Annotated in this window: 45 protein-coding genes (1 of these 45 running past the window's edge); 22 read left to right on the forward strand and 23 right to left on the reverse strand. The window is 37.9% G+C overall.

Features of this window, described 5'->3' with window-relative positions; genetic code table 11:
• Positions 1-473: 473 nt before the first annotated feature.
• The 10 genes from KKC91_02320 (at position 474) to KKC91_02365 (ending at position 10,424) form a co-directional block, all read left to right on the forward strand.
• Positions 474-692: a hypothetical protein gene (locus KKC91_02320; GenBank protein MBU0477385.1), complete on the forward strand. Its 219-nt coding sequence runs from the start codon at positions 474-476 to the stop codon at positions 690-692.
• Complete coding sequence (gene ltrA, locus KKC91_02325) at positions 692-1,939, forward strand: group II intron reverse transcriptase/maturase (GenBank protein ID MBU0477386.1); 1,248 nt, start codon at positions 692-694, stop codon at positions 1,937-1,939. The genes KKC91_02320 and ltrA overlap by 1 nt, the downstream gene beginning before the upstream one ends.
• A 10-nt stretch (positions 1,940-1,949) precedes the next feature.
• Positions 1,950-2,366: an ORF6N domain-containing protein gene (locus KKC91_02330; protein ID MBU0477387.1), complete on the forward strand. Its 417-nt coding sequence runs from the start codon at positions 1,950-1,952 to the stop codon at positions 2,364-2,366.
• A gap of 31 nt (positions 2,367-2,397) precedes the next feature.
• The gene (locus tag KKC91_02335) at positions 2,398-3,636 is read left to right on the forward strand and encodes a DPP IV N-terminal domain-containing protein (GenBank protein MBU0477388.1); all 1,239 of its coding nucleotides are present in this window, start codon (positions 2,398-2,400) and stop codon (positions 3,634-3,636) included.
• Positions 3,633-4,772 carry a D-alanyl-D-alanine carboxypeptidase gene (locus KKC91_02340; protein MBU0477389.1) on the forward strand — a complete coding sequence of 380 codons (1,140 nt, stop codon included), beginning with the start codon at positions 3,633-3,635 and terminating at the stop codon, positions 4,770-4,772. Before KKC91_02335 ends, KKC91_02340 begins: the two co-directional genes overlap by 4 nt.
• A gap of 19 nt (positions 4,773-4,791) precedes the next feature.
• Positions 4,792-7,308: an insulinase family protein gene (locus KKC91_02345; protein MBU0477390.1), complete on the forward strand. Its 2,517-nt coding sequence runs from the start codon at positions 4,792-4,794 to the stop codon at positions 7,306-7,308.
• 70 nt (positions 7,309-7,378) lie between these two features.
• Positions 7,379-7,834 carry a PTS sugar transporter subunit IIA gene (locus KKC91_02350; GenBank protein ID MBU0477391.1) on the forward strand — a complete coding sequence of 152 codons (456 nt, stop codon included), beginning with the start codon at positions 7,379-7,381 and terminating at the stop codon, positions 7,832-7,834.
• A gap of 30 nt (positions 7,835-7,864) precedes the next feature.
• Positions 7,865-9,073 carry a cation:proton antiporter gene (locus tag KKC91_02355; protein ID MBU0477392.1) on the forward strand — a complete coding sequence of 403 codons (1,209 nt, stop codon included), beginning with the start codon at positions 7,865-7,867 and terminating at the stop codon, positions 9,071-9,073.
• A gap of 37 nt (positions 9,074-9,110) precedes the next feature.
• Positions 9,111-9,452 carry a hypothetical protein gene (locus tag KKC91_02360; protein ID MBU0477393.1) on the forward strand — a complete coding sequence of 114 codons (342 nt, stop codon included), beginning with the start codon at positions 9,111-9,113 and terminating at the stop codon, positions 9,450-9,452.
• A gap of 18 nt (positions 9,453-9,470) precedes the next feature.
• On the forward strand, positions 9,471-10,424 hold the full coding sequence (locus tag KKC91_02365; GenBank protein ID MBU0477394.1) for an AEC family transporter: 954 nt from the start codon (positions 9,471-9,473) through the stop codon (positions 10,422-10,424).
• Here the strand turns inward: KKC91_02365 and KKC91_02370 are convergent.
• The 7 genes from KKC91_02370 to KKC91_02400 all read right to left on the reverse strand — a co-directional run bounded on the left by KKC91_02370 (position 10,421) and on the right by KKC91_02400 (position 23,099).
• Positions 10,421-12,319 (reverse strand): ABC-F family ATP-binding cassette domain-containing protein, encoded by a 1,899-nt coding sequence (locus KKC91_02370; protein MBU0477395.1) that lies wholly within the window; start codon positions 12,317-12,319, stop codon positions 10,421-10,423. The two genes, KKC91_02365 and KKC91_02370, sit on opposite strands and share 4 nt — an antisense overlap.
• 114 nt (positions 12,320-12,433) lie before the next feature.
• Positions 12,434-13,204 (reverse strand): imidazole glycerol phosphate synthase subunit HisF, encoded by a 771-nt coding sequence (gene hisF, locus KKC91_02375; protein ID MBU0477396.1) that lies wholly within the window; start codon positions 13,202-13,204, stop codon positions 12,434-12,436.
• A 19-nt stretch (positions 13,205-13,223) separates the two neighbouring features.
• Positions 13,224-15,464, reverse strand: a complete 2,241-nt coding sequence (gene purL / locus KKC91_02380; protein ID MBU0477397.1) for a phosphoribosylformylglycinamidine synthase subunit PurL — start codon at positions 15,462-15,464, stop codon at positions 13,224-13,226.
• 50 nt (positions 15,465-15,514) lie between these two features.
• Entirely contained in the window at positions 15,515-17,032 is a 1,518-nt protein-coding gene (locus KKC91_02385) for a DUF1846 domain-containing protein (protein ID MBU0477398.1), read from the reverse strand.
• Positions 17,032-18,423 (reverse strand): amidophosphoribosyltransferase, encoded by a 1,392-nt coding sequence (locus KKC91_02390; protein MBU0477399.1) that lies wholly within the window; start codon positions 18,421-18,423, stop codon positions 17,032-17,034. The genes KKC91_02385 and KKC91_02390 overlap by 1 nt, the downstream gene beginning before the upstream one ends.
• A 24-nt stretch (positions 18,424-18,447) precedes the next feature.
• Complete coding sequence (carB, locus tag KKC91_02395) at positions 18,448-21,663, reverse strand: carbamoyl-phosphate synthase large subunit (protein ID MBU0477400.1); 3,216 nt, start codon at positions 21,661-21,663, stop codon at positions 18,448-18,450.
• Positions 21,664-21,848: 185 nt separating this feature from the next.
• On the reverse strand, positions 21,849-23,099 hold the full coding sequence (locus KKC91_02400; protein ID MBU0477401.1) for a Glu/Leu/Phe/Val dehydrogenase: 1,251 nt from the start codon (positions 23,097-23,099) through the stop codon (positions 21,849-21,851).
• Positions 23,100-23,152: 53 nt separating this feature from the next.
• Here KKC91_02400 and ruvB point away from each other — a divergent pair, with 53 nt between their 5' ends.
• From ruvB to dnaJ, 10 genes are all read left to right on the forward strand, one after another.
• Complete coding sequence (gene ruvB / locus KKC91_02405; protein MBU0477402.1) at positions 23,153-24,175, forward strand: Holliday junction branch migration DNA helicase RuvB; 1,023 nt, start codon at positions 23,153-23,155, stop codon at positions 24,173-24,175.
• A 7-nt stretch (positions 24,176-24,182) separates the two neighbouring features.
• The gene (locus tag KKC91_02410) at positions 24,183-24,599 is read left to right on the forward strand and encodes a hypothetical protein (protein ID MBU0477403.1); all 417 of its coding nucleotides are present in this window, start codon (positions 24,183-24,185) and stop codon (positions 24,597-24,599) included.
• Positions 24,589-26,121: a hypothetical protein gene (locus KKC91_02415; protein ID MBU0477404.1), complete on the forward strand. Its 1,533-nt coding sequence runs from the start codon at positions 24,589-24,591 to the stop codon at positions 26,119-26,121. The genes KKC91_02410 and KKC91_02415 overlap by 11 nt, the downstream gene beginning before the upstream one ends.
• Positions 26,118-27,566, forward strand: a complete 1,449-nt coding sequence (locus tag KKC91_02420; GenBank protein ID MBU0477405.1) for a glutamate--tRNA ligase — start codon at positions 26,118-26,120, stop codon at positions 27,564-27,566. The genes KKC91_02415 and KKC91_02420 overlap by 4 nt, the downstream gene beginning before the upstream one ends.
• 84 nt (positions 27,567-27,650) lie before the next feature.
• Positions 27,651-27,968, forward strand: coding sequence for a cupin domain-containing protein (locus tag KKC91_02425; protein MBU0477406.1), 318 nt, complete (start codon positions 27,651-27,653; stop codon positions 27,966-27,968).
• Between the two features lie 101 nt (positions 27,969-28,069).
• Complete coding sequence (locus tag KKC91_02430) at positions 28,070-28,498, forward strand: hypothetical protein (protein MBU0477407.1); 429 nt, start codon at positions 28,070-28,072, stop codon at positions 28,496-28,498.
• Positions 28,499-28,716: 218 nt separating this feature from the next.
• Positions 28,717-29,772: a heat-inducible transcriptional repressor HrcA gene (gene hrcA, locus KKC91_02435; protein ID MBU0477408.1), complete on the forward strand. Its 1,056-nt coding sequence runs from the start codon at positions 28,717-28,719 to the stop codon at positions 29,770-29,772.
• 13 nt (positions 29,773-29,785) lie between these two features.
• Complete coding sequence (gene grpE, locus KKC91_02440; GenBank protein MBU0477409.1) at positions 29,786-30,286, forward strand: nucleotide exchange factor GrpE; 501 nt, start codon at positions 29,786-29,788, stop codon at positions 30,284-30,286.
• A gap of 24 nt (positions 30,287-30,310) precedes the next feature.
• Positions 30,311-32,182 (forward strand): molecular chaperone DnaK, encoded by a 1,872-nt coding sequence (gene dnaK, locus KKC91_02445; protein ID MBU0477410.1) that lies wholly within the window; start codon positions 30,311-30,313, stop codon positions 32,180-32,182.
• The gene (gene dnaJ, locus KKC91_02450; protein ID MBU0477411.1) at positions 32,182-33,315 is read left to right on the forward strand and encodes a molecular chaperone DnaJ; all 1,134 of its coding nucleotides are present in this window, start codon (positions 32,182-32,184) and stop codon (positions 33,313-33,315) included. The genes dnaK and dnaJ overlap by 1 nt, the downstream gene beginning before the upstream one ends.
• Positions 33,316-33,338: 23 nt before the next feature.
• Here the strand turns inward: dnaJ and KKC91_02455 are convergent, their stop codons facing one another.
• The 13 genes from KKC91_02455 to melA form a co-directional block, all read right to left on the reverse strand.
• On the reverse strand, positions 33,339-34,031 hold the full coding sequence (locus tag KKC91_02455; protein MBU0477412.1) for an L-ribulose-5-phosphate 4-epimerase: 693 nt from the start codon (positions 34,029-34,031) through the stop codon (positions 33,339-33,341).
• A complete protein-coding gene (locus KKC91_02460; GenBank protein ID MBU0477413.1) occupies positions 34,024-35,688 on the reverse strand; it encodes a ribulokinase in 1,665 nt (554 codons plus the stop codon). The genes KKC91_02455 and KKC91_02460 overlap by 8 nt, the downstream gene beginning before the upstream one ends.
• On the reverse strand, positions 35,678-38,164 hold the full coding sequence (locus KKC91_02465; GenBank protein MBU0477414.1) for a hypothetical protein: 2,487 nt from the start codon (positions 38,162-38,164) through the stop codon (positions 35,678-35,680). Before KKC91_02465 ends, KKC91_02460 begins: the two co-directional genes overlap by 11 nt.
• Positions 38,165-38,228: 64 nt before the next feature.
• Positions 38,229-39,374 (reverse strand): Gfo/Idh/MocA family oxidoreductase, encoded by a 1,146-nt coding sequence (locus KKC91_02470; protein MBU0477415.1) that lies wholly within the window; start codon positions 39,372-39,374, stop codon positions 38,229-38,231.
• 12 nt (positions 39,375-39,386) lie between these two features.
• A complete protein-coding gene (locus KKC91_02475; protein ID MBU0477416.1) occupies positions 39,387-42,041 on the reverse strand; it encodes a hypothetical protein in 2,655 nt (884 codons plus the stop codon).
• A 75-nt stretch (positions 42,042-42,116) separates the two neighbouring features.
• Positions 42,117-43,298 carry a hypothetical protein gene (locus tag KKC91_02480; GenBank protein ID MBU0477417.1) on the reverse strand — a complete coding sequence of 394 codons (1,182 nt, stop codon included), beginning with the start codon at positions 43,296-43,298 and terminating at the stop codon, positions 42,117-42,119.
• Positions 43,220-47,035 (reverse strand): LamG domain-containing protein, encoded by a 3,816-nt coding sequence (locus tag KKC91_02485; protein ID MBU0477418.1) that lies wholly within the window; start codon positions 47,033-47,035, stop codon positions 43,220-43,222. The genes KKC91_02480 and KKC91_02485 overlap by 79 nt, the downstream gene beginning before the upstream one ends.
• A 33-nt stretch (positions 47,036-47,068) precedes the next feature.
• On the reverse strand, positions 47,069-47,902 hold the full coding sequence (locus KKC91_02490; protein ID MBU0477419.1) for a sugar phosphate isomerase/epimerase: 834 nt from the start codon (positions 47,900-47,902) through the stop codon (positions 47,069-47,071).
• A gap of 23 nt (positions 47,903-47,925) precedes the next feature.
• Positions 47,926-49,200 carry an FAD-dependent oxidoreductase gene (locus KKC91_02495; protein ID MBU0477420.1) on the reverse strand — a complete coding sequence of 425 codons (1,275 nt, stop codon included), beginning with the start codon at positions 49,198-49,200 and terminating at the stop codon, positions 47,926-47,928.
• Positions 49,201-49,244: 44 nt separating this feature from the next.
• Positions 49,245-49,862: a prepilin-type N-terminal cleavage/methylation domain-containing protein gene (locus tag KKC91_02500; protein MBU0477421.1), complete on the reverse strand. Its 618-nt coding sequence runs from the start codon at positions 49,860-49,862 to the stop codon at positions 49,245-49,247.
• Between the two features lie 54 nt (positions 49,863-49,916).
• Entirely contained in the window at positions 49,917-50,966 is a 1,050-nt protein-coding gene (locus tag KKC91_02505; GenBank protein MBU0477422.1) for a LacI family transcriptional regulator, read from the reverse strand.
• A 104-nt stretch (positions 50,967-51,070) separates the two neighbouring features.
• A complete protein-coding gene (locus tag KKC91_02510; GenBank protein MBU0477423.1) occupies positions 51,071-52,147 on the reverse strand; it encodes a hypothetical protein in 1,077 nt (358 codons plus the stop codon).
• Positions 52,148-53,470 carry an alpha-galactosidase gene (gene melA, locus KKC91_02515; GenBank protein ID MBU0477424.1) on the reverse strand — a complete coding sequence of 441 codons (1,323 nt, stop codon included), beginning with the start codon at positions 53,468-53,470 and terminating at the stop codon, positions 52,148-52,150.
• A 136-nt stretch (positions 53,471-53,606) separates the two neighbouring features.
• Between melA and KKC91_02520 the strand changes: the two genes are divergently transcribed.
• A complete protein-coding gene (locus KKC91_02520) occupies positions 53,607-54,428 on the forward strand; it encodes an AraC family transcriptional regulator (GenBank protein ID MBU0477425.1) in 822 nt (273 codons plus the stop codon).
• On the opposite strand, the gene KKC91_02525 is transcribed toward KKC91_02520, so the two are convergent.
• From KKC91_02525 to KKC91_02535, 3 genes are read right to left on the reverse strand one after another with little or no spacing between them, the layout of a single operon-like run.
• Positions 54,417-55,334, reverse strand: a complete 918-nt coding sequence (locus KKC91_02525; GenBank protein ID MBU0477426.1) for a glycosyltransferase family 9 protein — start codon at positions 55,332-55,334, stop codon at positions 54,417-54,419. The genes KKC91_02520 and KKC91_02525 overlap by 12 nt on opposite strands.
• A 5-nt stretch (positions 55,335-55,339) precedes the next feature.
• The gene (locus KKC91_02530; GenBank protein MBU0477427.1) at positions 55,340-55,942 is read right to left on the reverse strand and encodes a hypothetical protein; all 603 of its coding nucleotides are present in this window, start codon (positions 55,940-55,942) and stop codon (positions 55,340-55,342) included.
• Positions 55,939-56,331 carry a secondary thiamine-phosphate synthase enzyme YjbQ gene (locus KKC91_02535; protein ID MBU0477428.1) on the reverse strand — a complete coding sequence of 131 codons (393 nt, stop codon included), beginning with the start codon at positions 56,329-56,331 and terminating at the stop codon, positions 55,939-55,941. The genes KKC91_02530 and KKC91_02535 overlap by 4 nt, the downstream gene beginning before the upstream one ends.
• Positions 56,332-56,397: 66 nt before the next feature.
• Between KKC91_02535 and KKC91_02540 the strand changes: the two genes are divergently transcribed.
• A protein-coding gene (locus KKC91_02540; protein MBU0477429.1) for a UvrD-helicase domain-containing protein crosses the window boundary here: on the forward strand, positions 56,398-57,671 show its 5' portion. Its footprint extends 862 nt past the window's final position; only the first 1,274 of its 2,136 coding nucleotides appear in the window; its start codon is at positions 56,398-56,400; the stop codon falls past the right edge of the window.

Below are 57,671 nucleotides of genomic sequence, written 5' to 3' on the forward strand. Positions count from 1 at the left end.
CATGACTTTTCCTTTCGGTTTTTGTTGTAACTTATTATTTGAGAAGCAGTTACATTATATCAAGGCTGGAGGGGAAAGTCAAGAAATTAATGTTTGCAACTTCCTGTGTAACAGTGAGTTGTGAATTTTACAGGAGACTAACGTGGAAGTAAGAAAGGGGGTGATAACCTCTTAAAATTTTCAAGTATGGTGCTATGCATAAGATGAGAGTAGGTCTCTCGCAATCAGTTGGCAAGAGCGGGTTGCAAACCACCTCAAGCTGCTTTGATTAAGAGTCAAGGTAGTAAGCGTTGAAGGAAAAGGCATAACATACGATTATGTCAGGTAGGTGCTAAAGAGACGAACGCAAGTGAACCACTGATGAAGTATCGAAAGGGAAAAGAGGGCAACGTCAGAACCGCAGGAAGTCTACTGCGTGATAAATCCAGAAGTAGCTTGCAGACTGTCTGGGTGGCGTTCGGTATAAAGGTGGCGTGACTTTAACACAGGCTGTGCATGGAACGTGGGAACCTGTCGCCTTGATGATAAGGGAGGGATTCAAGCGTGGAACCGTAAGAATCAGAGTACTAATGCGAGGCACAGGGGCGGATTATTCCGTAGTAGTGATGAAGGCTGGTAATACGGCTGGAGCGAAGGGAATAAGTTATTTAGTTGAGTTCAATAAACAACCAAAAAAAAATGGGATGATTTAATGGAAACAACAAAGTCGTTTAACATTGCGAAGCAAGTGGTGTTGGAAGCATGGAAGAAGGTAAAATCCAATGAGGGTGCTGCTGGGATAGATAATGAAACGGTAGAGGAGTTCGAACAAAATCTTAGCAAGAACCTTTATAAGATATGGAACAGGATGTCTTCTGGAACATACTTTCCTCCACCTGTAAAAGCAGTGGGAATACCCAAAAAGAGTGGTGGAGAAAGGATACTTGGAATACCAACGGTTGCAGACAGAGTTGCCCAGATGACGACAAAAAGGTATCTGGAACCGCACGTTGAACCAATTTTTGATGAAAATTCATATGGGTATAGACCGAACAAATCAGCAATCGAAGCGGTGAAAATAACACGGCAACGGTGCTGGAAATATGATTGGGTGCTTGAGTTCGATATTAAGAAATTGTTTGACACGGTTGACCATAAGTTGCTGATGAAGGTTGTAAAACGACATATGGACAACAAGTGGTCAATTCTGTATATTGAGCGTTGGTTAAAAGTGCCGTTCATCAAAGAAGACGGGACAATGGTAGAAAGGACACAAGGCACACCGCAAGGTGGGGTGATAAGCCCGTTACTTGCGAATATGTTTCTTCATTATGTTTTCGACAAATGGATGAGGCGTAAATTTCCGAGCCTCCCGTTCTGCCGATATGCAGATGATGGAATAATTCACTGCAAATCGGAAGCACAGGCAAAATTAGTAAGGGATAAATTATCCCAAAGGTTTAGGGAATGCAATCTGGAATTGCACTCAGATAAAACAAAGATAATTTATTGTAAAGATGAGGATAGGCAAGATGAATACGATAATATTAGCTTTGATTTTCTGGGGTTTACTTTTCGTCCGAGACTGTCGAAGAACAAATGGGGAAAATGCTTTGTGAATTTCACACCAGCGGTAAGTCAGGTTGCGTTGAAAGAAATACGAAAGAAAGCCAGAAAATATAAAATGCACTTAAGAAGTGACAAAACTCTGGAAGACCTTTCGAATTTATTCGGCCCAACGCTTCGAGGGTGGGTAAATTATTATAGCCATTTCTACAAATCGGCTATGTATCCCACTTTTGAGCATATTAATAGGATACTGGTTAGATGGGCAATGAGGAAGCACAAAAGATTCAGGAGAAAGCGGAAAGCAGCTACTCACTGGCTCGGGAGGCTTGCAAGACGTGATTCAAAGTTATTCGTACACTGGCAGTTTGGGATATATCCAGCGGCTAAATAACAAGAGCCGAATGAGTCGAGAGGCTCATGTTCGGTTCTGTGAGAGCATCGAGGGGAAGTTCCTCTTTGCTACTCGACTTATGGTTCAATTAAACAAGGAAGAGTTTAAAAACTTGATATTCCATTTTGGAACATCAAGTTGGGGAGGAACTCGCAAAACTCCTCGTGTCTTTACAGAGCATGGCATTTTAATGCTTTCATCAGTTCTTAATAGTAAGAGAGCTGTTCAGGTAAACATCCAGATTATGAGAGTGTTTACAAAACTCAGAGAACTTCTTGCAACTCACAAAGATTTGCAGCGAAAAATTGAAGATATAGAAAGCAAGTATGACGAACAGTTTAAAATTGTTTTTGAAGCTATAAGGCAGTTATTAGAACCACCTGTTTCACCAGAAAAGTCTAAAAGAAGAATTGGGTTTGTACAATAACAAAAATTAGTAATTCATTGGAAATTAGAAATTGAAAATTAAAAATTTACTCTTTGCGTTTATGTGCTTGTCTATCTTTTATTCTAATCCATGTTTTTCCTCAGAAGTTCAATTAAGCATATCTAAGGAATCTGCAAAAAAAGTGAATCTCTTTATTGAGGCTTTCGCTGTTGAAGGAGTCGAGCCTGATACAAAATTAGAAAAAGCAATTTATACTGATTTGTCAAAACATCTGAAGTACTCCGGGCATTTTTCCATGCAAAAACTAGTTTCAAAAGCCACAGAATTAGTAATTAAAGGCTCCTATAAAACAAAAAAGGGGAAACTTGTTCTTATAATAAAGATATATTCTCCATCAGCAAATCAGGAGATATTTGCCAAAAAATATCAAGGGCTGATCTCTCAGTCCGGCTTATTAATAAAAACTATTACCAGCGATATAATAGAAAAGGTTACTGGAGAAAAAAGCATTGTATTCTCAAAGATTGCCTATACCTCTTCTGATAAGGCGGGCACAAAACAAATATATGTAATAGATTATGATGGAGAAAATAAAAGACAAATTACTTCAGGAAATTATAACAACATTGAACCTTGCTGGTTCCCTGATTGCACGAAGATTGCATACACTTCATATAAAAATGGGTCTCCTGAAATATTTACCTGCGATCTGGAGAATTACAAGAAAGAAGTCTTAATTTGTTATCCGGGCGTTAATGCATCCTCTGTTGTCTCAAATGACGGCAAGAATATAGCCTTAATACTCAGCAAGGATGGAAATCCGGAATTATATAAAGTTTCTTTACCTGATTTACTTCTTGAGCGCCTGACAACTTCCAAAGCTGTAGAATCAGCTCCAACATGGTCTCCAGATAACCAAAAAATAGCCTTTGTTTCGGATCGTACTGGAACCCCTCAAATATACATAACTTATTTAGCAGATAATAAAACTATCAGACTCACATTTGAAGGATCATACAACACTGACCCATGTTGGGCCCCAGTCTCTAATAAGATTGCTTATACGTCAGTGAAAAATGGGAATTTTCAAATCTATGTAGCAAATTTGGATGCTTATGGAGTTTATCAGTTAACATATGAACCGCAGCATCATGAGAATCCTTCTTGGGCTCCTGATGGGAGACATATTGTTTACAGCGTTACAAAGAATTTTATATCATACATGGAAGTAATTGATGTCGTAACAGGAGAGAAGTACAAGTTAACTTCTCCGGAACATAACGCGTTAGAGCCAGTCTGGTCAAGATGAATTTAGCTTTTAAATCTGTAATTTTAGCGTTCTTGCTCCTGAGCTTCTGCAGCCTAAACCCAGCCTATTCTGCTCCAAGAAAATATAAATCAGCAATACTTATGGAAGCAGAGACAGGCAGGATACTCTTTGCCATGAATATACACAGAAGATTACATCCTGCTTCAATGGTTAAAATGATGCTTGCACTCATTGTTATGGAAAAGGTCAAGCAAGGAGAGATTAGTCTAAGTGATAAAATAAAAGTATCAAGACATGCGAGCATGATAGGAGGATCACAAGTATATCTGAAGGAGGGAGAAGTTTTTACATTAAGAGATATGATGAAAGCTATTATGATAAAATCTGCGTGTGACGTGGCTGTTGCTGTTAGTGAACATATAGGCGGCAGCACCAATAAGTTTCTTGTGTTAATGAATAAGAGAGCATCCGAACTTAAAATGCGCGATACTATATTCAAAACTACAAACGGGCTTCCAAAAGTCCAGAATGGTCATAGCGGAGATATGTCCTCTGCTTATGACATGGCGATTCTGGCAAGAGAACTTGTTAAATATCCAACAGTACTTGAATGGACTAATACAAAAACAGACACATTCAGAAATGGGAAGTTTATTTTAACCAATACGAACAAGCTTCTTAAAACATTTCCTGAGCTTGACGGGTTGAAAACAGGTTATTACCGAAGGGCAGGCTGGAGCTTCACTGCTACTGCAAAAAAAGGCGATATGAGGCTCATTTCTGTAGTTATGGGCAGTCCTACAAAAGAACTACGGTTCGATAAAACAAAAGAAATCATGGATATGGGGTTTAAGAATTATACAAAATTGTGTCTGGTGAAAGAGGAAGATGTTGTTTTTGAAAATATTCCAGTCATAATGGGAAATAGAAGATACATTAATGGTATTAGCAGTAAAGATATAACATTAGTCATAAGAAAAAGTGACAAAAAGAAGATTGTTAAGCAAAAAATCCTGTTTGATAGAATACAAGCGCCTGTTAAAAAAGGCCAGAGAATTGGATGTATGCTGATAAAGCTGGACAAAAAGACAATAGCTGAAACAAGTATAGTTGCTCCGGAGAATGTCGATAAAATCAGCAGATTCAGATGGTTTATGAGAGAATATATTTTTTAATGCAACATGGAGGATTGATGTGAAGAATACGCATGCGTTAGATTTAGAGAAACATGTTTTGGAAAATGGAATGACAGTGATTACATGTAAAAAGGACAGTGCTCCAATAGTGTCCAGTTATATTCTGGTAAAAGCCGGCAGTATTACAGAAGCAGAGTTTATGGGATCTGGTGTATCTCATTATATTGAGCATATGCTGTTCAAAGGCACAAAGAAAAGAAAAGTAGGAGAAATCTCTCGTCAAATAAGGGATTTGGGAGGAATGCTTAATGCCTATACAACCTATGACCGAACGGTTTACCATGTTACTGTGCCTTCTAAATTCCTTGATAAAGCGCTGGAAATTCAGGCAGATGCTATTATGAACTCCTCGTTCGACGCCTTAGAATGCAAAAAAGAAAATCAGGTCATTCTTAAAGAAATAAACATGTGTATAGACGAACCTGAAACTCTTTTGCAGAAACTGGCATGGGAAACAATATATAATACTCATCCCTACAAAGAGCCAATAATAGGACATAGAGAACTGTTTGAGAACTTATCAAGAGAAGATCTGACTGCATATTATAAAAGGATGTATGTGCCGAATAACATGATACTTGCTATTGCAGGGGATATTACTCATGAGCGTGCGCTGAGAATGGCAAAGGAAGCATTCAAGGATTTTAAAAGAAGATCTATAAATCCAACAATTATTCCCGCAGAGCCAAAACAACTTAATAAAAGAATTTTACATACAGAGAAAGATGTGAATATACCACGTATGTTTATGTGCTTTCATATTCCGGGGATTATTCATCCTGATACTTACGCTCTTGATGTGCTTTCAATAATACTGGGTCATGGACGCAGTTCGTTTTTATACAAGGCTCTTATTGAGACAGAGCAATTAGTTTCTTCTGTAGAAAGCTTTTCGCATACTCCAAAAGACACAGGGGTTTTTGGCATAACTTATGTTTTAGCGGAAGAAAGCATTGAAAGAACAATTAAAGAAACCAGAAAACAAATAGAACTTATTAAAGGAGACGGACTCTCCAAAAAAGATCTTTTTAAAGCAAAGAGAATGGTTATTTTTGACCATTATTGTCATATGGAAACAGTAGATAGCATAGCAGGAAGTCTCATAGTAAATGAGTTTTTAACAGGCGATATGCACTTCTCTCGGAAATATGTGGAAGAAATAAATAAAATTACTCTAGGAGACATTCAAAGGGTTGCTGAAATTTATCTTGTAGAAAACAATATGTCTATAATTACATTAAAGCAAAAAACGCCCGCAACAATAAGCAGAGCAAAAAGGTCTGCAAAAAGGCAGAATATAGAAACTAAAAAAATAAATGGCATGACTGTTGTAGCGATAGAAAAACATACCACGCCGATTATTTCTGTTTGCGCGTTATTTAAAGGCGGCATTAGATATGAAAACAACGGCAATAATGGTATCTCGAATCTGATGCAGTGTGTAATGCAAAAAGGGACAAAAAACAGGAATGCATTTCAAATTGCAGAAGAATTTGAGACAACAGGTGGAGACTTTAGTGGATTTTCTGGAGATAACAGCTTCGGATTTTCAATGGATATATTGAAAGAAAACTTTATACATGGATTGGATATCTTCGCTGATGTAATAATTAATCCAACATTTTTACCAGACCAGATAAAAAAGGAAAGATCTATTGTTCTGGCTGAAATAAAAGCAAGAAGAGATGAGATAATTAATCTTGGCATGGATATAATGCGCCAAACCGTCTATAAAAAGCATCCATACAGGTTTCAGAACCTAGGCACTGAAAGGTCTCTCTTAAATATAAATAAATTAAGTCTCATAAATTTTTATAAAACTATGTGTATACCCAAAAATACCTGCATTACTGTTGTAGGAGATATGGAATGTAAGAAAATTTTTGATTCTTTCACCAAGTATTTTAATAGATTTAATGCAAGATACTTTATCCCGGAGATAAATATAATTGAGCCAATGCAGCGGGAACAGAGAAAGAAGGAGAAGAAAAAGCAGGGAGAGCAGGCTCTGGTTATGATAGGATTTCCGACTATTTCAGCTAATGATCCCGACAGATACACATTTGATGTATTAACTGCAATCCTATCTGATCTTGGGTCGCGGCTAATTATGAATATAAGAGAAAAGAGAGGTTTGGCATATTATGTTGGATCTTTTTCCCGGGAGGGGTTTGACCCTGGGATGTATGTATTTTATGCTGGAACAATTTCGCAAAAAATCACAGAGGCTAAACAAGCCCTGTTTGAAGAAATTCAATTACTTAGACATGCTTTTGTTAGCAATGCTGAGTTGCAACTCGCTAAGAATAATCTTATAGGTAAACATAGAATTACACATCAGTCAAACAAAGCGCTTTGCTTCTCTCTAGCTATGAGCGAACTGTATGGTTTGGGATACAAAAATTTCTACGAATATGAACGCAGGATAAAGGCTGTAACCAAAGAAAGCATAAAAGAAATTGCGCAAAAATATTTCAAGGAAAGCGCCTCTTCAACGGTTGTTGTCCGCCCCTAAAAATGCTTTACAAAAAATCAGGTTGCAGTAGAATATGGGAAACTTTTAAATCAAGAAGGAGACATTAAACATGAGAATATCAGACCATATCTCAGAGAAAATGATTTGTTTAGCTTTGGAAAATACAACAAAGGATGGCGTAATAAGAGAACTAGCTGAGTTATTAAAAAATTCTGAAGATATTACTGATTTTGATATGTTTTTAAAAGATGTTTTTGAGCGGGAGAAATTGGGTGCTACAGGAATAGGCAATGAAATAGCTATCCCGCATGCCAGAACAGATGCTGTGAATAATATTATTATTGCGTTTGGAAGGGTCTCTCAAGGCGTTGATTTTAATGGCGTAGATGGTAAACCTGTAAAACTAGTTTTTTTAATGGGTACTCCAAAAAAGGACGTCAATAAATACCTTCAGGTTTTAGCTCACCTTACAAGACTATTAAAAAAAGAATCCTTTCGGCAGCAGCTTTTGGAAGCGCAAAATGCAGGCGAGATACTGAATGCCATAAGAGAAATTGAAGATTAATAATTACTGCTGAAGGCAACCTGATTTAGTATGGACATATTATTTTTTATAGGACTGGCCCTGATCTGTGGTTTTATTGGAGGGAGGCTTGCCAGGCTTGTTAAGCTTCCTTCAGTTGTTGGATATCTTCTTGCAGGACTTCTATTAGGGAATTCTGTTTTTAATATATTTAGCTTAAAGGTGTTAGATAGAATAAGTATTTTTAGTGATTTTGCTCTTGGAATTGTTGCCTTTATCATTGGCAGTGAGATGCGTATTAGTGTAATACGTAAATTTGGCAAAGGAATTTTAACAATTCTTTTGGGAGAGTCATTTGGTGCAGTTCTACTTGTAACACTGGGCGTTTATTTTTTAACTCATCAACTCCATATTGCGCTGATATTTGGAGCTCTGGCAGCAGCTACAGCTCCTGCGGGCACAGTTGCGGTTCTACAGGAATATAAATCAAAGGGAGAATTGACAAATACAATATATGCAATTGTTGGTTTGGATGACGGCGTAGCTGTCGTAATTTATGTATTCGTTGCTGCTTTTGTAAAGATGTTTTTAATTGGCAGTTCGATATCCTTTGTTGGGATTATAAAAGGGCCTGTAATTGAAATATTAGGCTCAATTCTTTTGGGCGGATTAATTGGAATTATTCTTGGATATTTTTTAAGAAAACTGCATAGAAAGCCGGAGATTTTAGCTATATCTCTGGGAGGTATTCTGGTATGTACCAGTTTATCAAATTACTTTCATCTTTCTCTTATTCTGGCAAATATGAGCTTGGCTGTAGTATTCACCAACGTTTTCCTGTTTGCAAACCGCAGAGCTTATGAGGCGATTAATTTTATTACTACATCTATATTTATAGTCTTCTTTGTCATAGCAGGTGCTCATCTTCAGATAAAGCTTCTTCCTGCTATGGGACTGGTAGGATTAATTTATATTCTTACTAGATCTGTTGGAAAGATGGGAGGAGCACATTTGGGAGCTGTAATGGCAAGGGCAAACCCAGTTATTCGAAAATATCTAGGACTTGGACTGCTTCCACAAGCAGGCGTTGCTATAGGACTTGCTATTCTGGCTACAAAGGAATTTGGAGCTTTAGGAGAAGCAGGAGCGCATTTAGCAGTCCTTGTTATAAATACAATTGCTGCAACCACAATTTTCTTTGAAATAATAGGCCCGATAACAACAAAAATTGCAATATCAAAAGCAGGAGAAATAGGCAAGAAAAAAACAAGCCGTTATTAAGGCTTTATTGGGGGAGGGGAATGATATGTCGAACGGGATGAAACTTTTATTCATTGTTCTAAATAAGGAAAAGCATTTAGAGGATGTTCTGTCCATTCTTGTGGAACTGGGAGTTAGCGGAGCAACAATTATAGACAGCATGGGGTTGGGCCAGTTTTTGGCGTATGAAGTGCCGATATTCGCTGGATTAAGACAGCTTATGGGAGAAGAAAAAACTCCGTCAAAAACAATATTTGCTTTGATTGAGGGAGATAAGTTTCTTTCTAAGTTAGAGAAAATTTTAAAAGAAGAAGGGATTGATTTTACAGAACCGGGTACAGGAATCATGTTTACGGTGCCTGTTAATGAGATTGTAAAATCCGAAGAGGAACTCACTTAAAATAATATTACTGAGACTATGAATTTTACTGTTACTTTCTGGTCGGTTTGGATTGAGATAATCTATGTGTTTCTTCTCATACTTATTGGTGTATTTGCAAAAAAACTCAATATAGTTTCTAACGAAGGCTCGAAATCCCTTTCAAGTATCTTAATGAATATTGCCTGGCCAGCATTGCTCTTTGCTGCAATGCTGAAAGAATGTAATTGGAATCTGATAAAAGAGAATCTGGTTCTTATACTCATTGGCGCCTTAATTGTAATTATAGGCTATGTTATCGGAATTATTGGATCAAGAATTGGAAGAATACCAAAGCCCAGAAAGAGCGCATTTTTATATGCTTGTATGATAAACAATTACTCTTTCCTGCCCTTACCAATTGTTTTAATTTTATTTGGAGAAAAGGGAGTAGTCCTGCTAGCGCTATGTAATCTTGGAACGATTCTCATTCAGTGGACTTTAGGAATCTATATAGTTACTGCTCACAGGCTTGGGATATCCTCTCTCAAAAAAATAATCAATATGCCGCTTATTGCAATAGTTTCAGGGATGATCTTGAGCGGATTCCATGTGCAATGTCCAAAACTAGTCGCAGATTTGGGTGTAGTGTTAATAAGGCTATTGGAAGCACTGGGGCAAATAACAGTTCCAATTGCAATGCTAATAGCTGGTTTTGTACTTGCGGATATTCATTATCTCAAGGTATTCAAAGATAAAGATGTAATATTTATTAATGTATTGAGATTAGTAGTAATACCAACATGTATTCTTATACTAATTAGTTTTTTTAATATGCCGATTATAAGTAAAAAAATTGCAAGTGTAGTAGCTATTATGCCCGTTGCAATTGCAGCCTCAGTTGTTATAAAGCAATATGGGGGAGATGAAAGGTTTACAGCATCTGCTATTTATTCAACAACTCTGCTTTCTATAATTACAATCCCTGCTTTTTTGGCAATTATATTAGTCTAAGCTATACAGCTTTCCCACTTAACTGTAAGTTCGCCTATCTTTACTTTAAGCAACTTTTGTTCCTTGGCCAGAGAGATAAAAGAATTATCTTTGTATATCGCAGGGTCAGATAATAGCCTGCTTATTTCTTCCAACCGCGCAGATAATTCAATCAATTCTTTTTCTGTCTCCGCAATTTCTTTCCCGAGTGTATCCAGCTCGGGTTTTTGTATGTAAATATTTCTTTTGCGGCCTGCCTTTGCGGCGTTTCTTATGTCCTCAAGTTTGGGCTCCTCTTCAAGCCGTCTGTTCTTCTCATCCACCTCTCTTTTGTGAATATAATAATCATAGCCTCCGGGATAAATTTTCAGTTTTCCATCCTTTATCTCAATGATTTTATTAGCTACTTTCCTTATAAAATACACGTCATGGCTTATAAAACAAAGCGTGCCCGTAAACTCACTCAGTGCCTCAATGAGAATATCCCGTGACGGAATATCAAGATGATTTATAGGTTCGTCCATGAGTAAAAAGTTTGGAGGATTGGCCAGTATCTTAACCAATACCAATCTGCTTTTCTCTCCGCCACTTAAGACGGATACTTTTTTATACACATCATCGCCCGAGAATAGGAAACTACCCAATAATTTTCTTATCTCCGTCTGGCCGCCACTGTGATACACATCTTCTATCTCTGCAAGACATGTATTGTGCGTGTTCAATATATCCAGCCGATGCTGAGGATAATATCCGTTATTTACGTTATGCCCAATCATCCGGGAGCCTTTATCAATCTCCAGTACTCCGGCTAAAATTTTTAAGAGCGTGGACTTTCCCGCGCCGTTTGATCCAACAAGGGCGACTTTATCACCCCGACCTATACTGAGATCAACACCTTCATAAACTTTATTATCACCATAGCTTTTATAAAGATCCTTAATCGTTATTACCTCATGACCGCTGCGTAGAGGTTGCGGGAAGCAAAAACGTACATGCTTTGTCTTCTTTGGTGCCGTTACCTTTTCCATTTTATCTAACGCTTTTATCTTGCTTTGTACCAATCTTGCCCGGCTCGCAGTAGCGCGGAATCTATTGATAAACTTCTGTGTCTGTTCAACCTTTCGTTCCTGGTTCTTACGGGCAGCAAGTAATATTTCTTCGCGATTGTCTTTTTCTTTCAGATAGTAGTCGTAGTTTCCATTATACTTTACAAGTTTAGCCGCATCTATCTCGATAACTCTTGTTACTACTTGATTGATGAAGTCTCTGTCATGCGACGTAAATATCAATGTGCCCTTATAAGCAAGCAGATAATTCTGCAGCCAGAGGAGTGATTCCAGGTCTAAATGGTTAGTCGGCTCATCCAGCATCATAAGCTCAGGCGGGTCCAAGAGCAGTTTAGCCAGAGCAATGCGCATCTGCCATCCGCCGCTAAACACATCTGTTGCCCTTGAAAGGTCATTTTCCTTAAAACCCAGGCCAAATAATATCTTCTTAGCCTGATATTCAATATTATATCCGCCCAGCGCTTCAAAACGGGACTGCGCCTTTCCATAATCATGGAGAATCTGCTCCTGTGCCGGACCTTTTGTCTCTGCAAGTTTAGACGCTAATCTTTCTATCTTATTCTCCAACTTCCCTATTTCCGGCCAACAGCACATAACCTCAGTAAGTAGAGTGGCTCCTTTTACCGCATCTATCTCCTGCGGCAAAAACCCCACCCTTACATTAGTCGGCAAGATTATCTCTCCCGTATCATAAGGTTCGTTATTCATAATTATCCTGAAAAGGGTTGTCTTTCCCGAACCATTTGCTCCAACTAAAGCAATCCTCTCTCCACTCTTCACAAATAGAGAGCAATCCCTGAACAACGGTCTATTCCCAAAATTTTTATTAAGATCTTTTATCTGTAACATCTTGCCTGCCTCGCTTTACAAAACCAATTCTAATATGCCCCACCCACCCCAAACCATAAAGAAAAAAGAGCACAAATATTGTGCCCCTACAAATATCCGCATATGTAATATCCTCTACATTCTGATCGCTATACCTCTTCCCTTCAGATATTTTTTTGTCTCAGGGATTGTGATTTCTCCAAAATGGAATACTGAAGCACATAACACATTGGCTGCCTTAGCTTGGACTATGACTTCATAAAGATGCTCTAATGTTCCTGCACCGCCTGAGGCAGTAACAGGAATTGAGACTGCTTCTACTACTGCTTTGGTCATCTCAATATCGTACCCTTCTCTTGTACCATCCGCATCCTTGCTGGTCAGGAGAATTTCGCCCGCGCCTAACTGGTCCACCTTTTTTGCCCATTCAACCACATCCAGACCAGTCGACTCCCCTCCACCCATAATTAGGAGCTCCAATCTCGGGCAGCTATCCTCAGGTGGATTTTTCTTCCCGTCAATAGCAACAACAATTCTTTCTTTGCCAAATTTTTCAGCAGCATCCTTGATTAAAGAGGGATTTTTAACAGCAGATGTATTAATAGATACTTTGTTTACTCCGAGATCAAAAAGAGTTTGCATATCCTCTAAATTCCTTATGCCTCCACCAACACAAAAGGGTACAGTGGTTACCTCTTTTACCTTCTTTACCCAATCCAGTCGTGTGGCTCTTGTCTCAACAGAGGCAGCTATATCTAAAAAAACAAGTTCATCTGCGCCTGCGTTACAATAAGCAATTGCTGCTTCTACAGGATCACGTGCGTCTTGTAATTCAACAAACTTTACGCCTTTAACTACTCGTCCGTCTTTTATATCCAGACATGGAATTACTTTCACTTGTTGCATTGTTATATCCCCTTTCTTTCTATTTTTCTAATCTTGAAGGAATTGCGTTCCTCCATGTATTGCTTAGTTCTTTAACAGAAATATCTATTATACTTTCTCGATTGTCTTTGATTGCCAGATTTTCTCCACTAACTTCCCCGAGAATAGTATATGCAATGGAATGTTTCTGAGCTATTTTTTCAAGAAGCTCCATTTTATCCTTATTTAGAGAAACCACTATTCGGGAAGGTGCTTCTCCAAATAAAATTTCATCCATTCTTATATCGTTGTTTTTTAAGCCATCCAATTCTATTACAGCACCAAGCATTTTATTTAAATTTGAGATACATGATTCAGTCAAAGTTACGGACAGGCCACCTTCTGAACAATCATGAGCGGAATTAATAATACCTGATTCAATTGCCTCAAGACATGCTTTCTGAACAGACTTCTCTGTCTGTATATCTATCTGAGGATTACCTTTTTTCTGATTGTGAATAAGATACAAATATTCACTCCCAGAAAGGTCGGCCTTGTTTTCACCTAAAAGAACTATTATATCACCTTCATTCTTGAATTCTTGGGTAACATGTTTATTTACATCGTTTATCAAACCTACCATGCCTACCATAGGGGTCGGATCTATCGCTCCTTTAGGATTCTCGTTGTAGAAACTTACATTACCACTGACAACAGGTGTGTCTAAAGCCCTGCACGCGGAGGAAAGTCCTTCTATGCATTTTTTAAACTGCCAGTAATTTTCAGGTTTCATCGGACTGCCAAAATTTAAGCCGTCAGTAATAGCAAGAGGTCTTCCACCAGAACAGACTATGTTTCTTGCTGCCTCTGCAACCGCCATCATTGCACCGTTATAAGGATTCAGATAGCAATATCTCCCGTTGCAATCCACACTTATTGCTAAAGCCTTTTTAGTGCCCTTAATTTTAACTACAGCTGCGTCTGAACCTGCTCCTACTATAACTTCATCCTTGTCTATAGCAGTAAAGTTTTTATATGCTGATTCTTTGCTGGCAATAGTCGGAGAATCAAGCAGCTGCAATAACACTTTATTGAAATCGTCAGGTTCGATTATGGATTTTCTATCCAGATTTTGAGCATCTTTTAAGTAAGAAGGCTCTTTAGCATCTCTATCATACAAAGGCGCTCTTTCTGTAAGAGCCTGTGGCGGAATTTCACAAACCACTATCCCGTTTTCTTTAACTCTCATCATTTTATCATCTGTAACCTTCCCGATTTTTACCGCGTTGATGTTCCATTTTTTCAATATATCTAATGCCTCTTTTTCCTTTCCGTCTTTTAATATAGCAAGCATTCTTTCCTGAGATTCAGACAAAAGGATTTCATAAGGAGTCATTCCTTTTTCTCTTTGAGGAACTAAGGCAACGTCTATCTCAATACCAGTCCCGCTTCTTGAGGCTGTTTCGCAGGATGAGCAAGTAAGCCCGGCAGCTCCCATATCCTGCATCCCAACAATAAGGCCTTTTTCTATTAGTTCCAGACACCCCTTTCTCAAGCGTTTCCCGAGCTCTGCGTTACCTATAGCAACGCTGCTCGTATCAGAAGCAGATTCCTCAGTAATTTCCTGAGACGCAAAACTCGCTCCACCTACCCCGTCTCTGCCCGTGTCTCCTCCTATGTAATATATGGGATTTCCTATTCCAGACGCAGCGCCTCTTGCAATATCTTTATGTTTTACAATACCTACGGCAAAAGCATTAACCAAAGGATTCCCTTCATAACTTTCGTCAAAATAGCTGTCACCACCAACGGCATTAATCTCTGCAGTGTTAGCATAATGAGCCAGTCCCCTGATTACCTCTTTAAATAAGAATTTAACTTTTTCATTATCTAAACTTCCGAATCTCAATGCACCTAACACTGCAACAGGCCTTGCTCCTACTGTAAATATGTCCCTCAAACATCCGCCTATACCTGTAGCTGAAGCCTCGAATGGTTCCACTGCCGAAGGATGGTTATGTGATTCTATCTTGAAGGCAACGCCCAATCCGTCGCCTATATCAACAATTCCTGTATTTTCCTCACCTGCACCAATTAACACCTGTTTACCTTTGGTTGGGAAAAGTTTGAACAACTTGCGTGAATTCTTGTAACTGCAATGTTCACTCCACATAGCTGAAAAAACTCCTAATTCTGTAAAATTTGGCTCTCTGCCCAAAAGTTTTTTGATCTGTTCAAACTCCTGCTCAGTAAGTCCTAAACCTTTTGCTGCTTCCACATCAACTTTAACTGTACTCTCCATTATGCGTCCTCCTTTTTTTAAATTTTTATTCCTATTCTAAAAAAATTACTCTATTCAACAAAAAGTGTCTTTGTGGAAAAATCGGGGTCGCTGGTAGTATTAACCCCCAATTTTCTTAACCCTGCTTCATCACCGGGAGTTGGAATATGTGTCATATGTATTTCACAGCCCTTAAGTTCCCCCAGCTTCTCCATAGCCAGCTGAGAGGTTGGGTTCGTAGTTGCGCTTATAGAAAGGGCAATTAAGGTTTCTTCCAGATTCAGGCTCACTGCTTTCGTATTTAAAATATTCTTTTTAAGATTGCCTATGGAATCTATTATGTTCGGAGACAGAAGATGTATCTTATCGGGAATTTCCGCCAGCTCTTTTACAGCATTCAGAATAAGACTTGATGTTGCATGCATAAGAGAGGAGTTTTTCCCTGTAATGATCAAACCGTCTTTTAATTCTATTGCCGCACCGCAAAAGACTCCTTCATTACCCTCTCCTCTTTGTTGAGCATCTTCAATAGCTTTCCGTGCTGGCACAACCACCAGCCTATCCTCCGGCTTAAGATTAAGATCCTCCATAATTAGCTCCACCCTTTGCACAGTTTCCTTATCCACAAGACCCATGACATATTCGCAGGCACATCTAAAATATCTTCTTACTACTTCCTGCTCTGCGGCGTGTTTTACTATTTCGTCATCTATAATTCCAAAACCAGCTCTGTTTACACCCATATCAGTAGGTGACTTATATATTGACTCAGATCCGGTTATCTTCTCCAATATTCTCTTAAGCACAGGAAACACCTCTACATCCCTGTTATAGTTCACAGCTACCTTGTTGTATGCTTCAAGATGAAAAGAATCTATCATATTAAAATCCCTTAAATCTGCTGTTGCTGCTTCATAAGCCGCATTTACCGGATGTTTAAGCGGCAGATTCCATATAGGAAATGTTTCAAATTTTGCATATCCATTTTTCATCCCTCTCTTATAATCATGATATAATTGAGAAAGACACGTAGCTAATTTACCGCTGCCGGGGCCTGGCCCGGTAACTACAACAAGAGGTTTTTTAGTCTCAATATACTCGTTTGCTCCATAACCTTTATCACTTACAATTAAATTCACATCCGTAGGATATCCTTTTGTAAATGTGTGGGTATAAACCTTTATGTTTCTGCGCTCTAATTTGTTCTTAAATATTATAGTTGCCGGCTGATCTTCAAAACGTGTTATTACAACTGCCAGTATATCAATACCCCAATCCTTTAAATCATCAATTGATTTGAGTACTGCAGCATCGTATGTAATTCCGAAGTCTGCTCTTACTTTCTTCCTTTCAATATCACCGGCATATATACAGAGCAATATGTCTGCCTTATCCTTTAACTTTTGCAAGAGCCGTATTTTTACATTAGGATCAAAGCCCGGTAGAACCCTTGAAGCATGAAAGTCAAAGACAAGCTTTCCGCCAAACTCAAGGTACAGTTTATTATCAGCTCTCTCAACTCTCTCAAGAATAGCCTTAGTCTGCTCCTTTAGATACTTCTCATTATCAAAACCTATTTTCTTATCCATTAAACCTTCCCTGTCCATACATAAAGGCAAAGTTTTTCTTTGGGTAATCCTATTGCTTTTACCATGTCTTCAAGGGTTTGATATTTTAAGGTGGTAACGTCTAATTCTTTGGCAATATAATCTACCATTTTTTTGTGTTTTTTTGAATTGGAATCAATGTATTCACTCATATCTTTTATATCCTTGCCTTCTAAGGCTCTTATTGTACGTCTGGCGACCAGTTCTTCTTTTTTCTTGGTAGAATAATCGAATTTAGAAGGAAACAATAAAGGCGGGCACGCAGCCCTGACATGAATTTCCTTTGCCCCGCTTTCCCACAATTTTTGAATAGTATAGTTTTTAAGCTGAGTGCCTCTTACGATTGAATCTTCACATAAAATGATCCTGTTCCCTTTAATTATCTCTTTAATTGGAATCAGCTTCATTTTAGCAATATGGTCTCTTATGCTTTGAGAAGGAGGTATATAACTCCTTCCATAGCCGGGATTATATTTAACCAGAGGACGCCTAAAAGGTATTCTTGATTCAATGGAATAACCAATAGCATGCGTAGTTCCTGAGTCCGGAACTCCTGCTACCAAATCTGCTTCAACGTTATCTCTTTTTGCCAAAAATTTTCCGCAGCGCTCTCTTACTTCTTCTGTATTTATACCCTCATAATTCGATGCGGGAAAACCCGTATAGATCCATAAAAATGCATCCGTCTTTTGATGCGGCTCCTCTTCTTTGAGAACCTTAAACCCAGTGGACTTTAAAAGCAGTATTTCACCCGGCTTAACATATCTTTCTATACTAAATCCTAAGTTAAAAAAAGCAGAAGTTTCTGTAGTTACTGCCCAGCCTTCATGAGATTTACCTATAACCAAAGGAGTATATCCCAGTTTATCCCTTGCAATATAGATACCGTCTTTATGTAATATCAGGATAGAACAAGAGCCCTTAATTTTTTTAAAGTAATTTTCTATTCCATGAACTAAGCTCTTGCCCTGATTTATCAATTTTGCAACCAGTTCTGTACTGTTTACTCCTTGTTTAGCTGTTTCACTAAATGAGATTCCCTGCCTGCGCAAATCATTAGTCAAACTATCCGAATTGGTGATTAAGCCGTTACTGACAATACATAAGTGCCCAAACTTTGAATTTAGATATATGGGCTGCTCCTCTCTTGTAGATATAACGCCAATACCTGACTTCCCTTTCATTTTCTTATAATCTTCATAGAATCTGCTCTTAAACTGTTCTCCGCTGATTGTGTGAATCTTTCTAACCAATCTTTTTCCCAATACTGCCAGTCCCCCATATTCTGTTCCTAAATGAGAATGATAATCTGTTCCATAAAATAAAACCTCCTGACAATCCTTCTTCAGGGCAACTCCGAATATCCCGTCCATTTTCTATGCTCCTTTTATTTATTGTTATTCTCTAGTTCTAACAAGTTCCTTGAGATAATCCTGAAGGGACTTCGGTAAACTTCTAGTTTTAGTCACAGATTCAATCCCTTCAACACTGGCTTCTGCAGCTGTTATCGAAGTAATATAGGGAATCCTGTGCTGTATTGCGGTCCTGCGAATGTAACTATCATCATGTTTCCCGCTACGCCCAACAGGTGTATTGATAATAAGATTGATCTCTTTGTTTTTGACTGCGTCAGTTATATTTGGCCTTCCTTCATGTAATTTTTTTATTTCTGTATTCTGTATGCCATTCTTTTTTAGAAATCCAGCTGTGCCTTTTGTAGCGTAAATACTAAAACCAAGTTTCTTAATCCGCTGAGCAATGGGAATCAAAAAAGACTTATCTTTATCAGCTATTGTCAAAAGCACATTCCCCTTAAGCGGAAGCTTTGAACCGGCTGCTTCCGATGCCTTATAAAAAGCAAGTCCGAATGTATCAGCAATACCCATAACCTCTCCTGTAGCTCTCATTTCGGGGCCTAGTAAAGGATCTACTTCCGGAAACATATTAAACGGGAAAACCGCTTCTTTAACGGCTACATAAGGAAGCTTGCAAGGTTTTAGTTCAGGAAAATCCCTGATCTTCTTACCCAGCATTATTTGAGTTGCTATATGGGCTATTGCAATACCTGTTACTTTAGAAACTACTGGAACTGTGCGTGAAGCTCTTGGATTAGCCTCCAGTATATAAACCCTATTATCACATATTGCATATTGAATATTCATTAGACCTACGACATTTAATTCCCTTGCAATTACTGAGGTATATTTCTCTATTGTATTTAAGTGCTCTTTTTTAATAGTTCTTGATGGGATGACGCATGCAGAATCTCCTGAATGAACACCTGCTAACTCTATATGTTCCATAACAGCTGCTACAAATGTATTCTCTCCATCGGAAATAGCATCAACTTCTGCCTCTACAGCCTGCTCAAGAAATCTATCAATAAGCATTGGATGCTCCGGACTAACCTGGATAGCTTCAATGGCATAATTTCTCAGCATAACTTCGTCATAAATAATTTGCATTCCACGCCCTCCCAACACATAAGATGGGCGTACCATGAGAGGATATCCTATCTTTTTAGCGGTTATAAGAGCTTCGTCTAACGAACGCGCTATGCCGCTCTCCGGCTGTGGGATATTAAGAGCAATCATTTTTTCTCTAAAACGCTCTCTATCCTCTGCAAGATGTATACTTTCGGGAGTTGTGCCAAGAATTTTTACACCATTATTTTTTAATTCCTGAGCAATATTCAGAGGCGTCTGTCCGCCAAACTGAACAATAACACCTTCCGGCTTCTCCTTTTCGTAAATTGTGAGGACATCTTCAACTGTTAAGGGTTCAAAATAAAGCTTGTTTGAAGTATCATAATCAGTAGATACGGTTTCAGGATTGCAGTTAACCATAATTGACTCATACCCCTCATCCCGCAAAGCAAAAGCTGCGTGCACACACGTATAATCAAATTCAATACCCTGCCCGATTCTATTAGGTCCGCCGCCTAAAATCATTATTTTCTTTTTTGATGATACCGGAACTGAATCTTTCCCGTTGTAGGTGGAATAATAATAGGCAGCATTCTTTACTCCGCTTACAGGCACAGCCTCAAAGCATCCGCATTTGCCTATGGCGATTCTTTTTTGTCTGACCTCTTTTTCTTTTACTTTAAAAAGACCTGCCAGATATTTATCTGAAAATCCCCACTCCTTTGCTTTTGCCAATTTTCCCTCAGGAAGATTTCCCCATGTGTTTTTGATTAATTCTTCCTCGAATTCTACAAGTTCCTTCATCTCTTTAATAAACCAGCGTCCGATGTAGGTCATCTGATAAAGTTCCTCTACGCTTATACCCTTGCGCAGCGCCTCATACATCAGGAAAATGCGTTCGCTGGAGGGGGTTGCTAATTTCTCTTTCAATCTTTCAAGGGAAAGTGTTTTAAAGTTTTTAGCTCCACCAAGACCACATCTGTTTATCTCAAGAGAACGGATGGCTTTTTGAAAGGATTCTTTATATGTCTTTCCTATGCTCATTACTTCGCCTACAGCCTTCATCTGTGTTCCAAGTATATCCTTTGCTCCTGGAAACTTTTCAAAAGCCCAGCGTGCAAATTTAATTACTACATACTCTCCACTGGGTTCATATTTCTCAAGAGTTCCTCGCTTCCAGTATGGAATCTCGTCCATTGTAATACCAACAGCAAGCTTTGTAGAGATACGGGCTATTGGAAATCCAGTTGCTTTAGAGGCAAGAGCAGATGAGCGCGATGTTCGTGGATTGATCTCTATTACTACTAACCTGTCATCCTTAGGATTATGCGCAAGCTGAACATTTGTGCCGCCTATAACACCAATAGCATCAACGATCTTATAAGAAATCTCCTGCATACGCTTCTGCAGTGCTTGTGGAACTGTGAGCATAGGCGCAGAGCAGAAGCTATCTCCTGTATGTATGCCCATAGCATCAATGTTTTCAATAAAACAGACTGTAATCTTCTGGTTTTTCTGGTCCCTTACAACCTCAAGCTCTAATTCCTCCCATCCTAAAACAGATTCTTCAACCAGGACCTGATGTACAAGACTTGCCGCAAGACCTCTCGTTACAATAGTTTTCAGCTCTTCTACATTGTAGGCAATTCCTCCTCCTGTTCCGCCTAATGTATAAGCAGGCCGTAATACAACAGGATATCCAAGTTTCTCTGCTATATTTTCTGCTTCCTCCACGGAATAACATGGTTCAGATTTAGGAAGGGATATTCTCAGCTTGTTCATTGTTTTCTTAAATGCAACCCTGTCTTCTCCGCGCTCAATAGCATCTGCTTTAACACCAATAACCTCAACTCCATATCTTTCTAACACTCCTGAGCTGTAAAGACTGGATGCAAGATTAAGTCCTGTCTGCCCTCCTAGGTTGGGAAGAAGCGCATCCGGCTTTTCCTTCTTGATAATTTCTTCAATACTTTCTACAGTAAGCGGCTCTATGTATGTCTTATCAGCTGTGCCAGGATCTGTCATAATAGTAGCAGGGTTAGAGTTTACAAGCACCACTTCATACCCTTCCTCCTTTAATGCTTTACATGCTTGAGTGCCTGAATAGTCAAATTCACATGCCTGCCCTATAATTATAGGACCGGAACCTATAATTAAAATCTTATGAATATCCGTCCTTTTTGGCATAAAATAATCTCCTTAGCGCTTTGATATGTTAGGCATTATAAACATGATCTTACTAGAAAATAGACACCGCTGGATAAGCTCAACTGAAAAAGCGATTGGAAATCCCATTGGAAATCTCATGGGATAGAATTGTATCATAGTATAGATATAGTTGACAATAGCTAAAAAACAACAATTTATCCCTATTACGATATCCAGCCTCTAAGTTTTACAGCCTCGGCAACGCGGGAGACGGCAATCATATATGCAGCTAAGCGCATGTGAACATTCTTTTCCTTATGCATTTTATATACCGAGTGGTAAGCAGTGGTCATTTTGGCGTCCAGCTGCTTATGCACGTCCTCCAGTGACCAATAATAGTTATATGTATTTTGAACCTGTTCAAAATAGCTGACAGTTACTCCTCCGGCATTGGCAAGAAAGTCCGGTATAACGTGAACGCCTTTTGCATAAAGTATTGCGTCTGCTTCAGGAGTTGTAGGTCCGTTTGCAAGCTCACAGATTATTCTGGCTTTGATATTCTGCGCGTTTTTCTCAGTAATAACGTTCTCCATAGCTGCTGGATAGAAAACATCAACATCAAGCTCAATAATCTCTTTATTGCTGATAGAACTTGTTCCTGGAAAATCGGATACACTTCCTGTTTTTAGTTTGTGATCCACTATATCCCTGGGATCAATTCCTGATTCATTATACACTCCTCCTTTTGAGTCAGATACTGCAACAAGTTTCCCACCTTCTAATATTTCTGGATGCAGCAGTGCTGCGAATTGTCCCGCATTTCCAAAGCCCTGAACTGCAAAGGTGCCTTTGGAACTAATACCACAAGCTTTGCATGCCTCTCTTACAGTAAAGACTCCTCCACGAGCTGTTGCATCTCCACGTCCTTCACTGCCTCCCAATGACAGCGGTTTGCCTGTGATCATCCCTGGATGAGATTCCCCCACTATAGCCTCGTACTCATCCATCATCCAAGCCATAATTTGTGGTGTTGTGTAAACATCAGGAGCAGGTACATCTTTGTGGACGCCAATGTGAGAAGCAATAGCTCTGATATAAGCTCTTGCAAGATATTCTTTTTCCCTTTCGGACATTGTCTTAGGATTGCAAATTATACCACCTTTACCCCCTCCAAGAGGGATGTTTACAAGAGCACACTTCCATGTCATCCACGCAGCTAGAGCGCGCACAGTATCTATCGTTTCTTCAGGATGCCAGCGCACTCCTCCCTTTGTCGGACCAAGAGCCGAATTATATTGAATCCTGAATCCATGAAAGACCTTGGTAGTTCCATCATCCATCTTTACTGGAAGAGTGAACGTAAATTCCCGTTGAGGCCACCGAAGAAGCTCGTGAGCAGCCTTATTGAGACCTAACTTCTCAACAGCTTCATCTAATTGGTTCTGTGTAATTTTAAACAGATTTGTTTCAATCATTTCTTCACTCCTCTTGTTTTTGTCGCTTAAATCAATTATAGTTATACTATTATATGGAAGATAAAATAACAACCCCAAATCTGCGGGACGAAGATAAAGAGTTTGACGTTACGCTGCGGCCTGAAAGGTTTGAGGAATTTGTTGGCCAAAATAAAATCAAGGAACATCTTCAGATTTGCATTCAAGCTGCAAAAAAGAGAAACGAATCGCTTGACCATGTCCTTTTGTATGGACCGCCCGGACTTGGAAAAACAACACTTGCAAACATAATTGCCAGAACTATGGATGTAAATATTAGAACCACTTCCGGACCTGTTATTGAGAGAGCTGGTGATTTAGCTGGCGTTCTCACAAATCTGGACGATGGAGATGTTATATTTATAGATGAGGTGCATCGGCTAAGTCACGTCGTAGAAGAATATTTATATCCTGCTATGGAAAGCTATAAAATAGACATTATGATTGACAAAGGTCCAAGCGCAAGGTCAGTAAAGCTAGATCTTCCTTCTTTTACACTTATTGGAGCAACAACGCGCGCTGGGCTTCTTACTTCTCCTCTAAGGTCGAGATTTGGTATCGTGTCCAGATTGGAGTTTTACGGACAGGATGATCTATATGATATTATCATTCGCTCTGCAAGGATTCTTCGTGTTGAGATAACAGCTGAAGGAGCTATGGAGATTGCAAAAAGGTCACGCGGTACACCAAGAATAGGTAACAGATTGCTTAGACGTGTAAGAGACTATGCACAAGTGAAGGCAGACGGGAAGATTACTAATGAAGTTGCTGATAAAGCTTTAGTGATGCTTGAGGTAGATAAATACGGTTTGGATGATATGGATAAAAAAATCCTTGAGACGATTATTCATAAATTTAATGGAGGACCTGTAGGAGCAGGAACAATTGCTGTTGCTATAGGTGAAGAACAGGATACAATAGAAGAGATCTATGAACCATATCTCATACAGCAGGGATTTATCAAACGTACGCCAAGCGGCAGGAAAGCAACTAAACTTGCATATCAGCACCTTGGTGTCAAACCTAATCCACAAATTCAACAAAAAGAACTATTTTAATTTAATTGTGAAAATATTTTTTTCTATAATTTTTCTCTTTATCTCCGCTCTAACATATGCAGAGGTAAATAGTTCTGAAACATCCATGCCTGAAATCGCAGTATTCCAGAAACCACCTCTTGTGAAAAGGATAGATAAAGAACTTGAGAGAATACAGCCAGAGGAAGCAAAAGGTCCGAATGCAAAGTTAACGATTATCAGCACATGGAAGGAAGGGACAAACTACACTGTTAATATGAGCATAAAAAACCTCAATAAGGAACAGGGATATAGAACTGTATACCTGTTAAGTTATGACAATGATGGAAGAATTGTAGCTGTGTCTTCTGACAGAAAGTATTTTCAATCATATCAGGAATACTTTACGCAGTATAAGTTTACAAAATCATCTTCTATAATCAGATGGAGGTTTTATGTTAAATAAAAATGTTCTTAGGATATTGGTCCCGATATTCATCGGGATGGCTGCTGTTATATCAGGTGGAATTTGTTTCTCTGAGGATTTATGGACAGGAGCTATATCAAAAATAACAGTAACAGATATTGATAGCGAGACATCGAAAATAGATATGGTGCTTGATAAAAACGAAGAAAATAATATTTCATTCGATCAATCAAAAACAATATCCATAGAAACTGGTCAATTAGAGAGAAAAACAAAAATCTATCTGGACGGAGTGAATCCAGCAAAGAAAGCAGGTTTTTGTCATAAAAAAGACAAGCTTATATCTGAGCTAAAGATATCCAGAATTTCAGGAAGTATTTCAAATCCGAGCATACAGGCAACGAATGATGGAGCTCCTGTATTTTCTACGCTGATTGATATAATTACAAATAAAACGGTAATTGTTAATATTGTTAGCAAGGAGAAAAATGGAGATGTTGAAATTACAATCACAATTACAGCATCTAAAGAACAAGATCTAAGCTTACAAACTCCCAGCATTATTGATATAACTTCTCAGGAGTTCGACAATCCTTTATCAAAAGAGACTGGGACAAATATTAATGAGAAAATGCTGAAGAAGATGTTACCTGATGATTTTATCACAGCCGTATTTCCCTTACAGCATATTGATCCTGCTACAGCAAAAACAATTGTCCAAAATGAGCTCTCATCAAGAGGAATGGTACAGGTCTATCTGGACAAATCCCAGCTTATAGTAACCGATACAGTTTCATACATTAGAAGCATAGGAAAGCTTATTGAAAATATTGATATAAAAGTGCCTCAGGTACTTATTGAAGCGCGAATATTTGAAGTTAGCTATGATAAAGAAACTGAAATAGGGATTGACTGGAGCCTTGCTCGTCCGTCCGTAACTGCAACCATTGAACATACACTAAACGCAGCAGTAAAAGAAACAAGAGGAACAGAACTTATAGTAAGGGGCCTTTTAGGAGACCGCTACAAAAGAGATGCTCTTTTTGCAACAATAGATGCTCTTGTCAGCGAAGGTAAGGCAAAGATAGTTGCGCGGCCAAAGGTGGTTGTTCTCAATAATCAGAAAGCAATTATCACATCTGGAGATAATATACCTTATAGAAAAGAAAACTATGATAATAGAGGAGCAGGAGTAGGAGCAGGGACACAATATTTTGTAACTGATTTTCTGCAGACAGGTATAACCTTGACTGTTACCCCGCATGTCAGAAATAATGATCTTATTGTTTTAAATGTGAAACCAGAAGTAAAATATATCATTGGATATAAAGGTGAATATGATATGCCTGTTTTCAGCACAAGATCAACGGACACAGTTGTTAGCGTGAAAAATGGCGATACTCTGGTTATAGGCGGGCTCTTTAAAGAGGGCAAAAAGACTATTGAACACGGTATTCCTCTATTAAAAGATATTCCAATACTGGGATATTTGTTTAAGCATAAAAGAGATATTAATATTAAGACAGAAGTGGTCATATGCATAACAACAACACTGATTTGAAGAACGCAAGAGTTCGTTTTGCTCCATCCCCAACAGGTTCCCTTCACCTTGGCAATGTAAGAACTGCTATATTCAACTGGCTCTTCGCAAGACACGCAAAAGGCACCTTCATACTGCGCATGGAGGACACAGACAAAGAACGTTCAACTCCTGAATCAGTAAGTTTAATACTTGAAAGCTTAAGATGGCTTGGACTGGACTGGGATGAGGGGCCTGATGTTGGAGGAGATTTTGGTCCTTATTATCAGATGCAAAGACTGGATAAATATAAAAAGTACATAGATATATTGATTAAGGGAAATATGGTTTATCCCTGTTTCTGTACTTCTGAGAGACTTGCAGAGATGAGACTACAGATGCAGAAGCAAAAATTGCCGCCCAGATATGACGGTAAATGCAGGAATTTAAGCAAAGAAGAAATAGAGCATCTAATATCTCAGGGCACAAAACATGTTCTGCGATTCAAAGTTCCCGCTGCCGGCATTACAGAATTTAAAGATCTCATTCACGGAGGAATATCTATTGATAACTCAGTTCTGGATGATTTTATTATTGTTAAATCCGATGCTGGTCCGACGTATAACTTTGCATGTGTAGTTGATGACATTGAGATGAAGATAACTCATGTTATAAGAGGGGATGACCATATCTCAAACACGCCGAAACAGATTGCTGTATACAAGGCATTAGGAATTACTTCCCCTGTATTTGCGCATATTCCTTTAATTCTCGGTCCTGATAAGGCAAAATTGAGCAAACGCCACGGAGCAGCTTCCCCTCTTGAATATAGAGATATGGGCTATCTTCCTCATGCATTACTTAACTTTCTTACCCTGCTTGGCTGGGCTCCCGGAGATAACCGTGAAGTTATGAGCAGGGATGAAATTATAGAGAGCTTTTCAATAGAAAAGATAAATGACAGAAATGCTGTTTTTGACAGCCAGAAGCTTGATTGGATGAATGGAGTATATATAAGAAAAATGCCTCTGAAAAAACTTGTAGGCATTGCTTTGGAAGAATTAAAGAAGGCGAAGCTTATAAAAGATACCAAGGAAGTTGATATTAATAAAACAACCAAAATAGTTGGACTAATCCAGGAACGTCTCAAAAAATTCTCTGAAATTCCCCAACTTATAAATTACTTTTTTATGGATACTCCGATATATGAGGAGAAAGCAGTTAATAAGTTCTTAAAAAAAGATGGTGTTTCAGAAATGCTGCAGGAGTTAGGCAGAGTAATAGAAGGAGTAAAATCATTTGATATAGAAACACTTGAGAGCGTAGTAAGAGCATTTATTGAGAAAAAAGGACTGAAGCCGGGAGATGTCATTCATCCTGTAAGAGTTGCACTTACCGGCCGCGCTGCCAGCCCGCCAATATTTGACGTAATGAATGTTCTGGGAAAACAAACCTGCCTGAAAAGAATCAAAAAGTTTTTAAAATAAAAAGGGTCAAGTCTTTATTGAGGTTGCAGGTAATTTGGGGTAGGGTAGTATTAAAGTATAAGTGGTTGTTATATGGAGGAAAACATGAATCAAGAAGCGAAACCAGAAACTGTAAATGACTTAGTGAATTACCAAGATGAATCAGTTGTAAGTAGAACTTTAATAGAAAAAGAAACTGGAACAATAACATTGTTTGCATTTAGTAAAGGACAGGCATTAAGTGAACATACAGCTCCATTTGATGCTATGGTTTATATTCTTGATGGCAAAGCAGAAATCACAATTTCGGGTAATCCAAATACTTTAGAATCAGGTCAGATGATTGTTATGCCAGCAAATAAGCCTCATGCATTAAAGGCTACAGAAAATTTCAAAATGTTGCTAACAATGATTCGATCATAACTTAATAAAATGCCTAACAATTCGCTACTAAAAAAGGGTCAAGTCTTTATTGAGGTTTTAGGTAATTTGAGGTAGGGTAGTATTAAGAGGAGGAATATTGAATGCTAGAACAACCTGTTCCAAAAGCAAATGCAATGCTAATTTGTGATTCTGTTATTACTGATAAGCATACAAACAAAAAAAGTCTAATTGGAGTTTTTGAAGATATTAATGCCTCTAAATTTCCATGTGTGCATCATTCCCTAGCTGTATATATAAAACTTACAGATGCGAGAGGAAAATATAGATTTCGCCTGGAATTAGTAGATTTAGAAGAGAATCTTATAATTAGGAAGACAGAGTTGCCACAAGATATAAGCATCAATAATCCACTTGGAACTTATGACCTTGTTATTAACTTTGGCGGATTAACGTTTAAGCATGCCGGTGAATATGACTTTAGGATGTTTGCAAATAATAAAATTTTTGAACAGAAGAAGTTTTCCGTGAAGCAAATACAAATAAAGAAATTACCAGAAAAAGGGTATTAGAATTAAAAACGACTCATCACCCTTTTCCCCAAATACCTCAACAACACTTGTTGATCTCGTTGACAAAATTCTTGCTCTCACCAAATCTACAGATAACCGCCAGCTAAAGCAGGCGGTTGCGATGGAGCGATTTTTTCGGCTTGACAAAAGTCACTCTAGTTGCTATTTTATGCTTAAGTTTAGCACTCTCAGCTTTAGAGTGCTAAAAAAGGAGTAAAGTGATTAAAAAAACAGTAGGCGTCAACAGGGAAGCCGATATCTTAAAGGCGGCAATTCATTCGTATATTGATACTGCAGAGCCTATTGCTTCCCAAAAACTGGTTAAGACTTATAAATTAAACATATCATCAGCTACTGTCAGGAATGTTTTGGTAAAATTGGAAGAGCAAGGCTACCTGATACAGCCTCATACTTCTGCAGGCAGAGTCCCTACCGATAAAGGGTACCGTTTTTATGTTAAATTTCTTATAGAAACAGAGTTGCTTACAAGTGAAGAAAGGAACTTTATAGATGATGCATATTCAAGTATTAATTATGATATTGAGTCAATAATTAAAGAAACAACAAAGATGCTGTCTTTTATAACCAATTATATGGGATTTGCAGAACTGCCAAGATTTCATGATAGTGGAACATTCAAACATTTAGAGCTTATAGCCCTTCAGGGTCACAGAATTATGATTATTATTATTATGAATTCAGGAGACATGAAAAAAAAGGTAGTTTGTTTTAGGGATGAAGTATCTGGCGCTGATCTGCAAAGAATATGCGCATTTCTAAATGAAAATCTGGAAGGACTTGACTTTACTCATATCCGTTCAGATTTTAAGGAGATTTTTAAAGAAAAATCTTTTCATCTTGATAAAATAATATATAACTGTGTGCTGTCCATACTGGATGTAATCCTTTCTTTTGAGGAAGAAAAGAAAGTTTTCATTGATGGCTATGAGTATCTTATGCAGTATCCGGAATTTAGGGATATTAATAAAGCACAGGCTGTGTTCAAGGCATTGAATGCAAGGTATTTATCTAAAATTCTTAATATGCCCATTGATAGCAAGGAATGCATAAAAGTTCTTATTGGCAGGGAAACAGCTGATAGTGATATAGAAAATTGTAGTTTACTTACGGTAAGATATAGCTTATTTAGATCCCCGATGGGATCATTGGGCATAATAGGTCCCAGAAGAATGGCATATTCAAAAGTAATAAGTAAATTAAATTATACTGCGTGCAAACTTAGTGATATTATGAAAAAGCTCTTGCTTGAATAGGCAGGAAGGAAAAATGAAGACACGGGAAAAAACAAAATATACCGAAAAAGAATTAAAGAAGATGGAAGAAAAATCTAAGCTATGCGATGAAAGTCGCGACCAGCTTTTGAGGGTGCACGCAGAGTTTGATAATTTCAAAAAGAGAACGGCAAGAGAATATGAGTCTCTTATTAAGTTTGCAAATGAGAAGTTAATCAACGAAATATTGCCTGTTGTTGATAATTTTAAAAGGGCAATAGATTCAGCAGATAAGGCAACTAATATCAAAGACCTCAAAAACGGCATTAAACTGGTTTTGAAGCAATTTGAGGATATCTTGCGGCAAAATGGGCTGGAAGAGATACAGTCTCACGGCGCTCAATTTAATCCTGACAAGCATGAGGCTGTTATACAGGTGGAAACTGATAAACACCCTGAGGATACAGTAGTTGAAGAAATTAGAACAGGCTACAAACTGCATGGGAAGGTTATAAGGCCGTCTCTTGTAAAAGTGTCAAAAAAACAAAATAAATAATAGAATAAAAAAGGAGGCTTAATAATGGGTAAAGTAATAGGTATTGATTTGGGAACAACTAATTCCTGCATGGCAGTTATGGAAGGCGGGAAACCTGTTGTTATTGTTAATGCAGAAGGAAGCAGAACCACTCCGTCCGTTGTGGCAATATCCAAAACAGGAGAAAGGCTGGTCGGCCAGATTGCTAAAAGACAGGCAGTGTCAAATCCGGAAAATACAATAAGCTCGATAAAGAGGAAGATGGGACAAAAGATAAAGGTAAAAGCCGGTGATAAGGAATATACACCTCCTGAGATCTCTGCCGCGATACTCCAGAAGTTCAAACATGATGCAGAAAGTTATCTTGGAGATAAAGTAGAAAAAGCGGTCATTACAGTGCCTGCATATTTTAGTGACAGTCAGAGGCAGGCAACTAAGGATGCCGGTAAGATTGCAGGTCTTGAAGTGCTCAGAATCATAAATGAGCCGACTGCCGCTGCTCTGGCATATGGGCTTGATAAAAAAGGAAATCAGACTATTGCGGTATACGACCTCGGTGGAGGCACATTTGATATCTCTATACTTGAAATAGGTGATGGGGTTTTTGAAGTTAAGGCAACCAATGGCAATACAAAACTTGGAGGAGATGACTTTGACCAGAAGATTATTGACTGGCTGGTCAGTGAGTTTAAGAAATCAAATGGTATGGATTTAAGTAATGACAGGATGGCAATGCAGAGATTAAAAGAGGCCGCTGAGAAGGCAAAGGCAGAACTTTCTACTGCGCAGACAGCAAACATAAATCTTCCATTTATAACAGCGGATCAAAACGGACCGAAGCATCTGGATATAACACTTAGGCGCGCGCAGTTGGAAAAGCTGACAAAGGACCTTGTAGACAGCACAATTGGTCCGTGTAAGCAGGCAGTGGCTGATTCAAAAATAGAAAAAAAAGATATTGATCATGTAATATTAGTTGGAGGACAGACAAGGTCTCCAATGGTCCAGGAAGTGGTAAAGCAATTTTTTGGTAAAGAACCTCATAAGGGCGTTAATCCAGACGAGGTTGTTGCTGTTGGGGCAGCCATTCAGGCTGGAGTCCTTTCCGGGGAAGTTAAAGACGTGCTACTTCTAGATGTTACTCCGCTTTCGTTAGGCATTGAGACATTGGGAGGAGTTTGCACAAGGCTTATAGAGAGGAACACAACCATTCCAACGAAGAAATCCCAGATATTCAGCACTGCTGCAGATAACCAGCCTGCTGTAAATATACATGTGCTGCAGGGAGAGAGAGAGATGGCGCAGTATAATAAAACGCTTGGAAGGTTCGACTTAGTAGGGATACCCTCCGCTCCGCGTGGAGTGCCTCAAATAGAAGTAACTTTTAATATTGATGCAAATGGAATTACACATGTATCGGCCAAGGATTTAGCTACAGGCAAGGAACAGTCAATTGTGATAAAATCCTCCGGCGGCTTGAGTGAAGAAGAAGTGGAAAAAATGGTTAAGGATGCAGAAGCTCATGCGGAAGAGGATAAGAAGAAAAAAGAAACAATTGAAGTTCATAATCAATTGGATTCTTTGATTTATACAACAGAGAAATCCCTGAAGGATCATGGGGATAAAGTAGACTCATCTGAGAAAGGTAAGATACAATCTGCTCTGGACGAAGCTAAAAAAGCTTTGGAGGCTAATGATATGGAGCAGATGAAAAAGACTTCTGAAAGCCTGCAGCAAGCTGCTCATAAGCTGGCTGAGGTTATGTATCAGCAAGCTGCAAAACAGCAGCAGCAAGCAGGAGCAGAAGACCAGGCTCAGGCAGGGCAAAATCAGGAAAAGAAAAAGTCTGATAAAGAAGAGGATGTAATAGATGCAGACTATAAAGTGGAAGACGACGGGGAGAAAAAGGGTAAGTAGTGGCTGGTAAAAGAGACTATTATGAGATACTTGATGTTGAGAGGCACGCTGCAATAGATGAGATAAAGCGTGCTTACAGGAAACTCGCACATAAGTATCATCCTGATAAGAATCAAGGGAATAAAGAGTATGAGGAGAAGTTCAAAGAGGCTTCGGAGGCTTATGCAGTATTGAGTGATCCCCAAAAAAGAGCAACTTATGACCAGTTTGGACACAGCGGATTGGAAGGAGGAGGTTTTAGCGGGTTCAGAAATGCCTCGGACATATTTAGCAGTGATATATTTAGTGATTTTGGGGATATATTGGGGGGGGTTTTTGGCAGGAGCTCTCAGGGCGCAGGAAGAAGCGGTGGACATAACAGAGGAGAGCACCTTAGATATGACCTGCAAATTACTTTAAAAGAGGCTGCATTTGGTACTGATAAAAAAATTCGCATCTCCAGGCCACAGACATGTGAAGCATGTAATGGCTCTGGGGCAAAAAAGGGAACAAAACGTATCAGTTGTCTTCAATGCGGAGGCAGCGGACAGGTAAGCTATGCGCAAGGTTTCTTTAGTATAAATAGAACATGTGATAGATGCGGCGGAGAGGGTACAATAATAACAAATCCATGCGGGACTTGCAGAGGCACTGGAAGAGTAAATAAACCTCGTGAACTTACTGTCAAGATACCTCCTGGAGTTGATACAGGTTCCCAATTAAAGGTCAGAGGAGAAGGGGAAGCAGGCACAAGAGGCGGAAGCCCGGGAGACCTATACGTAGTAATTCATGTAGGGGATGATGAATTTTTCACTCGGCATGATGATGATATACTGTGTGAAGTTCCTATAAGCATAACGCAGGCAACGCTGGGCGCAGAAATAGAGGTTCCTACTCTTAAGGGTAAGGCAAAGATGAAGATTCCCCCAGGTACACAGTCTGGAAAAGCATTCCGCTTGCGCGGTCAAGGTGTTCCAAGTCTGCACGGATATGGTAAAGGAGATGAACTCATTAGAGTTATAGTTGAAATACCTGTAAAACTGAATAATGAGCAACAAGAACTTCTCAGAAAGTTTGCTGAGATAAGCGGCGAGAATTTAACCCCTATACGCAGGGGCTTTATGCAGAAGTTTAAATCCAAGTTTGGCGGGTGAGAGTGAGCTTGAGTAAAGCATTATCATTGTCCATAATATGCATTTTTACCATGTTTTCTTAAATAGTGTTTGTCCAGAAGAGTTTGTTTTATTGATGTTATATGAGGATTGAGAGTTTTGGTAAAAAGCGCAGTTTTTGCAATTTCTTCCAGGGCTACTGCATTTTTCACAACATCTTCTATGTCCTTTCCCCAGATAAACGGACCATGTGAAGCTACAAGAACTGCCGGTATTTTCTCAGGATCAATTCCTCTATCAAAAAAAGTCCTGACTATTAAATTACCGGTTTCTGTTTCATAATCTTTTTTTATATCTTTATCAGAAATCATATCAGTAACTGGTATTTCACCATAGAATTGGTCAGCATGTGTTGTCCCAAGGCAGGGTATGTTTTCCCTCGCCTGTGCAAAGATTGTTGAATAGGTAGAATGATTATGTACAACAGCACCAATTGATAGGAATTTATTGTATAGAACTAGATGTGTTTTTGTATCAGAAGAAGGATTATAATTACCTTCAACAATATTTCCTTTCATATCTACTAATACCATATGTTCAGGTTTTAAGTTTTTATAAGCTACACCACTTGGTTTTATAGCAATAACCTGTTTCTTTCTATCGATACCGCTTGCATTTCCCCATGTGTAGAGCACAAGTCCTCTCTTATAAATTTCCATATTTGCAAGATAAACTTGCTTTTTTAGTTGATTAAGCATTTTTCTTAATTTCCAGCAGCTTTTTCATAACGTGATATAAGTTCTCACTGTACTTCTTTGTTCCAAAGCTATCATGCAGATTTTTATAAAGCTCATATAATTTCTTATAGATCAGGTGATTTTTCCTGTTTGGATAGTATATTTTCTTTCTGGTGTCACACATATTCTTTTGAGCTTTCTCAGCTGTGGAATACACTCCTCCGACAACTGCCCCAAATATTGCAGCACCAAGGGCACAAGTTTCATGGGATTTTGATATTAACATTGGTTTTCCAATTACATCTGCATATATCTGCATAAACAATGGGTTTTTAACTGTTATTCCCCCACAGTTGATTACTTTTGAAATCCTGATGCCATATTCTTCTATTCTCTCAATAATTTTTAGAGCACCAAAAGCAGTAGCTTCTATAAGCGCTCTGTATATTTCCCAGCGTGTAGTTTGCAGGGTCTGTCCTATTAGTAGTCCTGTGAGTTCTGCATCAACAAGTATCGTTCTATTACCATTGTTCCAGTCAAGCGCCAGAAGACCACTTTCTCCCGGTTTCGCTCGAGAAGCATCTCTAGTTAGTTTATCATGATATTTCGAATCTTCCTCGCAAACTTTACTAACAAACCAGTTCAGAATATCCCCCACAGCTGACTGTCCAGCCTCTATACCAAAGCAGCCTGGCAATACCGAGCTATCAACCATACCACACACACCCGGAATATCATCTATCTTCTGCCCCTTATGTGAAACCATTATATCACATGATGAGGTTCCTATTATTTTCACAAGAATATCTTTACCAACGCCTGCACCAACTGCCCCCATATGTGCATCAAATGCACCCACTGCAACAGGAATTCTGCTGGAAAGCCCAAATCTTTTTGTGTATTTATCGGATAAATCTCCTGCTTTTGTGTTTGAAGCATACGCTTTCTCATACAGTCTTGCGCGCAAATCTGCCATTTGAGGATTAAGCTTTGAGAGAAATTCTTTATCAGGTAATCCGTGCCACTTGTCATTATACATTGCTTTATGCCCTGCGGCACATATGCATCTTTTAATTTTAGTTACATCTGTGATTCCACAGATATACGCAGGCATAAAGTCAGCAAGCTCTACCCATGAATAAGCAGCATCAAACACCTTCTTGTCAATATTCAGACAATGCCATATTTTTGAAAAAAACCATTCAGAGGAATATGTACCACCGCATTTTCTGAGATATTGGGGTCTTATACATTCTGCTATCTTAGTTATTTTTTGAGCTTCTTCCATGGATGAATGATCCTTCCAGAGCCATGCCTGAGCATTTAGATTATTCTTGAATTCCGGAAGAAATGCTAAAGGAACAAGTTCATTTGTGACAGGTATAGGCGTAGAGCCTGTAGTGTCTATTCCTATCCCTACAATATTGTCTCGGGAGAAATTCTTGTCTTTTTTTGCTTGTTTAAGAAGTTTTGTAACTACATATTCGAATCCTTCTATATAGTCATAAGGGCTTTGTCTTGCGACATTCGGATCTGCTTTATCCAGCAGGATACCATTCTCTCCTCTGGTGTAGTTAAAAACCGCCGATGCAGCATCCCTGCCATTAGCTGTATTTATTAGTATGGCACGAACAGAATTTGTTCCATAATCAATACCTATTGCAAATTTATTTTTCATGAGTTAATTCCTCAAATTTGCTTAATATTTCTCGATACATAATTGTCCACTTACCCTTATTTGAGCTTTTTAATATCTCCTTCTTTCTTCCTGGAAGAGTAACTTCCGCAGTTATTCCCTGTGGGAGAGAGAGATAAGTCTTTATTCCCGCCTTTGTCCTTTCCCATCCGCTTTCAATAATTCCTTTAGGAGTTGCTACTTTGCCTCTAACAAAATTTACACAAGTGAAAGTAGGAGAAAAACAAATTTTGTTCCACCCAGGACTCTTCTGCCAAATTCCAAGCAAAATATTACTTAAATGAATAATAGGATGAGCAGACCAGGCATGACATAAACTTTCCAAGCCCGGTTTCGCATTCCAGACTTCTTCTGTAGTACTTAAACCTTTTGCCACCATTTCACCCCACCACCTGTAAATACAATCTGCTACTTCTTCCATGCATCCACATTTTTTAAGTGCCTCGAAAATATAGTGCATAAAGAAGGGTGAAGGAATCCCTTTAGCCCCTTTGGCTCCTTCTGCTTGAGGATAGTTCTGCTTAACCAGAGGAAGAAGGTATTTTTGCACAAAAAGTTGGTGGTATTCTGGAAACAAATCCAGAAGTATAGCCAAGGAGTAAATGTGAGGTGTATTTTCCACCACCGGCTGATTATTCCAAGACAGCCCTCCATAGAGAGTTTGGGTTTTCCTGTTAAACAGCATTTTCTTGATAGCATTTAGTAAACTTCTTTCTCTCCGACTATATAGCTGTACGAGTTTTTCTTCACCTGCTTGCTCTAATAGCTTAATTGTAGTCCGTAGTGCCATTAAATAAAAAAGATTGTATAGCGTAGAATAACCATCCTTAAAAAGGGGAGACCAATCTAAGAAAAGCGCATATCTATTGTCATAACTAATTAGTCCATTTTTACCTGTCATCTGGAAAAAGTAATCAAACGCTTCATAAATTTTATCCTTCATTTGCTTGAATAAAGACAAGTCAGCCGTCTGCCAGTAGTAGTCCCAGTGAGTGATAATCCACGTAAGAGTAAAATCTGGTAAAATGCATCCATGCGCAATGGTCGGAGCGTGTCCGTATGTAAGACCATTAGGTACTTTTTGAGTTCCTATCTGCTTAATACCCCTTTTGAAGAGTCTTTCATCTGCCGACAGATAAAAAGTATTCTTTGCTTGAATTCTAGCATCACCCCACCATTGAGCTTGCTCTCGCCAAGGACAATCAACATATGCATCCTGCATACAACATTGTTGAGTCCACGTGCTCATTTTGTAGATTTTGTTGAGTCTTTCATCAGAAGATTGAAATTCTGCTTTTATCTGTAAAGGGTAACCTACTGATCGGAGTTTTAACTTTATAGTCAGTTTTTGCTTACTATTTCTAACGATAAGAATTAGATAACGAAATCCCCAGTAATCAAACTGTTCGTATTCGGTTTTTCCAGCTCGCAGAAATAATCTATTCCCAAAAGCTACCTTACATCCTACCTTAGAGGAATATATTATTGGAGAAAAATTTTCCTTCCCTTCACAGATCATGGTATCAATTATTTCACCCCCCTCTCCATTTTCTACATTTAGTAATAATGAACCTACAAATTCCTTTCCAAAATCTATCAGGTATCCCCTATAATCTCTTTCACTAGTAGCCGGAACTTGGAAGCGAGCCCAATTATCATCTTTTGTTAGGATATTAGTTGTATCGTACCAATTCTTTTCCTCTTCCAAAAAAAGGCTTACTACATTAGCTATCTTTTCATAATCTACTTTACACTTACCTTTAGTCTCCGAGATTAGTTTATCAGGTATAGCTATAGTCTCTTTCAACAAAGGAATCTCTCTCTTTTCAAATGAATACCAGGGCATAGAACCAAAATTTCTACAACGAGGATTGTCCCAACTAGAATCATCGTAATCTGAAAGTACCCAAGAATCATCCAGCCTAGCATCAAAGAATTCCTGAAATCCTAATTGTAGTGATACACGAGTCGTTACTCTCTTATAACCAGGAGCAATGCGAACTCTCCAACTCTGATTTGTGGATATTTCTTCATCATCTGCCTTACCTGCTAACAAAAAACCTGCATACCCTTGATGAATGTATTGAAAAGTACTAATCCCCAGATTATGCACCAGAGCGGCAATCACATTTCTACCCTTCTTTAAAAAAGGGGTAATATTCACGTTGTCATAGGACCAAGATTCCTGAAAACCTCGAGCTGGGCCTCGATTAATATAGATACCATTTACATAAAGCCGATATTGAGTATCAGCAGTAACGTAAACTATGGAAGTCTTTGGGACCTTTTTTAAATAAAACGTTTTTCTGGTTTGCATCCATGAATTAACTAAATCATAGCTTGGACTATCGTACCATATCCATTTGGCACTTTGTACAAACTTCCGGAAATCAATTAAAGTTCCTGGATCTTCGTTCCAATTTATGTATGATTGTGTTTTTCTATTAAGTTTCGACATAATATTCTCCTATCCAATCCCAAATTTTTTGTACATTTTCTTTAGCAACGTTTTTTGCCATTTGCTAGTATGACTCTAAATTCCTGTCTTTAACTTTAAAATCAGGTATTTTGAGCATTTTCCCACCTTGAACTATTGATTCTCTTGCATATATTCCAGGCAGGGTGTAATTTAGCGCAGCATTTAAACCTATAACGGGTTGCCGATTACTTCTTATGGCAGATATGAACTCTGTGAGCATCCAATATTCAGTTGTACCATGACCCCCGAGTTTCATTTCTTTTTTCACTTGAAGTCGCTCGGGAATATACTGACGCATAAAATCATCTAAATCTGTCCATGTGTGTTTAGATGATCGCAAAGAGGGGTTTTTTGTTTCAGCAAGCATTATTCTTGGTTTGTCGCTAAATCCACGCCCGCTTTCAAAAGCACCATGAGTTCCTTGCACGCCATAAAAGTGCAAAAAAGGTCGCGGAGATGCTAAATCTACCCTTACCCGGATTATTCTCCCCTTTCTAGTATTCATGAACATTGTATGATTAAATTCAGGACAAAGTTCATGGTCTGGATCTATGAGTTTTGTAGAATTGCAAATACATGAAACGCGTTCAACACTGTCGTTGAGGATATAGAGTAAGGGACCAAGGCTGTGCGTGCAATATACCCCTAATTCTCCCCTTCCTCTCCATGTCAAATCCCCCTTTTTATTTCGCCATAGATACTTACAATCATGTACATATTCAGCTTCTGCATAGTAAATATCTCCGAAGAACGCTTCGTCTACAAGTCTTTTAACCAATTCGATGTCGTTACGAAAACAGCAATTTTCTGCAATCATATAATAGGCACAACTTTTTCTTTCAGCTTCAATAAGTGTGTCTATTTGTTTTATATTTACAACTGCTGGAACCTCTGATAACACATGAATATCTGCTTTGAGCATAGCAATAGCTTGTTCTGTATGAAATTTTGGTGGTGAAGAAATTACAACCGCATCTAATCCTGAATTTAAAAAGTTTGTAAAATCAGTAAACCAACGAGGTTCATGTTTTCCCTGTGTGTCAAATTTTGTGTTATTTCGAACTATATCATAGACAGCTGTCACTTCTATATTTTTTAAAACGCTCAATTGTTTTATTAGACTATTGCCGCGACGATGCTCCTTATTGCCTGCCCCAATTATACCAAACCGAATTGTATTCTTGTTCACGACTTATTTTTTCTATCCAAGCTCAATAGTTACTATTTGACTTTCCCCCGCCTTAAAATAAACTACATTCTCATCCACAATATTTAAATCCTTAATCACTTCCTCGTTCATTTTAACTAACCTTGCCTTTTCTATCTTTTTATAAAACTGTAATTTCCCCTGAATCTTTTTTTGGCTAGTATTAAATAACCGTATTATTAAGGAATCTTTATCTTCCGCTTTCTTAACGGCACTGATTATAAGTTCCTCTGGCTCAATAGAAATAAAACTCATTTCACAGGGTAAACTGCCCTTGTGCTCAGTGGTTTGCAACACCCTTTGTTTTATATTGTGTTGATAAGCCAAACGAAATATATTATTGACTTCCAATTCCTTCTCATGGAGAGCTATGGCATACTCAAATCTATGCTTGCCAATGCATTGAGCTCCTGGAGTAAAGGGAGCATCAACCTTTATGCAATTTCCATCCTCCTTCATTATATAAAAATCTTTATTATAAAGTTTTCCTATACTTCTAAGAAGACTTAAATTTAAAATAGTCCCTTGTTTATTTTTAATTGCTCTATAACAGGGTAAACCCCTATTTATTATCGTCAAACCCCATTTATTATCCTTTATACTAACAAATGATTGTTGAGGCCATATTGGTTCTGGAGGTTTTGCCCATCTTTTCGTTTTTAGAAGTAGTATATTTCTTCTTACTAAATCAAATTGACCTTCCGCAAAAGTATATCGAGCTTTGATATTTGTGGGAAATCTAACCATCAACCAATGGTCTCTGGCTTTATTATCTACTTCAGTTATTACATCAATGCGTCTACTACCTGTAGAAAGACTTATGTAACTTACTATTGAGCAGGTTATCAGTCTATTACTTCTACTCTTTTTATTCTTGGTTAGACTTCCGGGAAGTAAGAGACGCATATCAATCTTAAAAGTTATCCGCACTGGACCCTTTTCAACAAGACGAATAGAAACTTTTTTTGGATTCAGTATCTTCCTATCCAACAATGGGTTAGAATAATTATATAAGTCACCAGCATCTCCAATATCTTCAAAACAATGCATATTTTTATGTCTAGCCTTAGCAATCTTGTCTAATATTGTCAGAGTTCCATTTTCGTTTATATTAACTCTAAAAAACTCATTCTCCATCATATGGCCTTTTACTTTTAGAAAACTGGGGAATTTAGGTTGAGTTTGGACTGGTCTTACTCGATATATTTTATAGCCAAGGGCAGGAACATCTCTGGATAAAAATACCGCATTTATTTTTTTATCATCCTGTTTTGTATATATTTTCTGCCGTCCAGTCATGTTTTGTTGAGTAATTATTTGATAAGGGATAGTATTCCCTGCTAAATCTTCTATAACAAAATATCTAACTTTGGGATCTGAAATACATATGGTAGCTTCAGCTGTATCAGTTCGTTTCCATGACAATGGATTAAATGTTACCAATACAAGCTTTCCTTTTTCTTTTATTTTTTTATTGCCTTGAAAAGTATTTATCTTTTGAACAATTTTCTCCAGGTTAATCCATGTAATCTCTTCAGCAATCTGTCTAGCTGAGTTAAACCTACTTACTACATCTTTGTCCACTTCATCAATACTACAGCCACAAATACTATCATGAGCATGATTTTTTAAGAGATATTTCCATGATTGCCATAAAAAATCCTTAGGATAATCCATTCCTAACGACCAAGCAAAACTCGAAAATGGTTCAGCCCATTTCTCTAAGAGAGATTGCACTTCTTCGTTTTTCTGCTTAATCTCTACTCTAGAGGACAAAGTTCCCGGATAGATTTCTCTCTTTTTAGTCTTTCTTAATTCTCCTTTAATAATTTCTAATCTTGGTCTATACTCCTTAATTTTGCTAATATACAATGGTAAATTCGACTGGATTGTCTTATCGTTATTTAATAACCTATTAGCTCCTTTGATAATTTCTGGTAGTCCTTCTTGAGGTAGAAGATGGTCACATCCTTTCATTAACAATACATTCGGAGTTGTTGCTAGAGGAATTATTTTATCTTTAATATTTTTAATTATCTTTAATACACTTTCTGAATTGTAAGGAAGATTACCTGATCTTAAAAGGTCAGTGGCATTCGAATATCCTGTAACCAGGTACACTGCCAACACTTTTGAACCGTCTGGAGATTTCCAGAAAAATTCTGTCCCAACTTTATGCTCCCCTTCTACACCCCGAGATAATACAGCACTATTGATATTAAATCCAAATAATATTTGGGGCATTTGTGAAATATGTCCAAACATATCCGGAAGATATCCTATTTCCATTACCCAGCCAAATCTTTTAGCGATTTTATGTCCTAGAAGGAGATTCCTTACTAGAGATTCTCCGCTTACTAAGAATTCATCCGGCAGTGTATACCATGGACCTACTAACAATCTACTCTGCCTGATATATTTCTTAAGCTGCCTTTCTCTCTCTGGCTTTAGTTCTAAATAATCTTCTAATATTACCGTTTGCCCATCAAAAGTAAAATACTTAAAATCGGGGTCTTGATCAAACAGTTCTAATATTTTATCCATGCATGTTACCAATCTTATTCGAAACTCTTCAAATGTTCTGTACCATTCCCTATCCCAATGGGTATGAGAAACAACATGCATCTTATATTTTAATACAGTTTTCATAATGTTTAGAGCATCCGTTACAGTATAACTATAATATTACAGCCATTCGATAATTTTTTATTAATTTTTTTGTCATTAGATATCCGGTTTTGTAGTCATAACTACTTCTCTCAATTGTTCCATGAAATAGCGATAATTATCCCAACTAACATCAGATAAAACAAAATGATCCGGGCCAGGAATGTAGCGCCCCTTATGTATCAGCTCACGAGCCTTATCTATTTCAACATCAATTTCTCTCTTCCCTTTAGCCATGACATTCTTATCTAATCCTCCTATGACTCCAAGTTCAGGAAATCTATCCAAAACTCTACTAACATTATTTCCCGCCTGTACTTCGTAGGGGTAAAGGGTGGTCACACCACTCTCCAACATAAGTTCTGTAATATCCTCAATGTATCCGTCCGAATCGACTAAGATAATTTTGATTCCATGCTCCTTTGCAAAGCACGCGATCTTAAGATAATTTGGCTTCATAAATTTCCGGAACATCTCAGGAGAAATGAGAGAACCATTCTTTGAAGCCATATCTTCCCAGCACTCGATCAGATCAAAATCGACATCAGCTAGCATCTTGCTCCATATGGAAATAGCCATGTCTGTGTACGAGTCCATAATGTCATGGACAAGTTCAGGGTCATCATAGAAGGCATATGCAAGATTCACATCACCCATCATGTCGCGGGCAAAGCCGTATACACCCCTATGGGTCAACTGAAGTGGATAATCACGTGTGTGGAAGCGAGCAACATGTTCTGGCCAGTCCTTTGGAAATCGCTCCGGGTCTTCTGCCTGCAAATGACGTTCCTTTACTCGATACCAATCCTTTCGGTTCTTTACGGGCCATTCTATCGTCTGAGAATAATGGTTAGCACCCTTTTTAATGATCCTAACAGTACCGTCTCCACGGCTCTGAACTATCTGGGAATTATTTTCCTCTATTACTTTTACATCATCTAATTGAGAAGTTCTCATGTTTACACAAGTTCTCTGCCAACCACGATATTCTCCTTCAAACTGCAGAATTTCATCAATGCGTTCTGCAATGCCAGAGTATTCCTTTTCCCATCCAGACACAATGGCGTTTGTGCCTCCAAAAACCTTAATAAAAGGCACACGATCTACTTCTTGACCTGTTAATGTTTTTACAAAACGTTCCCGATGATTCATAAGACTAGTTATAGGTTTATCTCTACAATGTATTTCTGATATTCGGTTTTGGGAGATAATTTCAAGATTCCATTTTCTACTGGGCATAGAAATTTCCTCGGCTCTCCCTCCTCGTTATAAGCGGTAACTTTTATTTCTCGACCGGGTTGATAGTTAGATAAAACAGCTTTAAGATTCAAGCTCAGTTCATAACATCCTCTCTGAGGACCGGGGTCAACACCAACACAATCCCTATTTAAGACTTCAGGCACATAATCAAGCTTCATTCTCAAATCACCCACAGGTATTATCTCTATCATATTTTCATTTTTCTTAATCAATACAGAACCTTTTATCGAACCAAGATTGGGAAATTTAATAAGATTATCTCTTGTATCAATATATATATACTCGGGCGAGTCAACATAATCTATTTTATGGCCATCGACAAGCGCAGAATATTCTAATATTTCACCTTTTTTGCCGGCTACAAAACCTGCTTCCGGCAATGAATATTCTCTCCCAAAGAGAGTTACTTTCCACTGTTCTTTCGAGCCATAATTTATATACATCTCAAGGCCATTCTTATACCGAATATGAAGGCGACTTTCTTTATAGATGTCTTTGGCTATAGCTTCGCTGGTTGAGTAAAAATTCTTGCCGTCACTGTACTCTATACTCTCTACCTGATCTGCAATGTAATATTTCTGCAACTGCTGAAACATGCAATAATATTTTATTCTGGCGGAAAATTCCCATGGAGTTGCAAGCAAGGGAATCATTCCTTGATGGCCATATGCTATCGTTGCGGTAATATATTTATCAAAATATATGTCCCGGCCTTTATTATCCACAAAAATATCATCAGCTCCTTCTCCCCATCCCTTACCAAAAAAAAGCCCCGCAAAAGATGCCATGCCAATTCCAAATTGTAATGGATGAAGCTTCAAAAGGTCAAAATCAACAAGAAGCGGTTCTTCAAATGGCTTTTCAGGGAAAAATATGGTCGCAAAATCTCCGTCTGTTAAGCCGGCAAACATCCAGCGCATTCTTCCCTCACTAACTACAATACCTATGTTCTTTTTTGCTTCCAGGAAAAGCTCTCCCCATGAATTAAATATGGCTTTCATCATCGCTGCATCCGGGACTCTAGCATCGTAATCAATAAAATAACTGGGATTTATATTTGTATGAATATCAAAGTAGCAGATGCCAGTATGAAATTTTCTCCCTACAATCTTTGTGAGCTTTTTTGAAAGTAAATAATCATAAGGTGGTCTTACATTGTAATTACATTGCCAATGGTAATTTAGCTTCATAGAACCATCCTGATTACGTGCAATAATATCTTCATTCCAATATTTACTATTTGTGCCGATCTCTGTATAACCTAAAAACATTCCGAATATATAACCAAGGCTTCGAACATATTCAGAGTATTCCGACATTCTTTTATCACCATAATCTGGTCTTACAGTATCACAAAAAAATCCACACCTATTAGGAATTTCTTCGAAGCTCATCCATTGTTCACCATGATGCCATGTCATTATATGGTCTAAACCGTACTTCTTTAAAGTCCCCCAGTATCCCGGTCTCGATGCTCCCCCACCAGTCCAGTTACACACATATTTACTGGCAAGTTCAAGATATGGGGAAGGGGGGTTTGGTATATTAGGCAATACCTCTTGAAAATCAGGAGACACCGTAATAAACAAACGTTCAGCCAGATTATTATAACTACCATCGGTTTTTCTTTGATAACGCGTCCCTCCACTATAAATCGCTTCGTTATCTGAAATTAACTTGCTATCTCCATATAAAACAGAGCAATTTGAATTGTACCAATCGATTAAAGAAAGCACAAATAGTCCATCACCATAGACAACATGTGGGCCAGCAGCATACCTGCAATCCTGGCCGCTAATACCTAAATAGGGGACCTTTATTAACCTTAGATTATTTAGTCCTTTGACACGACCGACTTTAAACTCAATAGCTTTCCCGGAATCAGACTTAACATCTGCTATGAGTGATTTTCCTTTTATTTGCAAGGATAATGTATGTTGAATAACCTCATCTCCTATTTTCCACGCCCATTTGGTATACAATATTTCATTATCTAAAATTTGAGAAATTAATCTTGCTTTTATTTCCTCATTACCAGGGGCAATATCAGCGAACTGCTTTCCTATTACTATGCCACCTTCTAAGTTAGTATTAAAAGGTTTCTTATCTTTCCATGATACTTGAATATCTGACAAGGTCCCGTCTTTAGGAGCATATAGATATACCAGCCTGCCGTCATCACCCTCATAAATAAATTTATAGACTAGTTCTTCCTGCTCTACCTTATTTATATACCTTTTTGCGCAACCGGGTAAAATAGTATCCTCAGTCGTCGGGAATTTTCCACTCTTAACCAATTTGGGAATATCTAGTTTAGATTTTTCTTTATAAAATGACAATGAATCCAGATAGACTGTTTTTTTTAATGAACCTTTCTGCTGAGATTCCCCTCCTGTTCTTACAATAATACTAGTCAATTTTGCAGGGAAATCAATCTCCCCATTTTTATCTCCATCCCAGCTTTTAAATGTTTTGCCGCCTCCTTCTCCTCTCCATCTATGAGGCAAATACATTTTATGATATAAACGCCAATTTTCTCCAATTAAAGGGCTCATAATTACGTTATGAAATTCATTCCCTGCATCCTGCACAATTATTTCGATTTCCCCTTCCTTTCCATAATTTTTAGACAATTTCGAATAAACCCAAATTTCAACTGAATCAAAGCTATCCTGAATAGGTATAGGATGAGGAGGCAACAACTCAACATAACCACAATACTTCTCAAAAGTAATCTTACAAACAGAATTATCCCATATTCTTACCTCCCGAGAACGCCCAGCTCCTGCCTTTGCTCCATTATGGCAGAGGATCTTCCAACCTTCAAGATCTTCAAAATCCACAAGCTCTTTGTGCGAAGATACGTTTCTGCCTGCGGTAATAATATCATAAGGCCTCTCTCCTACATCCTCAGACTTACTTATTTTATTTTCAACAAAATCATTTTTATTTTTATTATTCGATCTTACCAATAGCGGACTAAAACTCCGAGCTTTTTTCGATATCATTACTTCATCAATAATACCATCAAACATTTGCATGCCTTTATATAATGACCCTATGTATAAATCCTGATCTGTTTCTTGTAATGTACGTATCTGGGCTAGTTGTCTTACGACTTCACCATTTTTATAAAGAGTGATATTTGTCCCATCAACCGTAGCCGCTACATGGGCCCATTCTCCAGCATTAATTATCGGCTTACCTATTGTGTGCTTACCTATTGAAAACACTTCCTGACTCTTACCCTCTTTGCCAAACATATAAAAGTCAAGTTTTCCATCCCAAATAGAAAGGCTATAATTAACTGTCTTTACCATGCAACTTCCATGATTTAATATATAATGACGGCCAGAGACATCATTTGGTTTTATCCAGGCTTCAACTGTCAGTTCTCCTGTGAGATCTAATGCATCATGATCATTTACCTTTATATATCCCTTACTATCTGGTTTAAACTCAATTGCTTTTCCAAACTTACCTTCTATCCATACGGGTTTTGGATTACCTTCCCAATGTCCATTTAGATTATTTGTTCCCGAATCTAGAATCTTGCTACCATTTCCCTCATCAAAGTGCCATAGAGCTACAGTATCCTTATCTGCTTTTGGAGCCTCTAATAATGGCATATCCTGAGCAAACACTAGATTAATATTAAAAACTACTGTTAAAACAATAATGCCAATCCCTCTAAAAACTACATTCCTTTTCTTCATAATCTCTCCTTCCAAATTTTTCCATATTTCAATTTATAACCATTTCTCCCGCACTATGACTGATGCCTGTAAAAATTCTTTAATATCAGCGTATTTTTCTACTGATACCTCTAACATAAAAACCCCATCATATCCTATATCCTGTAATGTTTTTATCACCTCCTCCCAGTTAATATTTCCCTCTCCAGGCATTAAATGAGAATCTTTTTGACCATCATTGTCGTGTACATGTAAAGCAAATACTCTGTCATTGCAAGAGTTCATTATTTCTTTTGTATATCCACACATATTTGTATGCCCGATATCTACGAGTACACCGAAACAGTCAGAGTCAAATGTATCTAATAACTCACGGATTTCTTCTATAGTATCTCCCAGATATGTTCTGTTTTCAGTACGTGGAGGCATTGTCTCAATAGCAACTTTAATATCTTTTGCCTCGCAGTACGTTATAATAGTTTCCAGACTCTTTTTGCAGTTCTCAAACCGTCTATCTCTGTTTTCTGCGATAGGAAAGGGAGTAGATAGATGAAAGGTAAGCATTGGCCTATCAAAATCCAAAAAAATGTCAACCCAGCTTTTTAAATGATTAATGGCATCCTTTCTTTGCACATTATCTATAGATGAAATATCTATTTTGTTTTCATATCCTGTCGCATGTATATGTGTTATTTTTACACCATGCTCTTTTAGTCTTGTTTTTAAACTAGTCATGTATCCATTATCTGTGTAGTAGCAATGTGGCAGCACCCTTTTTCCTATCTCTATATTTTTTATCCCATATTTAGCGACTAGTGGAATGCTATCTAGAAGGTCATTGTTCCACCACCATGCAGAGACACCAAATTTAAATATTTCTTTATCCATATTAGAACTTTTTAGTTTCAAAGTTACACTAGTGCTTTATCTTTCATAAGGTTATCCCGGAGTAAGTTAACATCAAGTTTTAAAGGTATTAGGTGGTTTTTTATACATAGACTAGCTGCTGTACCTGCTGCCTGCCCCATTGCCATACATACTGGCATAACTCTATATGAACCCATAGCTTCATATGTGCCTGAAATACATCTACCAGCTACAATGAGATTTTCTACTTTTTGAGGTATAAGAGAACGATAAGGTATTGTATAATAGGTGCCCTTTTTCAAAAAATGGTATTCAATCCCTTGCCCTTGAGGATTATGAATGTCTATGGGATATGCACATCTAGCTATAGCATCCTTGAAATGTCTAGCTTTCAAAAAATCATCCTTAGTTAACGTGTACTCTCCTCTGATTCTGCGTGTCTCTCTTATCCCCAGATTTACAGCCATATCTATAATATAGCTATTCCTAAAACCAGGTACATATTTGCGATAAAAATTGGCTATAAATAGGTTTTGATTTCTGGCCAACAAATAGGATTGAGTTAAAGAATCGTTATCTATACCATCCACACGGACTCTTGAAATATTTATAAATACTTGTCCTTTAATAGGAAGTTTGGAGACACCAGATTGAAATCTTAAGTTTTCAGCATTTTGAACAGGAAATTCTCCTCTTGCCAGAGCTTCTTTATATAACTGTTGAAATTTTTCCCATGAGACAGCTTTGTATTCATCAAAGTTTACATTGCCCATCCTAAAACAAAGCGTTCCCGCCTGTAACAATTTTCTATTTTGGGACCAACCCTTTCGGCATGGAACACCACTTAAAAAAGCAACATCTGCATCACCTGTAGCATCTATGAATATTTTTCCCTTAATAGCCTGAAAGCCTGATTTGTTCCAAACTATTATAGTGTCTATAGTTGATTCTTTTACTATTGCCTTACAAAAGACCGATTGGAACTTTTTGATAACTTCTGTTTCATTCAGTAATTTAAGAAGAACAGTTTGTAACATTTCTTTGTCAAAGGAAAGACCTACATCCTTTCTAAAATCACCCAACAAACCTCCAACTTGTCTCATGCGATTAACAATTTCTAAAGGAATCCCACCTATAACAAGATTGCCTTTGTTATCGTTGTATTGAAGAAAAAGTTGAACACCACCAACTGTTGCCATTCCACCAACAATTGCATATCGTTCAACCAAAACTACTTTAATCCCATTCCTGGCAGCAGCTATAGCTGCTGCGCACCCGGCTGGGCCACCACCTATTACCACGACGTCTGTGTTTAACACCACGGGAACTCTAGTATTCAAAGACACCAATTTATGACCTTTTTTTATGGAATAACCCACCAGCTACTCTCCGTATCTTCCTGAGTGTACCAATCAACGTGACCGTCGAAGAAAAGGAAATTTGCTCCATTGTTATGAACATAACTAACCTGACTACTATTGGCCATTCGATAGCGTGCAGCTCCTGCAGCCTCAAATCCTCCATCACTCACTGCAACTTTATCGCTGGGAATACTAATCCGGCCTAACCTAAACTGCTGATTTTGATTGGGCGAACAATCTGCATTACCGAGATAGGCATTGTAGGCATAATTGACATTGTATGTTCCGAAAGCTCCAAGGTCCTTATTGCTTTGACAAAATAACAATGATGGTACATTCTTTAGGTCTACCTTCACTCCGTACGGCTCTAAGCATCTATACCAGGTTGCACCAGACCAAGCCATTGGTACATAGTCATCCCAGTCTGATGCGTACATTATGAGCATCTGATGAACTTGTCTTAGATTACTGATGCATTTTGCACGTCTTGCCATCTCTCTTGCCTTGCTAAGTGCCGGGAGCAGCATACTGGCAAGCAAGCCGATAACTGCAATCACGACCAGGAGTTCTAAAAGCGTAAATCCGACACATCCAAACTTATCCCTCACCCATTTCATCATAATTTGTTCCCTCCTCTTTCTTTCGGAGACAATTATAGCATATAACGGACAACCTTAGTACAAAAGTGGTTTGTAATTTCTTGCATATTTTTTTATTAAAGTAGACTCTCGAACTACTAACTTAGTGTCAAGGGTAATATTTTCTGGCAGACTATCTTTATCTCCTCCCATACGCTTTAATAATAACTCGGCAGCAAGTCGACCTTGCTCATACTTGGGCTGATTTACTGTGGTAAGAGGAGGATTCAAAAGAGCCGCCACGTATATGTCGTCAAATCCAACCAGAGCTATATCCTTAGGTATTTCTTTCCCTCTCTCTTTTATAGCTATCATCGCACCTATAGCTATTACATCATTAGCAGTAAAAATAGCTGTTGGTGGTGCCTTCATTCTTAAAAATTTTTCTATTCCTCTATAACCACTCTCTTGAGTAAACCCATTCTCTAAAATAAGTTTTCTGTCTACTAATAAATTATGTTCAATTAAGGCTTTTCTATACCCTTCTTCTCGCTTTCTGCCAGTTATTATCTCAGACGTACCATTAATAAATCCTATCCGATTATGACCTAGTTCAATAAGATGAGAAGTAGCTACATAAGCACCTTCTAAGTCGTTAACAAAAATACGGTCTAATAGCAATCCATTTTCCTCTCGTTGGACTAAGACAATAGGGATATTTTCTTTCATAATTTCGTTAAGAACTTGAGTGGTTTTTTCATCCTCTTTCATCTCTGCACATATAAATATTATTCCATCTAATCGTCTTGACAAGAAAGTCCTTAGTATACTTTTCTCTTCTTCTGGATCATTGTAGCTATTACCTAAAATAATGTGATAAGCACTTTCTTTTACTCTGTCATAAACACCCTTAATAACAGGCGGATAGAAAAAATTAGAAATGTCAGAAATTAAAACTCCTATAATATGAGTCTTCTTTGTTATCAAAACTTGAGCAGTATAATCAGGAATATAATTTAGTTTCTTAGCTGCCCTTTCTATGCGACAGCGCGTATCTTTCTTTATATATCCTTTATTATTAAGACAGCGAGAAACTGTGCCACGAGAAACTTTTGCTTCTTTTGCTACATCGTAAATAGTTATCATATTCTATGAAATCGATTTTCTTATTTAGGGCTATTACACTGCATTTAATAAAAAAATAGCATATCTCTGAGATATTGTCAAGTATAAAATCGTTTTCATAAATATTAATACCAGCCATAATGCGAAAGTACTTCTTCAGCTTCTTTTTGAGATGAACAACGGGTGGAAATTAATAGGCCTTCTGGAGAAAGATTCTCCAGAACAAAATCAATTTCATGTGGTTCACATAAAACCATAATTGCCTTCTTTTTAGCCTGCATTTTCTTATAAATTGGTATCCACTTAACAATACCCTCTTTTCTAAATCCAGCTCCAGGAACCCACTCAATTGCATTAAGCCTTGTAATTTCAAGAAGCATATCCAGATGTTTCAAAGCATCTGGTCCATCAAGATGATAGACCGAATAATCCAGATAATTGATTTCGTTTAGTATTTCTTCTAAGAAAAACTCTTCATACATCTTGGTAGAAATAAGACATGTAAAATCGTTTTGAACAGGATACATCTTTCCTGGGGCCCAAATATCTATCCAAGAACATATTCCCTTTTGTTTCTCTCTTATAATCTGATAGCTTTCCTCATAAACTTTATGCCATGAGTTCCATAAAAGTTTCATAGCCTTTTTGACTCCATCAGGATTATCAATTAAATCTATACATAATTTCTCGGGGCCTCCCCTTAAAACTGCTAATGAATCCATACCAGCATGAAGGTCCGTTATGCCAACAAGGTAATTCCCATGGGAGCGTTCCAGAGCATAGGATGTAAACTCTTTTGTTTTCTGCCAATAGAAATTATCTTCTTTAATCTCAAGACCAGACAAATCAGAATAATCCTTTAGAACTGGCCTGTTCCAGTTTATCCAAGAAACAGGTTGATTAGAACCAAGTGGAGAAAATTCCAGGGTTGCACCCATATAAGCAGAGAAAACATCAGGACCAAAGTTTGTCCAATATTGGGGAAAAGCCAACCCGCCATAAAAGGTGTTTTGAATTTTTCGCTCTGCAAGTTTAATAACCTTCTCTTTATTAAGTCTATCTTTTGGACTTCCAATATACGTTTCATCTTGTTGATGCTTCTCGCGTGGAGCTTTTACCTCAAGAGCTGCTTTATCCAGAACCTCACAGTTCCACCACGCTATGTAATATTTTTTTATCTTTTCAAAATCTTTATTTATCATTTAAATCCCAATATTCTTAAACTGAGTCAAATATTTTTTGTTCTTACGAAGCATCTCGCTTACCATTTTTTTAATTTCTGCTAATGATAGGACAGCAGCTGTCAGCGGGTCATAGGCAATTGCCTGAAATAACAGTTTTGGGTCTCCGGTAAGTATCGCCTCAACAGCCATTTCTTCAACAGCAATACTTATATTGTTCAGTGCAGCAAGCTGTGGAGGAAGTTTGCCGACATGTACAGGATTAAAACCCCTTCTGTCCGCAAAAACAGGTACTTCTACACATGCCTCAGGCGGCAGATTGCTGATAATCCCGCTATTCGGGACATTGCCGTTAAACTGAAACGGCTCTCCACCCATATAGGCATTGATGATAGATGCAGCGTATTCGTGCCCTCTTTCCAGCTTAGCATGTTTTTTAAACCACTTTTCAACCTCATTCTTCCAGTTTTTTTCTCTTATCAGATAATGTTTCACCAAATATGCATATTCACCCGGATTCCAGCCTGTACCGTTAATACAATATTTCTTGATAAGATCCTGTCTTTTGCGAAACCACCAGTTATATTCGGAGTTATGTCCGCTGGATTCTGTAACGTAGTAATCGAGGTGCAGAAACATTTCATTGCGCACGATTTCTTCGTTATATATTTCCTTGTTTTTTGTTACTGCTTTGCGAATAAGAGGATATGCGTCTTTGCCGTCTTTTTTAAATTCAAGATACCATGCCTGATGGTTTATTCCCCCACAAAGATAGGTGATTTTTTCCATAGAGGTATTTATCCACTTTGCCAGCATCAGGGCTGTTCCCTGAACGCTATGACATAATCCTGTAACCTTGATAAATGTATTGGCTTGCATGGCTCTGCATAGCATTGCCATGGGATTTGTGTAGTTAAGTAAGATTGCATCAGGACAGAGACGCTCCATATCTTTACAAATATCAAGCATAGTCGGAATTGTGCGAGCTGCTCTGAAAATGCCGGATGGACCGCGTGTATCTCCTATGTTTATATCCACTCCATATTTCTTGGGAATCTCAATATCATGCCTCCAGATATCCACTCCGCCAGCCAAAATTGTACACAGTACCGCATCCGCGTTCCTTAAGGCTTTTTTCCTGTCCATAGTTGCTATAAGTTTTGCTGGATATTTTCCCGCGTCTATTATGCGTTGTACAGCTTTTCTGGCAAAGTCCAGGCGTTCCTTATCAATATCCATTAAAACCAATGTGGAATCCTTAAGGATAGGGAATGTTAAAATATCTCTTACCAGACCGCGTGTAAATCCAAGACTTCCTGCCCCAATAAAAACTATTCTTGCCATGCCACAACTCCTCTTTTATTATTATAGAATAATTATGATATTTCCTGTATAATAGAATATAATAAGTGGCTATGATCGTAAATAGTAAAGTTGTGATAAATAATAGCATTTTCGTGATATGGAAAATGATGGGTTAATGAATAACCAATTATTATGCCGTCTTCTTTTTACGGGGCGTGCGATTCAGTCAACCACCCGTTATGACTGGCATGGATTAAAGAGAAGAGATCAACCATGCTGTATCATGCAGTATACGATCTCAGGGAAAGGGCTTTATGAGGATCCAATCGGCTCATTTTCTGTCCCAACAGAACATGCAATGTTATTATCCGTTCCCGAAGAGCATAGGTACCGGTTCCCTGGAGGGAAAATACCATGGGAATTTATATGGATTGCGTTTACAGGAGAATGTGCACACAAGATATGGAATTCTATAAGAGAAAAATTCGGTTCTATAGTTTATTTCCCAAAAACAAGTGACCCGATAAAGATTTTATACAATATACACGAAAAATACCAGAAGCACCGTATTTTTAATAGATACACTTCTTCAGAGCTTGTTTACCAGCTTCTAATGTCAGTATTAAGGTTCTTGAACGAGCCGTCTGTTCGGAAAAGTCAGAAAATGGCTATCAATAATGCAGCAGGCTTTATAGCAGAACATTATATGGAACCGATTGGTGTGGAACAGATAGCAGCACGTTTTGATTATTCAAGAGAACATTTCAGTCGTATATTCAAGAAATATTGTGGGATTTCTCCTTTTGAGTATCTTCAAAAAAACAGGATTCAGGAGGCGATTTATTTATTAAGAACAGGCACATTAAGTGTTAAAGAGATTGCGAAAAAAGCTGGTTTTGATTCAGCAAGTTACTTCTGCAGAGTCTTTAGAAAAACTATCAGAATTTCCCCTGCCCAATATCGCAGGCAGAAGAATTTTATTATATCAGATATTTAAAATATCTTTTATTTTATCCAGAGAAAGGTTGTCTGTTTTAACAATCTTTGCATTCTCACCTCTTGGTCCCCAGATATTTGGATCTGTCTTGCTAAAAAGCGCTACTGTTTTAATGCCAACTGCTGCAGCAAGATGAGTAATGCCTGAATCATTTCCTATGTACCAGTTACATCTGGCAATTAATGAAGCTAGGTTAACCAGTTCAATATGTTTAGCAATAACAAACTTTTCATCAAGCAGAAGGTTTTTGCATTCTCCTATAATTTGTTCATCTGCCTCTCCACAGATAATTAAAACTTTACCATGTTTATCCATCCACCAGTTTATTACGTTTGCAAAGTTCTGAACATCCCAGCATTTTTTTAGAGAACCACTACCAGGATGAACAGCTAACACTTTATCCACCAATTTATTATCAGCAAAAAAACTGTTTGCCCAGTCCTTGTGTTCATCTTTTAAGAATATTTGTGGACGATTAATATCAATTTTTATTCCGAGGTTTTTTACAGGGATTAATAGATAATCTATGATATGCTGTTTTGTTTGAGTATCAGGAAAAGACGCATGAAAAATAATTTTCTTTTTGTTCACTCTTTCTAAATTTTCCTGAAAGATGCCCTCTTTATCAGGGAGGTAGGATAATATCAAATCAAAAGATTTAAAATAATCTTTCATTATGCTAACGTTACCTCCCTGCAGGAAAAATTGACTTATAGCAGCCTGATCTATAGAATATGCAGAATTTGCATAAAACTTATTTTCTACCAGTTTAAAAAATCTGAGATGCGTCATTACTTCAATATAGGAGTTTGAGTAGCATTTTCGGAGAGCATATATGGCAGGTAAAGTCAATATAAAATCCCCAATCCCTCCGCCTCTTATGATGAGGATACGGTCAGAATTCATATTTTTTAACCGTCTTTTCTCCAAACCCTCTTCAATAAATCGGCAAAAGAAGTAATTATTTCTCTTGCATCTTCTTTTATAAGGAAATTTGGGTCTCCACCTGCTATAGATTCCCAACCTGTTCCTATTAGGAAGTCTTTATACTTTGAGACGATAGTATTTGTTTTTGCATCCTTTAATTTTATTTCCAGCAAAATTTTTGTTTTGCCAAAACCCAGAAAACCAAGATGAGATCTCCATGACTGGTTTCCATAATCAACTGTGAAATTGGATGTAACTTTTAACACATCAGGTTTGTTTAGCACATTTTTATCGTATGTAACACGTTTGAAAAGACCGGCTCTCTCAAAAACTATACCAATTTGGCCTTTTATATATTTCTGAATTATTTGATCGTCTGCTGTTAGGTTTTTACCGTTTTTTTCTGGCCTCTGTATATATGCTATTTCATAATTTTTAAGCTTAACGCGTGGATTTATATAGAATTTTGCATCTGGCTTATAGGAATTTCTGATGAGACATCTTTGCGTGGAACATCCAGAGATAAATACGGCAGGCAATAAAAGACACAGACAAAGAAGAAAAATCCTAAATCTGAAATTTATCATTTTATTTTAACCAGTACTCTCCTTGTTCTTGGTCCATCAAATTCGCAGAAATAGATAGATTGCCATGTCCCAAGCACAAGGTGCCCATTATCTACAAAAACTGTTTTGTTGCAGCCTACCATACTTGACTTTATATGAGCTGGAGAATTGCCCTCCATATGGTGATATTTGCCTTCATAAGGGACACATCTGTCCAGCCCGTATTCTAGATCCCTCAGAACATCTGGATCAGCTCCCTCGTTTATAGTAACACCAGCTGTAGTATGAGGAATAAATATATGACAGAGCCCACTACTTATTCCAGATTCTTTAACTTTATTTTCAATATCTGAAGTGATATTAATAAATTCCTCTCTTTTATGGCTCTTAACAGACAATTCAAAAATCATAAAATCAACATAACACACAAGTAATTGTTTTTGCAAATTCTTTGCAGCATTGGTAGAATTGCGAATATGGATACAGTCTTAAGTTCCTTAAATCCTGCTCAAAAAGAAGCTGTTATATATCATAATGCTCCGCTTCTTATACTGGCTGGGGCCGGCAGCGGCAAGACACGCGTACTGACTCATAGGATTGCATACTTTATTAAGAAAGGTGTAAGTCCCTCTACCATGATAGCAGTAACATTTACAAATAAGGCTGCAGAGGAGATGCGGAAACGTATCAGCTCTCTTGTATCCGAATCTTTTAAAAGGGAACTGTGGATAGGCACATTCCACTCTGTTTGTCTTAGAATTCTGAAGAGCGAAAAGATAGTGCCGGATTTCATAATATATGATGAAGCAGACCAAACTAATCTCATAAAGGAATGCATTAAAAGATTGAATTTAAGCGATAAACAATTTCGACCTAAAGTCGTTCTGGAAAAGATAAGCAGAGCAAAGGATGCACTTCTTGATATTGATGAATACAGCGAATTTTGCGGGAATTTTTATGAGAAAAAAGTTGCTGATATTTACAAAGAATATCAAATACGCCTTAAAGAAATAAAAGCACTTGATTTTGGGGATCTTATAATGAACACAGTTAAGATATTTAATGACTTTCCTGATATTCTGGATAAGTATCGTGGTAAATTCAGGCATATTTTTGTTGATGAATATCAGGATACAAACCATGCTCAATATGAACTAATTCGGCTTCTTGCTGTTGGATGCGCAAGTATATCTGTTGTAGGAGATCCTGATCAATCAATATATAAATGGCGAGGAGCAGATATTTCTAATATCATGAATTTTGAAAGGGATTTTGCAGGAGCTAAGATAATAAAGCTTGAGGAGAATTATCGTTCAACACAGGCAATTTTATCTGCAGCAAATAGTGTGATTAAAAATAACACAAATAGAAAAGAAAAAAGTTTGTGGACTCGTAATCTTGAAGGAGCTAATCCAATATATTATCAAGCGTATGATGAAATCGAAGAAGCGAAGTTTATCTCAGAACAAATAAAAAATTTGCTTATAAACAATAAAACCTATAAGAATATTGCAATATTCTATCGTGTACATGCATTATCAAGACTGCTTGAAGATAGTTTTAGACGCGAAGGGATACCATATAAGATAGTGGGAGGAGTAAGATTTTATGATAGAAAAGAAGTTAAGGATATACTTGGATATTTGAGAGTAATTTCAAGCCCGGACGATTTGGTCAATATAAGAAGAATTATCAATCTGCCTCCAAGAGGTATTGGAGATACAACGTTAAAAAAGCTGGAGAAGTCTGC

The sequence above is a fragment of the bacterium genome (assembly GCA_018812485.1).
Classification (GTDB): Bacteria; JAHJDO01; JAHJDO01; order JAHJDO01; family JAHJDO01; genus JAHJDO01.

What these genes read in the sequence shown, in the direction of transcription:
- ltrA (MBU0477386.1), top strand. Translation starts at nt 692, where the DNA reads ATGGAAACAACAAAGTCGTTTAACATTGCGAAGCAAGTGGTGTTGGAA.
- KKC91_02330 (MBU0477387.1), top strand. Translation starts at nt 1,950, where the DNA reads ATGAGTCGAGAGGCTCATGTTCGGTTCTGTGAGAGCATCGAGGGGAAG.
- KKC91_02340 (MBU0477389.1), top strand. Translation starts at nt 3,633, where the DNA reads ATGAATTTAGCTTTTAAATCTGTAATTTTAGCGTTCTTGCTCCTGAGC.
- KKC91_02350 (MBU0477391.1), top strand. Translation starts at nt 7,379, where the DNA reads ATGAGAATATCAGACCATATCTCAGAGAAAATGATTTGTTTAGCTTTG.
- KKC91_02355 (MBU0477392.1), top strand. Translation starts at nt 7,865, where the DNA reads ATGGACATATTATTTTTTATAGGACTGGCCCTGATCTGTGGTTTTATT.
- KKC91_02360 (MBU0477393.1), top strand. Translation starts at nt 9,111, where the DNA reads ATGAAACTTTTATTCATTGTTCTAAATAAGGAAAAGCATTTAGAGGAT.
- KKC91_02365 (MBU0477394.1), top strand. Translation starts at nt 9,471, where the DNA reads ATGAATTTTACTGTTACTTTCTGGTCGGTTTGGATTGAGATAATCTAT.
- KKC91_02370 (MBU0477395.1), bottom strand. Translation starts at nt 12,319, where the DNA reads ATGTTACAGATAAAAGATCTTAATAAAAATTTTGGGAATAGACCGTTG.
- hisF (MBU0477396.1), bottom strand. Translation starts at nt 13,204, where the DNA reads ATGCAACAAGTGAAAGTAATTCCATGTCTGGATATAAAAGACGGACGA.
- purL (MBU0477397.1), bottom strand. Translation starts at nt 15,464, where the DNA reads ATGGAGAGTACAGTTAAAGTTGATGTGGAAGCAGCAAAAGGTTTAGGA.
- KKC91_02385 (MBU0477398.1), bottom strand. Translation starts at nt 17,032, where the DNA reads ATGGATAAGAAAATAGGTTTTGATAATGAGAAGTATCTAAAGGAGCAG.
- KKC91_02390 (MBU0477399.1), bottom strand. Translation starts at nt 18,423, where the DNA reads ATGGACGGGATATTCGGAGTTGCCCTGAAGAAGGATTGTCAGGAGGTT.
- carB (MBU0477400.1), bottom strand. Translation starts at nt 21,663, where the DNA reads ATGCCAAAAAGGACGGATATTCATAAGATTTTAATTATAGGTTCCGGT.
- KKC91_02400 (MBU0477401.1), bottom strand. Translation starts at nt 23,099, where the DNA reads ATGATTGAAACAAATCTGTTTAAAATTACACAGAACCAATTAGATGAA.
- ruvB (MBU0477402.1), top strand. Translation starts at nt 23,153, where the DNA reads ATGGAAGATAAAATAACAACCCCAAATCTGCGGGACGAAGATAAAGAG.
- KKC91_02415 (MBU0477404.1), top strand. Translation starts at nt 24,589, where the DNA reads ATGTTAAATAAAAATGTTCTTAGGATATTGGTCCCGATATTCATCGGG.
- KKC91_02425 (MBU0477406.1), top strand. Translation starts at nt 27,651, where the DNA reads ATGAATCAAGAAGCGAAACCAGAAACTGTAAATGACTTAGTGAATTAC.
- KKC91_02430 (MBU0477407.1), top strand. Translation starts at nt 28,070, where the DNA reads ATGCTAGAACAACCTGTTCCAAAAGCAAATGCAATGCTAATTTGTGAT.
- grpE (MBU0477409.1), top strand. Translation starts at nt 29,786, where the DNA reads ATGAAGACACGGGAAAAAACAAAATATACCGAAAAAGAATTAAAGAAG.
- dnaK (MBU0477410.1), top strand. Translation starts at nt 30,311, where the DNA reads ATGGGTAAAGTAATAGGTATTGATTTGGGAACAACTAATTCCTGCATG.
- KKC91_02455 (MBU0477412.1), bottom strand. Translation starts at nt 34,031, where the DNA reads ATGCTTAATCAACTAAAAAAGCAAGTTTATCTTGCAAATATGGAAATT.
- KKC91_02460 (MBU0477413.1), bottom strand. Translation starts at nt 35,688, where the DNA reads ATGAAAAATAAATTTGCAATAGGTATTGATTATGGAACAAATTCTGTT.
- KKC91_02465 (MBU0477414.1), bottom strand. Translation starts at nt 38,164, where the DNA reads ATGTCGAAACTTAATAGAAAAACACAATCATACATAAATTGGAACGAA.
- KKC91_02475 (MBU0477416.1), bottom strand. Translation starts at nt 42,041, where the DNA reads ATGAAAACTGTATTAAAATATAAGATGCATGTTGTTTCTCATACCCAT.
- KKC91_02480 (MBU0477417.1), bottom strand. Translation starts at nt 43,298, where the DNA reads ATGCCCAGTAGAAAATGGAATCTTGAAATTATCTCCCAAAACCGAATA.
- KKC91_02485 (MBU0477418.1), bottom strand. Translation starts at nt 47,035, where the DNA reads ATGAAGAAAAGGAATGTAGTTTTTAGAGGGATTGGCATTATTGTTTTA.
- KKC91_02490 (MBU0477419.1), bottom strand. Translation starts at nt 47,902, where the DNA reads ATGGATAAAGAAATATTTAAATTTGGTGTCTCTGCATGGTGGTGGAAC.
- KKC91_02500 (MBU0477421.1), bottom strand. Translation starts at nt 49,862, where the DNA reads ATGATGAAATGGGTGAGGGATAAGTTTGGATGTGTCGGATTTACGCTT.
- KKC91_02505 (MBU0477422.1), bottom strand. Translation starts at nt 50,966, where the DNA reads ATGATAACTATTTACGATGTAGCAAAAGAAGCAAAAGTTTCTCGTGGC.
- KKC91_02510 (MBU0477423.1), bottom strand. Translation starts at nt 52,147, where the DNA reads ATGATAAATAAAGATTTTGAAAAGATAAAAAAATATTACATAGCGTGG.
- melA (MBU0477424.1), bottom strand. Translation starts at nt 53,470, where the DNA reads ATGGCAAGAATAGTTTTTATTGGGGCAGGAAGTCTTGGATTTACACGC.
- KKC91_02520 (MBU0477425.1), top strand. Translation starts at nt 53,607, where the DNA reads ATGAATAACCAATTATTATGCCGTCTTCTTTTTACGGGGCGTGCGATT.
- KKC91_02525 (MBU0477426.1), bottom strand. Translation starts at nt 55,334, where the DNA reads ATGAATTCTGACCGTATCCTCATCATAAGAGGCGGAGGGATTGGGGAT.
- KKC91_02530 (MBU0477427.1), bottom strand. Translation starts at nt 55,942, where the DNA reads ATGATAAATTTCAGATTTAGGATTTTTCTTCTTTGTCTGTGTCTTTTA.
- KKC91_02535 (MBU0477428.1), bottom strand. Translation starts at nt 56,331, where the DNA reads ATGATTTTTGAATTGTCTGTTAAGAGCCATAAAAGAGAGGAATTTATT.